Raw genomic sequence first — 57,671 nt, forward strand, 5'->3', positions numbered from 1 at the left:
CGACTCCAGCTCCTGCACCACCCGCCGCTTAAACTCCGGGCTGAACGACCGTCTCTGACGTGGCATCCTTGGCTCCTTTGTTGCCCCGCCCCTAATCTACGAAATCAACCCCTGACTGTCCAGTCCGATGGGTGCAGTCCACCGCTCACGGAAGCTTCGTCTACTGCGAGAACTAGACGACTCTGATCCCGGCGCACAAGCCATCATTGTCACCGTCACTAATGATCAGGATGACGTGACACGTACTCGCCCGATGGGAGGCCGAAAGAAAATTGCCTCTGTAAGTGATGACTATCTCGAATTTGCCATGATGAGCAATCCCGATATTGAGTTGTACATGGAAACCGGAGAGTTGCGAAGCGGATATTTACATGCGCGGAACCGAGACTATGAACTCCTCGAGCAATTTAACGCTTCATCCATATCAAAAAACAGAAACAAGATCTGGCTTGATACCAAGAATCCTACTCCGGCTCAGGTGATTGCGAGTGCCGAACCATATGTCTTGGGTTTGCTTGAACTTGGAAAGAAATTCCATCCAAGAAACGCTGGCGAGCTACAGGTTGGATACGACATAGATCGAATCACCTCCGCCTAGGGCAAGCTGAAACTGTGGGACAAGGTAATTCATTGGGGGGAGTTGTTCTTCAACTTGCCTGCCAGCTACAGAAATAGATCCCCTGAGAGCGAGATCGAAAAGACTAGAAAACGACTAGAAAGGGCTCGTCAACTGGTCGCAAAATCCAATCCGCGATGAATAAGTACAGAGATTCCTTTCGCAGCCGCATGTATTGGCATGTGCGCCGCTCGGGAAGAGAATCCCGAGCCCCCTCTTGCCCTCCCGTGAACAGGGCGAGATCCGACGAAGATTCACCCCGCTGCCCCCCATGAATGGGGGGGGGATATGTGAGCGAGAGCAGATCGCGGCTGTGCGTGGCATTGCGCAGCAGGGTGGGCAACCGCGCGGAGTTGTCCCTACCGCGAGCGCCGAGAGGTCGGGAGCATACGATTGTACGGAGCCACGGAGGGCGGGTCACGGACCCGCCCCTACGATTAGAATCGTCCCACGTCTCGCCTCCCTGCCAGTTGGCCGCGTTCTCCCGAGCGCATATCCATGCGGCGCTACGAAGATACCCGATTTCGCGCACGGCTGTGCGGCGCAACCGGAGAGCGGGTCGCGGGCCCGCCCCTATCGGGTACGCTCACTTTGAGGCGGCGTAGTTGACCATGCCGTGCCAATCCACAACGATCACCGGCTCGTCTCCGACAACCCAAGCGTCATGGCCTGAGGGCAGCAGCGACACATCGCCGGGTTTGCACTCATACACGGTGCCGTCGTCCATTTGAACCTTCAACACGCCGGACACATGATACTGAAAGTGCGGCGCTTCGCAGCTCTTGGTCTTGGCCACCGGCTGCAGTGAAGTTGACCACCGCCAACCCGGCTCAAAGACCGCGCGACCGATGGTCACACCGCCGATGGTCATGAGTTCCAAATGTCCTTTGGGGAATTCGCGAATCTCATCCGGTTTTGCAAAACTCTTCAGCGCGGCTGTGTTCAGATTCTGATCAGTTGCTTTAGTTTGCGCGGCAGCCGAAAGGACAAGCGCGCACAGGGCCAGTACCAGTGACAAGGATTTCATGATTGCTCCGATTCTTCTTTCGTTGATCTGATGCGCGGGAATTCGTTTCAGGCGTTCACCGACAATATAACGAGTGACTTGCGCTTTCGCAAGAGCGCACAAGAATGTGACATAGTGGCGAAAAGTATACCGGGGTAGGAAGCCATGTTCCAAGTGCAGGATCAGAAATTCGATTGCTACATCGAGTTCACCCTGAGTATTATCGGGGGTAAATGGAAGACGCTAATCCTCTGGAATCTCAGAGATGGGATCAAGCGCTTCGGTGAGCTGCGAAGGCTCATCCCTGAATGTACACAGAGAATGCTGATTCGTCAGCTGCGGGAACTTGAACGCGATGGGGTTGTCGCACGCAAGATTTACAGTCAGATTCCACAGAAAGTTGAGTACTCCTTGACCGAACGCGGCGAAACCCTGAAACCCATGTTGGAGCTTGCCTGCAGCTGGGGAATGAGCAGAGCCGACGAACTGAATGCAGGATGACCTGTACGCGGCGGCGGTGCGGCGTGTGCCCGGCTGCGGAGAGGTTGGTACGAAGTGCGCATGTCCGTGCGGCGCCAAACAGATTTTCGATTTCGCGCACGGCTGTGCGGAGCCACGGCGGGCGGGTCGCGGACCCGCCCCTACGATGATCCCTTACAAAAGGTGAGGGAAGGGCGGAGGTAGATTCCGACAGGGTCTGGAGACCCTGCTCCGGCGACTCTTCGATTCCGGGCGGCCGGGGACGACCGCCACGGCGGAGAATGTCCGAAGCGCGAAGACGCGCACCCCCCTCGCTCCCCAAGGAGCGAGGGGAGACCCGGTTCTGCGCGGGTCACGCACAAGATTGGACGGTGATGCGGTGGCGCAGGCGATGCCTCTGCACCTGCCAAACTCCGTGTGCAAGCCGCGGAGTAGGTCGCTGGCCCGAGCGGCTTTCCGCCGAATCAACAGGATGCCGGCATTCGAGACGGTATTATTCCGGACGCGATGATCCCTTGCACTTCAATTTCTCCTACATGCTCTGAAATCCAACACCTTGCGGAGGCAACGATGGCACGGTTCTCCTATTTGGGCCGCCTGTGGGTGGCACTGCTCGCAGTTCTCGGCTGCGGAATGACGGACGCTTACGCACAGGACAGTTTGAATGTGCAACGGCTCAGTCAGCTCTATGACAACTGGGCGATTGCCGAAGCTGTCAGAGTGGACGGCGACATTTTGTACGCAGCCACGCTCTGGAACGGTCTGCGCGTCATCGACATCGCGGACCGCACGCGGCCGGCGGAGATCGCGGCGCTCGATCTCGGCGGCAGCGTGACGGCCATCACGACGCACGGCGCCACGGCGTATGTCGGTGTCTCCGCGCGGCTGGTTTGCGTGAACGTCACGAACCCGGCGGCGCCGCAGCGGCTGGGCGAAGTGACGCAGTTCGGCGGCGCCCAAGATCTCATCGAACGCGGCGGTTACCTCTATGCGGCGAGCGGTTCGGGCGGGTTGCGGATCGCCGACGTCACGAATCCAAACTCGCCGGTCGTCGTCGGCACGGCAGCGACTCGCAATCAGGCGTATGGCGTGGATCTCCTGGGTTCGCTTGCTTTCATTGCGGATTATGAGAGCGGGCTTTCCATTTTTGACACCTCGAACCCGGCGCTTCCGCAACTGGTCGGCGAGACCACGAACCAGCCCGGTTTCATGGACGTGGTGGTCCACGATTCGGTCGTTTACGCGGCGGCCGGTGACGGCCTGCACATCATCGATGCGACGATTCCCGCGGATCCGCACGAGATCGGCGTCTTCGCTCAGGCCATGGGTGCTCAGGCGCTGGCGCTGCGCTGGCCGCTCTTGTTCGTTGACTGTCACTACCTCGGACTCTATGTATTCGATTGCACGGAGCCGCTATCGCCGACCGTGTACGGATTCATGGATACGCCGGAGTTTGAAGCATGGGGCGTGGCCTGCGATTCCACCTACGCGTATCTCGCTGCCGGCTATCACGGGGCGCGCATCATCGATATCAGCGATCCGGAAGCCATCGCCGAGGTGGCCTTCGTTGACACCGATTACCTGCAGACGACGACGATCGTCGATCATTTTGCCTACATCGCCGCGGGCGAATACGGGCTGAACGTCGTGGACATTGCCGATCCGCGTCATCCGGTGCCGGTGGGCGCGCTGGATCTGTCGGGGATGATGATTAACTCCGTGGCGGTGGGAAACCGGTTGTACACGGCCTCCCTTTACAGCTTTTCCGTGGTCGATATCAGCGACCCCGTCGCACCGGTGTGGATCAACGATGTTGCGACGTCCGATGCGATCTGGTGGATTGCGCACGCCGGGCAATACCTGTATGTGGCCGGCGGCTTCGGCGGGCTGCTCACGTATGATCTCGCCGACCCCGACAATCCGCAAGAGGTCTACGGGGTTCCCGTCGAGTATCAACTCTGGAGCATCACGCTCGCCGCCGGCTACGCGTACGGCACGGCCGGCGAGATGGGGTTGATTGTTTTCGATCTCAGCGATCCGGCGCATCCAGTGGAGCTTACGCAGTTTCACACGGTCTATCGGGCGCTGTTCGCCGCCGTGGACGGCGACCGCGCGTACGTGACCGTCGAAGACCACGGCTTTGCGGTGATCGACATCAGCGATCCGGCGCATCCGGCGTTGATTCGTCGCGTCACGACGCGCGGTTTTGCGGGGGAGATCCATGTGGCAAACGGACTGCTCTATGTGGCCGATCAAGCGGCGGGCTTCAGCGTTTATTCGCTCTGGAACCGCGATCTACCCGAATTGGTTGCGTTCTATGACACGCCGACGAACTGCGTGGGATTGACGATCGTGGATACGCTCGTGTACGTCGCCGATTGGCTGCATTGGGGCGTGTACGCGCATGCGGACGGACTTGCGGCGGACGATCGCGCCGCACCGGCGCTGCCGCGAGCTCCGGCGTTGCGCGCCTGCTATCCGAACCCGTTCAATTTGCAATTGCAGATTGAGTTTGAGCTGCCGCAAACTGAAGCCGTAACGCTGACGATTCACGATGTTCTGGGCCGCGAGACGGCGGTGCTCGCCGACGGGTTGCAACCGGCGGGTGCCCGGATCGTGACGTGGGACGCGGGCGAAGCGGCGTCGGGAGTGTATTTCGTGAAGTTGCGCGCGGGGGAATATCGGGCGGTGCGGAAGGTGTGCCTCTTGAGGTAGCGCCTGGAGTCGATCGGAATTCGCGGTGCTCCGGATTTGCGCATCCCTTGCGCTTTCCGGCGCACGCACCTCCCACTCGGGTCCTTGAGGCCCGGTAACTTGTAGGAAATCAGACGTCGGGAGTCGGCCGGCAATTTGCTTGCGACCATCGGGTTGCGCCGGGCCGACCAGCCCCCAGCGAACGGCGTGACGTATCCCGTCCGGGCACAACTGGGCGGTGATGACGATTCCGGGATGGACCGTGTTGGTCGATCCCCCGAGCCTCGGTAGCAAATAGAGAGCACTTTCGTGATGCGCTAAGTCGCAAAGCACATGGACAGCATGGAGGACAGATGATTAGGCTAAGCCGGAAGACGCTTGGGCGAATACTGGTCGTGACGTTGGGTCTGCTGCCATGCCTGGCGCGGGCGGATGGTCTGCTGCGGATCGGGCTGCAATTGCACAACGAGCCGCAGACGAACCGGCCATGTACGGCCAACGGCGAGCAGGACTACCTCAGCACGTGTGTGGTGATGGACAGTCTGATGACGGCGTTTGCGCGGCATGGCGCCAAGATCACGTTTGAGATGGGTCTGGGGAACGCGCTGAGCACTCCGGTGTGGGGTGGGGCGGGAGTTCGCGGGTCAGTGCCGTACATGGTTCTGCATCCCGAGGTGATTTGCGTCGCCTCACACATTCACTATCCGGCGGACATGCCCGGTTTTCGGGACAAGTTCTGCCCGCCCTTCACCGAGGACAACATCGCCGAGGCGAGTTTGACGTACGCGCAGTATGCGCTATCGGCTGACCGTCGCCGTGATGTGAAGGTGGCGGCGGCAGGGCAGCCGATTCGCGGGGTGTGCGGACTGTGGAGCCGTTTTCCGACATTGCGGTGGGTGCCTGCTCTTTCCGCGACCGGGTATGAGTGGGTCACCGGCTGGAACAACGTGAATCCGCCCGGCGGTTCGACCGGCGGCCATGCCTGGGCGACGGCCGTCAATCCGTGGCGCGTTGGCCATGACCTGACGAACGACTATCGGGGCGGGGTGCTGGACTCGTATTACAACGGCGCCATGGTGCTGCTTCCGGACGGCGCAGTTTCGGGTCGGATGAATCCGAACGAGCAGGTCAGCTTTGCGGTGGTGGACTCGCTGATGCAGGAAAACTGGCTGGCGGGCGATCCGGAGCGGATCAACGTGTGCTATCTGACGGTTCACGACTATGAATTCAAGTCCGGCGGCGGAATTGACTATGCCGAGTTCCACGCGTGGGATTCGCTGCTGACGATGCTGGACGGTTACGTTTCCTCGGGTCAAGCCGTGTATCAGACGATGGATGAAATGTATCAGGATTTTGTCGCGTGGGAAGGAGAGGGCAATATATCGTATCCGCACAACGGCACGTTCGAAGCGCGGGACACGGTCACATATTGGACGTCGCCGGACGGTCACAACGAGGTTCTGGAATACAATCTTTGCTGGTCGCCGCTCGGGGGCACGGTGCCGGAGGGCGACGGACAGGATCCGACTCACTATCGGCATGGTCGCTACGGTTATCGATTCGGCGACGCGGCCACGATGCGCGGGATTGGCGCGTCCACGGAAGGCAAGCACATCTACTGTGTGGTGCCGGCGGACACGTCGGTGGAGTTTCGGGTCTGGTGCTACGCGGAAGGAGCGGCGCAACCGCTGCTCGGCATCCGGTGGTATGCGAGCGCGGACACGACTCCGGACACACCACATCTGTCTGAAGTGACCGGGGCAGAGGTGGATTCCGTATCGGGCAATTGGAGTTTACTGGTTCTCCGCGCGGACGTCCCCGCGGGTGCCACCGCGCTGCGGACCTGTCTCTACAAGTCGGGCGACGGATCGCTCTGGTACGATGACGCGAATCTGCGCTATGGCAGAGGCGCGTTAGCGACCCCGGTGCTTACGGTGGGTCCGGTCAATTCGTCGCAGATTCAACTTCACTGGACCGCGGTGCCCGGCGCGACCGGCTACCGCCTCCATTACGATACCAATTGCGACGGCTCGTTCACGAACTACATCGTCGTCGCGGCTCCGGGCACGAGCGCAACTCTGGAGATCTCGGCGGCACCGGTCACGTTTTACAAGGTGTATGCGGTGGCGCCCTGAAGGGGCGCTCCGCGTTTCCATTTTGCGGTACAGCGGGACGCTGATTCGAAAACGGGACTACACCTCCTGCTCATGCAGAGATTGTCTGCTGTTTGGAGCAACGAAAGAGGGCCAACCCTTGCGGGTCGGCCCTCTTTTTCACGTTGCGGATTAACGCTTAGTAGCGGTCGCGGCGGGCGGGACGGTCTTCCTTCGGCCGGGCCTCGTTGACCATCATCTTGCGGCCGCCCTGCTCCATTTCGTTCAGGGCGCTCATCGCGGCGCGCGCTTCCTTTTCGTTCGGCATTTCGACGAAGCCGAAGCCCTTGCTCTGGCCGCTCATGCGGTCCATGACGAGGCTGGCGCGATCGACCTGTCCGTGCGCTGAGAACATGTTTCTCAGATCGTCTTCCGTTGTGCTGTAGGCGAGATTGCCCACGTAGATGTTTACCATTGTTGAATCCTTTCCAACTTGCGAGGATGGTATCCCCATGATTGCCACCTTACCGATCGTCAAGCCGAAGAAAGATTCTCGAACTGCGAACGAACGAAGAGCATTCTCGTGACACGGGCCTGCGACGAGCTCCGACTGGAGCGATTTCAAAAGCGTGTGTGAGGGAGGATAAATCCCTTAGCACACGATGCGGACAATATACGCATAAATAGGGCCGATTCCTATTCCTAAGTTAACATACATGAAAACAATAGGTTGGAAATAGAACATCCCGCCCGGGGTCATCGTTTGAGCGATAATTGCTCTTTCTCCGGCTTGGCCTGGAGGGCTATTCCCGCCTCCCCGATCCCGGTTCGGTTGAAGCCGCCCTCGGCCAGCTTTTCCAGTTTGGTCAGCGGCACATAGTAGCTCTTCAGGCCCTCCGTACAGTTCTGGCACATTTCTTTGACGCGGCCCTCCCGGATCAATGTCGTGCGCAGGTCATTATACAGCTGGCTGTGCCAGATTTCGCGGAAGTCCTGATGCAGCGCGTTGCCCATCGGATAGTCTTCATCCTTATCGAAACAGCAGGGCACAACCGTTCCGTTCCAATCGATCATCGTCGAGAACCAGAGCCGCTTGCAAGATTGATAGCGGCGTTTGGTTTCCCAGCGCTCGCCGATTCGCTGATAGCGGCGCAAGCTCTCCAGGCCGGGGAGATAATCCGCGGCTTGCTGATCGGTATAGACCTGCGTCGTCTTGATTTCGACCGAATCGGCGCCCCATCCGGCCGCCGTCTTGCGCAGGTACGGAATCTCATGCTCGTTGTGCTTCATCGGCAGCCACTGCATGATAATGCGCGGCGTCTTGCGTTTCAGCTCGTCGCGTCGCGCACGCACGGCTTTCATGCCCTGCACGACGGTCTCCAGTTCGCCGCCGATGCGATAAATCTTGTACGACTCCGGAGTGAGACCGTCGATGGAGAAGATCAGCTCGTCGAGACCGGAGTCGATCAGGCGGTTCACGAGATTTCGCCGCAACATCAGGTTGCCGTTGGTGGAGGTCATCGTGTAGATGCCGCGCTCGTGAGCGAACCGGATCATCTCCGGCAGCTCGTCGTTGATCGTCGGCTCGCCCTGATTCCAGAGCGCAAGCACGCGCACCTGCGGTCCGACGTTTTCCAGAATGCTCCGGAAATTCGCGAGGGTCATGCTGCCGAGATCGCGTTTGAGTTCGCGGGCGCCAATCGGGCAGAGTGGACACTGCAAATTGCAGCGGCTGATCGGCTCCATCATGATATTCAGCGGCGCGCCCCACACCACGGGCCGTCTTAGCACATGCGACAGCCCGAAACTCGCGGCAACTTTGAAAACGTTCCAGGCCAGTCCCGGCTTCAGCGTAAACCCTCTCGGCAGCAGCATCCGACTCCTTTTCTATGCGATTGCACCAATGTAAGCATGACATGGCAGACTATCAAGCGCAGCCGGCGGCAGGTTGGCGCCGCCCGACCTTTGTTATTGCGCGAGAAAATGCGTAAATTATGCAAACAGTGTAGGATGGTAGTGCATTGTTTTAGTTGAACATGGCGCGAATTCTAACAATCCTCACGGCAATCGCCTTGTACGCGGTCGTGCTGCTCCTCGGTGAATCGGAGTCCAAGTCCGGTCGATTTGGGCCGAAGCGCGAGGCCGAAAAGGGGCCGTACCCCGCCGAGTGGTTCATGCAGCAGCGCCTCTGGCCCGACGTCACGATCCCGACGGCCGACTTTCTGGCGGCGGCCGAACAGGCCGAACGGCTTTCGCAGCGTACGCTCGACGATCCGCCGGTCTGGATTGAAGCGGGACCGGGCAATATCGGCGGTCGGGTGACGGATATTGTCGGGCATCCGGCGAATCCACAACTCTTCTACATTGGTTCGGCTTCCGGCGGAATCTTCAAGACCGTGAATAACGGCGCGAGTTGGACTCCGATCTTTGACGATCAGCCGACGCAGTCAATCGGGGCACTGGCGATTGATGTGGCGCGACCGGACACAATCTACGTTGGCACGGGTGAGCCGAATTCAGCGGGCTTCAGCTATTTCGGGACCGGTCTGTATCGCACTCCCGATGCCGGCGCGACGTGGGAACATCTTGGCCTCGCGGAGACCCGCTATATTTCGCGGGTGGTGATCGATCCGCAGGACCCCGCGAGCTTGTGGGTTGCCGCGCTTGGCGAACTCTATGCTGAGAGTGAGGTGCGCGGGGTATATCACAGCACCGACATGGGGGTAAGCTGGAGTCGAGTGCTCTATGTGAACGACTCAACCGGCGCCAGCGATCTCGTGATACATCCGGAGAATTCGCAGATCCTCTACGCGGCCACCTGGCAGCGCCTGCGCTCACCGGAGCGTCGCGTGGTTGGCGGCGTCGGCAGCGGGATCTACCGCACCTCCGATGGCGGGCAATCCTGGCAGCGCTTGCAGGACGGGCTGCCGCAGCCGGCGGCGAATATCGGCCGCATCGGACTGGCGATCAGTCCGTCCGATCCAGACATCCTCTACGCGATCTACGCCGACGATCCGGGCTATTTTTTCGGGATCTTCAAGACGACGGATGGTGGAGAGACGTGGGGCCGCGTGAATGACGGCGGCCTCGGCAGCATGTACGCGAACTTCGGCTGGTACTTCGGAAATATTCGCGTGCGGCCCGACAATCCGAACATGGTCTTCGCGCTGGGGCAGATCCTGATGCGGTCCACGGACGGCGGGCAAAACTGGTTCGAGATTGGTACCGATGTGCACGTCGATCACCACGCACTCTGGTTCTACCCGGCTCAACCGACGCGAATGCTGGTGGGCTGCGATGGCGGCGCGTATGTTTCGACCAACAATGGCAACGGCTGGAGTTTTCTGACCGGGCTGCACAACAACCAGTTCTACGCGGCGACGGTCGATCCCCAGCACCCCGCGCGGCGCTACGGCGGCACGCAGGATCAGGGCACGCTGCGCACGCTGACCGGCGCGGTCGGCGATTGGGAGAATATACACGGCGGGGACGGATTCCATGTGATTGTCGATCCGACGAATTCCGATCGCATTTACGCGGAGTATCAGTGGGGCTGGCTGGATCGGAGCGAGGATGGCGGCGCGAGCTGGGTCGATGCGACGAACGGGATCGACGGCAGCGCGCGCACGAACTGGTCAACTCCCATCGCGCTCTCGCCGCACAATTCTCAGACGTTATACTACGGTAATGAGCGGTTGTATCGCACGACAAATCGCGCGGATAGTTGGAGCGCGATCAGCCCGGACCTGACCGATGGCGGCGGCCCCGGCAATCTGCCGTTCGGGACGATCACCACGATCGATCCGTCGGCGCTCGATCCCAACCTGATCTACGCCGGCACGGACGATGCGAATTTCTGGGTGACGACGAACGGGGGAACGAATTGGTTGAATCGATCGAGCGGGTTGCCGAATCGCTGGATCACCAAGGTCGCCGCCGATCCGCATGACCGGAACGGCTGCTATGTCACGATCACGGGCTATCGGAATGCCGAAACCGACGCGCATATTTTTCGCAGCGAAGACCAGGGACAGCACTGGACGAACATCAGCGGCGAGCTTCCGGCGGGACCATTGAACGACGTGATCGTCGATCCGGAGATCATCGGCCGGCTTTATGTGGGGTCGGACTTTGGCGCCTATGTGACGCCGGACTATGGCGAACACTGGTATCCGCTCGGTGAAGGCCTGCCGCGCGTTCCGGTGATCGATCTGGTTCTGCACGCACCGACGCATGCCTTGACCGCCGCGACGTATGGCCGCTCGATGTACCGGGCCGATCTGACGACGCTATCCTTGAACCGCGTGCCCGTGATTTCCTCGGCACTTCCGCCGCCGGATTTGGACTCGGTCGATGCCGGCACGGCCCTGCACTTTGCCATCGAAGCGATCGACCCTGACGGACAGCAGCTCGAATACGCGTGGTATAGGAACGGTGATCCGGTGAGCGGCACGGACACGACGACGATCCTGTTTGCGACTCCGGGCGCCACCGATCAGATTGCGGTCGAGGTCAGCGACGGTGAACTCAGCGCGCGGCATTTCTGGACGCTGCACACGTTGGGCACGGCGCTTCGCGAACCCAGGATCGTCCCACAATCGCCGTTGCTCCTGCAAGCCTATCCGAATCCGTTCAACAGTTCCGCGACGATCCGCTTCGCGCTGCCGATTGGCGGGCACGCGGTACTCTCACTCTACGATCTGACGGGGCGGCGTGTGCGCCCGTTGCTCGACGCGGCCCAGCCCGCGGGTGAGCAGCGCATTATGCTTACCGCCGGAGACCTGCCCAGCGGGACCTATTTTGTCTCGCTTCACACCCCCGCGGGCGATCGCCACGCGAAGCTTCTGCTCCTCAAATGACCTTGTCTCGCACCCTCTGGATTTTGCTGATCGTGTGCAGCGCCACAGCGGCCCGCGCCGACTCGTTGCGCGTCATGACCTACAATGTGCTCAATTTTCGCGGCGATCAGGACATGGACCGCGTGGACGATGTTCGCCGGGTGGTCGAATGGGTGCGACCGGACGTCGTCTGTCATCAGGAAATCATCACGGAGGAGGCGGTCGATGTCTTGCTCTCGTTCGCCTATCTTCAGGTTGAGGACGATTGGGCGGCGGCGGAGTTTCACGACGGCCCCGATACGGACAACGCATTCTTCTATCGCACGTCCCAGGTCCGGTTCATCTCGCAGCGCATCATTCCGACATCGCTGCGCGATATTGCGGAATACACGGTCCAGCCGCTCGCGCTCGACACCGCCGCGCGGATACGATTATATTCCGGCCATCTGAAGGCCAGTTCAGGGACCGACAACGAGCAACGTCGTCGCGATGAGGCCGCCGCATTGCGTCAGCAACTGAACATGCTGCCCGCCGGGTCGATGTTCATGGTGATGGGCGACTTCAATCTCTACACGTCCGACGAACCCGCCTATCAGCTCTTGCTCGATCCGGATCCGAATCCACTCGGACAGTTGTTCGACCCGATCGACCGGCCCGGCGACTGGAACAACAGCGCGACATTCGCGGATATTCACACGCAGTCGCCGCGCGTGGAGTCGTTCGGCGGCGGATCAACGGGCGGCATGGATGATCGCTTCGATTTCATTCTTGTGTCGTCCGCACTGCTGGACACGGTCGCTTCGTATGTGCTGCCCGCGACTTACCGCGCGGTCGGCAACGACGGTCAGCATTTCAACGAGTCGATCAACGCCGGGGTGAACTTCGCGGTGCCGGACAGCGTGGCCGATGCGCTGTATTACGCGGCGGATCACCTGCCCGTGCAAGTGGACTTGCTGCTCCGCGATTCGGGAACTTCCGTCACTCCGCCGCGCGAAGTGGCCTCATCCGTGCGACTGGTGACGTGCTATCCGAATCCGTTTAATCCATCGTTGACCGTTGCGCTAACTCCCTTGACTACTCCGGCACAATTGCAGGTGTTCGATCTGCTGGGACGGCTGGTATCATCGCGCGAGCTCGGGCGCGGCACGGCGCGTGACATCACCCTTGACTTCTCCGGACGCGCGGCCGGAAGCTACATCGTTCAATTGAAATCTCAGCAGTTTAATCAAGCGGTAAGGGTGCAACTCGTCAAGTGAAATATCCTGTCATAGCCATCGTGGGGCGGCCGAACGTCGGGAAGTCAACGCTGTTTAATCGGATTAGCGGAACGCGCAAGGCAATCACGGCTCCCGAGCCGGGCGTCACGCGCGATCGTCATGTCGAGTACGCGGAGTGGAACGGTCGCCGGGCGCTCGTCATGGATACGGGAGGCTGGGTGCCGAAGTCCGCCGACCTTTTCGAGACGGCGATTCGCGAGCAGGTCGAGTTCGCGCTCGACGAGTGTGATATTGCGCTGCTGGTTACCGACGCCCAGACCGGGACCGCCGACATCGACCTCGAGATCGCGCGCATGTTGCAGCGCGGCAAGGTTCCGGTTCTGCTGGCCGTGAACAAAGTTGACGGACCCAAGCAGGATCCGGAAGTCGGCGAATTCTATTCGGCCGGATTGGGCGATCCGATTCCGGTGAGCGCCATTTCCGGGCGCGGCGTGGCGGAGTTGATGGACCTGTTATGGTCGCGACTGCCGACGCTGGATACGGAAACGCCCTCGCGCCCGCGCCCGCTGGTGGCCGTCGTGGGGCGTCCGAATGTCGGCAAGTCCTCATTTGTGAACGCGATTCTCGGCGAGAATCGGCATATCGTGACGGACGTGGCCGGCACGACGCGCGACGCGATTGACAGCGAAGTCGCGTATTACGGCCAGCGTTTCACGTTGATCGACACGGCCGGACTGCGCCGCCGCACGCGCGTCGAGGAGGCGCTCGAGTTCTATACGACGGTCCGCACGCGCAAGGCGGTGGACGAGTGCGACGTAGCGGTTGTCTTGATCGATGCGCGCGACGGGCTGGTTGCGCAGGATGTGCGGATCGTGCAGGAGGCGGAGGATGGAGGCAAGGGCATTGTGATCGCGATCAACAAGTGGGACCTGGTCGAGAAGGACAGTCACACGGCGATTCGCCTCGAAGCGGAGATTGACTCGAAGTTGCCCAGTCTCAGCTATGTACCGAAGATTTTCATATCTTCACTCGAGCGGCAGCGGGTGCACAAGACCGTGGAGCAGCTGCTGAAGATTCACGAGGAGCGGCAGAAGCGCATTTCGACGCCGGAGCTGAATCGCTTGCTTGAGCTGGTCATGGAAGAAAACCCGCCGCCGTCGCACAAGGGGCGCGATCTGCGCATTCACTACGTGACGCAGCCGGCGAGTGAGCCGCCGCTGTTCGTATTCTGGATGCGGCATGCCGAGTTTCTGGCTCCGCACTACAAGCGCTACCTCGAGCGCCGGCTGCGGGAGCAATACGGGTTTACCGGAGTTCCGATACGCCTGGCGTTTCGTCAAAAGACGTAGCCGTGCCGTCGGTGTTATGCGCGCGCGTCGTGGTCCCCGCGATCGACGGCGCGTTTTCATATCGGGTCAAGCCCGCCGACCGGCACCGTGTGCAGCCGGGGATGCGGGTGCTCGTGCCGTTCGCGAATCGCCGCCTGACCGGTTTCGTGATCGAGGTGGAGTTGGCGGATGATCCACTGGCGACCAAGCCCATCGAGAGCGTCCTCGATAGCCTGCCGGTTTTCTCCGCCGAGCTGCTCGAGTTCACGCGTTGGATCTCGGATTACTATCTCTGCCCGTGGGGTGACGTGCTCAAGGCCGCGCTGCCCGCGGGCATTTCGTTGGACGAAAAGCGCTATTACACGTATGTGGGGGCGCCGGAGGCTCTGGAATCGCTTTCCGCGCTGCAATTCAGCGATGCGGACCGCGCGCTGCTCGCCGCGCTCAACACCGAACCGCTGACCGCGGAGCAACTCCGTCGCCGGTTCGGTCTCACGTCGGCGTCGCCCGAGCTCAAGCGGCTGCGCGCGGCGGGAGTGATCGACTTGCGACCGCTGTTGCGTCCGCCGCTGGTGCGCACGAAGTACGATCAGGTGCTCACCCTCTCTGACCCGGCGCGCGCGGCCTATGCCACCTCGCTGTTTGCGTCCTTGCGCAGCGTGCATCAACAACAGTTGCTGCGCGAGATCCACGATTATGAGCCGGACGGAATTACGCGCGCGGAGCTGCTGCGGGGCGAGAGCGCCACGCGTCGCGCGGCGCTAAAGCGACTGCTCGAACTTGGGCACTTGCATGTTCGACAGGAAGAACATGTCCGGTGGGACCCGCGCAACGAGCACGTCCCGCACACCGCGGACCCGACGCAACTCACACCGGCGCAGTTAGGGGCCGTGAGCGCGATTTCGGAAGCGGTCGAAGCCGGTTCGCCCCGCCAATTTCTGCTGTTCGGCGTCACCGGATCCGGCAAGACGCAGGTCTATATTGAGGCGATTCGCCGCGCGCTCGCGCTGGGCCGGACGGCGCTCGTGCTCCTGCCGGAGATTGCACTCACGCCATTTCTCTGGAGTCGATTTTATCGCGCGTTCGGCGACCGCGTGGCGATTCAGCACAGCGCGCAATCGCCCGCGGTCCGCTATGACCTATGGCGACAGATCGCGGCCGGCAGATACCCCGTCGTTGTGGGCGCGCGCAGCGCGGTCTTCGCGCCGCTGGCGGGCATCGGGCTGATCGTCATCGACGAGGAGCACGAGGCGAGTTTCAAGCAAATGGAGCCGCCGCCGCTCTATCACGCGCGCGATTGCGCGTTGATGCGCGCGCGGCTTGCGCAAGCCGCGGTCGTGCTGGGCAGTGCGACGCCCAGTATGGAGTCGTGGTACCACGCGCAAGCCGGTCGCTACCGGCTGCTGGAATTGCCCGAGCGCGTCGGCGGCGCCGTTCATCCCTTGACCCGGGCGATTCCGTACCAACCGGCGGTCGCGGCTGACGATTCGTACGAGCAATACAAGGAGCGCAGATTCAAACGGCAACAGCCGGCGCCTGAAGCTCCGATTCTAAGTGAAGAATTGCGCACCCGTATTGCGCTGACAGTGGCGGCGCACAAGCAGGTGATGCTCCTGCAAAACCGTCGCGGTCATTCGCCATTCCTCATTTGCAAGTCCTGCGGCGATATCCCGATGTGTCCGCACTGCTCGGTGAGTCTGACCTTTCATCGCAAGGGACAGGTGCTGCGCTGTCACTATTGCGATCAGCGGGAGGCCGTTCCCGCGCGCTGCGCCAAGTGCGGATCGGATCAGCTTTCGCGTTACGGAATCGGCACGCAACGGTTGGAAGACGAGCTCGCCACATTGTTTCCCGCCGCGCGGATTCTGCGCATGGATTCAGACACCGCGAGCGGAGCGGGCAAGCACGCGAAAATGGTCTCGGCCTTCGCCGCGCATGAATATGATATTCTGGTCGGGACCCAGATGATTGCGAAGGGATTGGATTTCGCGGGTGTTGATCTGGCGGCGGTGGTGCGCGCGGACGCGGAGTTGTTCTTTCCGGATTTTCGGTCAACCGAGCGCGCCGCGAGCCTGATCTTGCAGCTGGCGGGCCGGGCCGGACGACGGGACGTGCGCGGCGAGGTGCTGGTTCAGACGGCCGTGCCGGACCATCCCGTGATTCAGACGGCGCTGCGGCAGAACTGGCGGGAGTTCGCCGAGGCGGAACTTGCCACACGTGATCGCTCCAACTTCCCGCCGTACTCGCGCCTGATCTTGATTCGCGCCGTCGCCCGCGAGGAATCGCCGTGTGCGCGGGCCCTCTTGAAACTCCGCACGTTATTAAAGAAAGCGGATCCCTTCGTGGATATTCTCGGTCCGGCGCCCGCGATTGTGCTGAAAATTGAGGATCGTTATCGCTACACGATGCTGGCGCGGGTGCGTCGGGAGGCGGACTCCGCCGGTCAGCGCTTGCGCCAAGCCGTCCGTCGTGCCGTCGATAGTTTTCGCAAAGAGAAGGCGGAGCCGGGAGTGAAACTCGAAATCGATGTTGATCCGCAGTCGATCAATTAGCGCGCGCCGCCTGCGGCTCGGCTTACTGCTGCTGCTGCTGTCGATAGCGCACGCCGCTCTGGCTCAGGGTCGGGCGCAGGAGTACCTGCGTCAGGAGTCGGGACGCTATCGGATCGTTTATTGTCCCGAAGACGCGGAAGTCGTCGCGTCGCTGTTGTCGTCGCTCTCGCAATCCGTTCCGGTTGTCCACCAGCAGCTCGGGTTGACGCTCGCGGATACGGTGACGTTCGTGATCACGCCCTCGAAGGCTGAATGGGCGCGCGTGACCGCCGGCGCTCCGCTGTGGGCGAACGGGATTGCCTATCCCGACCGCGAAGTCGCGGTACTGAAATCGCCGCGGTTCGGCTTGCCTTACGGTCCGCTGCCGCAGACTGCGGTCCATGAGTATGTGCATCTGTTGTTGGAAGTCGGTGCTCCGCATGCGGACTTTCCACGCTGGTTCGATGAAGGGGTTGCGCAGCTCGTCGCGGGGCAGGTCAGCTATATGGATGTGGCGACCCTTTCGCGGGCCGTCTCCGCGCGGCGCGTGCATCGCCTGTCGCAGCTCGAGGGTTTGATGGCGATGAACGACTACGAAGCGCGGCAGGGTTACGCCGAATCGCTCGTGGCCGTGCAGCTGTTACAGCAGCGATTTGGCTGGTCGGGGATCGGCAATCTGATTCATGCGGTGCGGCAGGGCGCGGCGTTTGAGGAGGCGATGCCGCGAGTGTTGTTGACGCGGCTCTCGACCTTTGAGCAGGATTATGCGAAGACGTTGGCCACAACTTACGGCGGCGGCTGGTTCACGGACACGGAGCTCTGGGTGTCCGGGGCGTTCGTGCTGTTGATTCTGGTGGGCGGTTATGCGGCGTGGCGTCGGCGCAAGCGCACCTTGGAGCGCTGGCGGGAAGAAGATCGCCGCGAACCGCGCGACGGTGAGCCGGGCGATCCACCGTACGTTATCAATTACGAGCTCATTCGCGAACGGAAGCACGACGCTAACAACCCCGATCCATCCGACAAGCAGCCGTAGTGCCGCACGGCAACGCGCTCGGATCGTCGCTCGCCCTGCGGGAACTGCATCCCCGCCGGACTGCATCGCAATTCAACTCAGCACATCGTCATGAACTGGTATCTGGACTGGGTTACACGGGATCCGATTTTTTCGGCCGCGATTCAATTCGCGGTGCTCGGCACGCTTGGCGAGACGATATCGCGTTCGTTGCAGCGGCGCAGCTGGACACTGCCCGGCACACCGCTGCAGGTCGCGCACAAGGTCGTGGCCTGGGCGCTGCTGGGCATCATCATCAAGTATGGTTTCGTCGGGATGCGCGGCTTCGTCAGCTCACTGATCGATCACGAGTTGCTGCCGCGGGCGTTCAGCGGCGGCTTGCTGGGTGCGCACGCGCTCTCGGTGTGCACGAATCTGATGTTCGGTCCGCAGATGATGTTTTTTCACCGCATCGAGGACAACCTGATCGTGCAGCAGTGGAATTGGACGGGTCTGCGTACGGCGTGGCTCACCCTGCTCTGGTTCTGGATTCCCGCGCACACGCTGACGTTCATGCTGCCGCGCGACTATCAGATGGGGCTTGCCGCGCTATGGTCCGTCGCGCTGGGTGTGATTATGGGACTGACGACGCCGCGGCGTGTTTCAACGCGACCCGTCGTGAACTGAGCGGAACGTTGGCGAGCAACTGAACCTGCCGGCGATCACGCTTAGCTCAACGCCGCCTTGGTCAAGCAGCGCTGCACGGCGTTGCTCAGCTCGCGCATCAGGATCGGTTTCATGAGCAATTCCTCGAATCCGAATTGGCGGCAGTTGCTCTGGGAGACGGATTCGCTGAAGCCGGTTGTGAGAATGATCGGGGTGTTAGGTCGAATCAGCAGGATTTCCTGAGCCAGTTGCGAGCCGGTCATGTGCGGCATCGTCTGATCGGTGATGACGACATCATAGCGCAGGGGATCGGCCCGAAACGCCTCCAGCGCTTCGATCGGACTGGTACGCGTACTCACTTCGTAGCCGAGGAAATCCAGCGTTTCGCGAGCCATCTCGATGATTTCGGGTTCGTCATCCACATACAGGACGTGGCCGCAGCCGCGCGCGATTGGTTCGTCCCGCACGGCATCCGGCACGACCAGTTCATCGGAGCACGGCAGGTAAACTCGAAAGGTCGAGCCCCGGCCCGGTTCGCTCTGCACGGCGATATGTCCGCCGTGGGCCGTCACAATCCCGCTAACGACGGCCAGCCCGAGCCCCGACCCTTCGCCGACCTTTTTCGTCGTGAAGAACGGATCGAAAATGCGTTCCCGCGTTGCGGGATCCATGCCACACCCGGTATCGCTGACGCTCAGGCAGACATAGCGACCGGTATGCAGGTTAACGTGGCGCCGGGCGAACTCCGCGTCCACGACCAGCGAGTCGAACTCGACGGTCAGGACTCCGCCGTCGTCGCGCATGGCGTGGAACGCATTGGTACACAGATTCATCAGGATTTGGTGGATCTGGGTCGCATCGCAGTTGACGGGCAGCGCGGATGTCGAGATGTTCTCCGAGATTTCGATGGTCGAGGGAATGGACGCCCTCAACAACTTCAGCGCCTCTTTGATGATAAACTGCACGAGCATGGGCCGCCGCTCTTGCTCGGTCTGGCGGCTGAAGGTCAGGATCTGGTTGACGAGGTCCTTCGCCCGGATGGCCGCCTTGACAATATGATCGATGTCGGCGCGGGTCGAGCCGCTCACGTCGCCATGCATGACCGCCATGTTCGCGTAGCCGAGGATCGGCGTTAGAATATTGTTGAAGTCGTGCGCGACGCCCCCGGCGAGGGTGCCGATGGTTTCGAGTTTTTGCGCCTGCCGCAATTGGGCTTCGAGGCCCTTGCGTTCTTCTTCGGCCTGCTTGCGCTCGGTAATATCCTGAATCGTTCCGACCATGCGGATCAGCTGCCCGGTCGCGCTCATACTCAGCCGGCCGAGACCATGGACCCAGCGCTCGGCGCCGTCGGACGCGCGGACGATCTTGTACTCGCGATCGAACGGCTGTCGCCGTCCAATCACTTCCTGCTCGAAGTAGCGTGCCATCTCCGCCTGGCAGTCGGGATGAATGAGCTCGACCCAGCCCGTTACCGTATGCGGATGGTCAGGCTCGATGCCGAAGATGTCGTTCATGGTCGGTGACGCGGTCCAGACTCCGGTCTCGATATCGAGGTTGTAGCTGCCGATTTGGGCGATGGACTGCGACTCGCGCAGCAGTTTTTCGCTCTGGCGAAGAGTCTCTTCCGCCCGCTTGCTCTCGGTGATATCCAATACGTAGCCGTGGAAGTGCGTAATCTGGCCGGCCGGGTCGCGGTCGATCACCGTAAAGTCATAGACCCAGCGATACTCGCCGTCTGCGCGGCGCAGTCGATACTCCTGCTCAAAGCACGGGACACCGGATTCGCAGTGTCGCGCGACCTCCGCGGCGACGCGGTCCAGATCCTGATCATGCACGATCGTCGCATACGGGATCTTGCCGCTCATCAAGTCGCCGGGGCCGTGACCGAACTGCGATGCAACGTTCGCGGAAACATACTCGACGGGCCAGCCCTCAGCGGCGCGCCACTTGAACGCGACGACCGGCCCGCTCATGAACAGCCGTCGCTCAATGACCAGTGCTCCTTCGGCGCGCATGCGATCGGTAATATCCCGGTTGCTGCCGCGAGTCCCAATATACCGGCCGTTGTCATCGAAGACCGGCTGGCAGACGTGGCTGATCCAGCAGATCGTGCCGTCCCGGCGGATGACACGGAACGTCAGGTCATCTTCCGAGATCAAGGCCTGCTTCACGCGCCTTCGATGGCTGGCTACGTTTTCGTAGTCATCGGGATGCACAATTCGATCCGCCAGCAGCCTGTCAGCGAGGAACTCCTCGGCTTTGTATCCGGTGATTCGCTCGCAGGACGGTGAAACATAAGCGTAGTGACCGTCGGCATCGACCCAGAATTCCCAGTCATAGGTATTGTCGGCGACGATCCGGTATTTGGTCGCCACTTCTCGGAGCGCCGCTTCGGCCTGCTTGCGCTCGGTGATATCCTCGGCGGTCCCCTCATAGCACTCGATGAACCCGGCTTCATTCCGGACCGCGCGGGCGTATTCGCGCATCACGATCTCGGTGCCGCCCGGCCGCTGCCATGCAGCTTCATAGCCGCGGATTTCGCCGTCGCGGTCAAGTCGATCCCTGAACAGCGAGCGGGGCGGCGATGAGACAAACCCATCCAGTTCGAGATTGCGGCGCACAAGGTCGTCCACCGACGCATAACCGAGCATCGTCGCCAGCGCGGGATTGGCGGCCAGAATCCGGCCGTCGGGGGTCGTCCGATAGACACCGATCGTGAGGTTGTTTAGCAGCAGTTGCAGCCGCTCCTCACTTTGGCGCAGGGATCTTTCCAACGAAGATCGCCGATCCACTTCGGCCTCCAGCGCCTGGGCATTTCGGCGGATCTGCGACAGCGGACGCCGCGCGATCCAGTAGCAGAAATAGCCGCATCCCGCTACGGTCAGGAGGGTCAAGGCGACCATCAGCTTTTCTTCGACAAGGCGCGGTCCCTCGGCATAGAGATGAATCACCCCGACTCCGCACATGATGATGCAGAATCCCAGCACGAGTGCCGTGTGGAGCAGATTCGAAATTTCTGGTGTCTTCATGGTGTTTCGAACGGTGGTCCAACCGTCGGCTGCAACCCGTTGAGGTTTGGCAACCGCAGAGCGGCCACTGCGAAGGATTGCAAGACCCGTTCCGGGTGCTGCTTGCGAACCGGTGAAGGCGCATCAAGAACGAGGCTCGAAAGCGGGGTTCCGCGGAAACATCTGGCTGGTTAGGGACATTTAACCAATAGTCATTCTTGGAGTAAGGCCTATTGCTTTTGGCGGCGATTTCCGTTTACTTCACGGCTGCGTACATTCATTCTTGAGGGTCCACTCCATGCTTTCCCGCCTCTCTCTGGCTGCTGCACTTCTGTTCTCAGCGTCCGCGGCGTTGGCCGCCTCCGCCGGAACGACCGGATTTGAACTGTTCCGCACCGATGGCTCGGCTCGCAATTCCGCCTTGGCCGGCAGTCAGATTGCTGTCGGAGGCGATTTGCACAACTTGTTCTCCAACCCCGCTGGGCTGACAGGGATCGAGCGGCCGCTGGGAGGAGTCGGGTTCTTCAAGCATGTACTTGACATCAACTCGGGCAACCTCGCCTATGCGCGTCCCCTCGCCGGCCGGGGCGTGTTTGCGGCGGGCCTCACCTATTTCGACTATGGCAAGTTTGACAAGGCCAGCGAAAATGGACAGAAGCTGGGCGATTTTGGCGCCTCTGACATTCTGCTGACCGTGAGCGGCGCCCGCCTGATGAGGCCTGAACTTGCCGCCGGTGTTTCACTGAAATACCTCAATTCTACCATTGACAGCTATTCGGCCTCGGCTCTGGCCGCGGACTTCGGGCTGCTTTACCACACGGGATATGAGAACTGGGACGTCGGCGCGGGCATCTACAACGTCGGCTTTGCGACTTCGGCATACCTCTCGGAGAAGGACAAGCTGCCCACAGCGTACCGGCTGGGGTTTGCCGTGCCTCTGGAGCACCTGCCGGTGCGGGTTACTCTGGCGGGCGAGTACTCCTCCGAAGAGTCAATCCGTGGCTCGGGGGGGCTGGAGCTGACATTTCACCCGGCGGTTCAGGGACGGCTGGGCTACTCGACCTTGGGTGTTGACCAGCGAGTCGGAACCGACCGGGATGCGCTGGCGGGTTTCTCCGCCGGACTGGGCCTCCGTCTGAAGCGAATTACGGTTGACTACGCCTTAACCTCGCAGGGCGAAGTCGGTTACTTGAACAGATTCACGATTTCGGCACCGATTGGCAAAGCGCACGCGAATTAAACCTCGCCGACAGCCGGGTGTCCAATGGATGAGCAACTCATGCGAGGGGAGGAAACCGACTCGGAGCTAATCCGCCGGTTTCAAGCGGGGGAGCAGCAGGCCTTCAATCTGCTGGCCCTGCGGCATCGGCGGGCCGTATTCGTGACCATTGTTGGGCTGACCGGAGACGCCGACGAGGCCGAGGACCTGACCCAAGAGACGTTCATCAAGGCCTTTGAAGCTTTGGGCGCATTCCGTGGAGAATCGGGGTTTTACACTTGGTTGTATCGAATCGCCGTGAACCTCAGCCTGAATCGGCTGCGGAAGCGGAAGGTGCGGTCCTTCTTCGGCTTAGAGGGTGCGGCGGCCGCGCTGCCGGCTGACCAGACTGCCGACGCGCCGCTCGAGTTGGGTGAGTTGTCCGCCAGGCTGCGAGCCGCGATACAGAAGCTCCCGGTCAAGCAGCGGACTGTGTTCATCTTACGGCACTTCCAGGAGTTGCCGCATGCTGAGATCGCCGAAATCATGGACCGCGACGTGGGGACGATCAAGGCCAACTACTTTCAGGCCGTGCGCAAGTTGCGTTTATGGCTTGCGCCGTACGTAAAAGGCGATGAGTAACAGAAGGCAGGATTGAGGCGACCGTGACCGCTGGCCACACATGTGACGAAGCCGAGCTTAATGGCGAAGCGGGAGTGGAGTTCTCCGCGCTTTCGTCGGTCCTCGCGCAGGTTGACTTGGCAACGGTTTTTCCCGGGACGGTCGTCAGTGATACCGACTTCCTGGTCAAGTTGAGGGCTGGAATCGAGGCAAGTCAGGGTCAGTATTCGGCTCGAAATGTGTTCACATCATCGCGTGTATTCGCCCAATTGGCGGGTGTTTGTATTGTGGTATTCGTGCTGGTTATGAGGTTCGGGATCGGGCCCGCTGTTATTGACGCGGATCCCACGCTGAGCGGGTATGTGGAGCCGGAACTATTCACGGATATCGTCGGATATGGTCTGACCGATACTGAACTCGAGGAGCTGGCCGACGCGAATATCACGGCAGATTCGATTGCAATCGCCCTTGGAATGGCGAACATCCATCTTGTAGTAGATCTGACGGAGTCCGACGAAGCGACGGATTACGAAATCCTTGAATTGGATGATGTTGCGATTGCGGCGGTCATGTCCGAGTTGGAATCTACGGAGTTTTTCTAAGTCATGGAAAAGAAAGTTCTGATTTTTGTCACCGTGCTACTGACCCTGCAGCTTGGAATCGCAATTCCGCAGCCACCCGGCGGCGGCGGTCCTCCGCGCTGGGATCGCGAGCGTGTTGAAACGGTGATAATCGGGAAGTTTGCGGAAGAACTGGACCTTTCGCCGCAGCAGGCGGAGAAGTTCTTCCCGCGCTTCAAGCAGTTTCGCCGCGATGCAGAGGGAAACCGGGATGCTCAGCACGCCAGCAGGGAGATGCTGGATCGTATTTCGCACGGTGCCGGAGGTGACCAGGCTGAAGTGCCGAGACTGCTTGATGAGCAGCAGCAGCTTGTGGCGAAACTGGCCGAGCTACGGCGAGTTTTCCTTGCTGATGTCTCAAACTACTTGACCCCGCAGCAGGTCTCGAGATGCGCACTGCTCATGGAGGATATTCCCCGGCGGATGCGGGAGCTGGTGGATCAACAGCGGGGCAGCGGGCCTCCGGAGCGCGGTCGGCCCGGTCGCCGCATGCAACGCGACTGAAGATTCGGGGCCGCCTGTTCGGGCGGCTCTTTTTTTGACCAAACTACTCGCGATTGACCACTTAGAGCTTGACCTTTCGCGTCAAATCCTCGATATTTAAGTACATCCCCCCTGCATTCCAGACCCCTCCGTGCCCGCCCTCTCTATCGTGATCGTGTCCTACAATACAGCCGATCTGCTGATCGGCTGTCTGCGTTCTTTAGCCCGGGTGGAAAGCGAGGCCGAGTTTGAGATTATTGTGGTTGACAATTCGTCTCAGGACGGATCAGCTGCACGCGCCCGATCTGAGTTCCCGGGGGTCAAAGTTGTTCAACTTGAATCAAATCTTGGGTTTGCGGCCGGTGTAAACCGGGGTTTGGCGGTAGCTTGTGCACCGCTGGTATTCGCGGTGAACCCAGACTGCATAGTTCCACGCGAAACGTTGCGGCGGCTGCTTTCATTTATGGCCGATCATCCGCGAGCGGCAATTGCGGGAGCGGGGCTCACCACAGTCAGGGGTCAAGAGCTGGCTTCGACGTTTCGCTTTCCGTCCCTCTTTCGTGAGTTCTGGAACCTCTTGCCGGAGCTAAAGTCGCTGCTGAAGGCGATCCGAATTGGCCCCGCGGGCATGTTGCAGCGCCGGGCCGGTGTGATTCCGCCCCCACAGCGCGCGGAATCCGTGAGCGGGGCGGCGTTGATCATGCGCGCAGTCGCGTTGCGCGAAGCGGCGGGTTTCGATGAGGGGTTCTTCTTGTATCACGAGGAGATCGACCTGTGCACCCGGCTCCTTCGGGCTGGATGGGAAGTCTGGTGTGTGCCGGCGGCGCAGGTCATTCACTTTGACGCGCAGGCATCCGGTTATCGATCCAACCGTCTCGCCGGAGACCCGGTGCTGACGTGGCGGCTGATGGGGATGGATCGGCTCTGGTCCAAGCATCGGCCGGGCCTGCCACATCGGCTGTGGAAATGGCAGACGCGGTGGCTGCTTCTGGCGCGGGTATGGTTTGTTCGGCTATTGGGTCCGCTGGGACGTTCCGACCGGAACGCCCGGGACCACCGGATTTCCGAACTTTTCACGGTTCGGCAGCTCCTTGGCCGCCGAGGACGGGGAAAAACGCCTTGACTCTTCCACCGGAAACATTATCTTAAACAGATTCGGTACATGGCGGGCCTGTCTTGGGCCGGGCAGCAAACACATGCAGGGTAAGGAGGAAGATTTGTGGCGGTAACGACGACCGACAAACTGCGCAACGTAGGGTTATTTGGGCACGGGCATTCGGGTAAAACGATGCTTTCCGAAGCGATGATGTTCGCGATGGGCGTGACCACCCGACTGGGGAAGATTGACGACGGGTCCACGCTTTCGGATTACTCGAAGCAGGAACAGGAGCGGCAGATTTCGATCGCATCGACGTTGCTGCGCGGGGGGTACAAGGACCACATCATTAATGTATTGGACACGCCGGGCTTTTCTGATTTTATCGGAGAAGTAGTGTCGGCGTTGCGCGCGGTGGATATTGCCTTACTTGCCGTGGATGGCTCGACGGGCCACGACATAGGGCATTCGCGGGTCTTCGAGTTGGCGCAGGAGCTGGGGCTTCCGCGCCTCTTTTTCGTAACGAAGCTTGATCGCGAGCATGTGAAGTGGGAGGGGACGATCGACGGCTTGCGCGAGGAGTTCGGGACACACGTACAAGTGATTGACTTCCCGGTGAATGCCGGGTTGGGATTCACGACGATCGGCAGCGCGCTGACGATGAAGCAATGCACGTATGCGACGGACGGTTCGGGCAAGGTCTCGGTCACCGATTTGAGCGGTCCGGCCAAGGAGAAAGCCGAGGAGCTGCGAGCGCAGTTGATTGAGCAGGCGGCGGAATCCGACGACGAGTTGCTGAACAAGTTTTTCGAGCATGGCACGCTTTCGGACGACGACCTGGACAAGGGGATCCGGCTGGGGTTCGCGCGCGGTACGCTGTTCCCGGTGCTGTGCGGCGCGGGGTCGGCGAACATCGGGACTTCGCGATTGCTGGATTTCCTGGTGTCTCACGGGCCCTCGCCGTTGAACCGGGGCGGTGTTAAGGCGCAGGCGGGCGACAAGGAGATCGAGATTCGTTCGAGTACTGAGGATCCGATGTCCGGGCTGGTGTTCAAGACCACGGCGGAGGCGCATGTCGGCGAATTGTCGTTCATCCGCATGTTCTCCGGTCAGACGCAGCCGGGAGCGGAGCTGCAGAATCCGAATACGGGCAAGGGCGAGAAGATCGGCCAGATCTTTTACATATGCGGCAAGAACCGGATTCCGGCGGAGAAGTTCATCGCGGGCGATTTGGGTGCGATGGTGAAGTTGAAGGCGACGCGGACGGGCGACACGCTGTGCGACAAGAATCGCAACGTGCAATACCCGGCGATCGCCTTTCCGTCGCCGGTGCTCGAAAACGCGATTGTTCCGAAGACCAAGGGGGACGAGGACAAGATTGCCAGCGGTCTGAATCTGCTGCACGCCGAAGACCCGAGTTTCACTTTGGTTCAGGATGCGGAGTTGGGTCAGATGGTGTTGCGGGGGCAGGGCGACTTGCATTTGCTGAATATCCTGGCCCGGCTGCACGAGCGGTATCATGTGGACGCCGAGCTGATTGAGCCCCGCGTGCCGTATCGTGAGACGATTCGCGGCAGCGCGGACGCGGAAGGGAAGCACAAGAAGCAGTCGGGCGGTCGCGGCCAGTTCGGAGTGGTTTTCTTGAAGCTGGAGCCCAAGCCGCGCGGGCAGGGTTACGAGTTCGTGGACGCGATTGTGGGCGGCGCGATTCCCGGCAAATTTGTTCCGGCGGTTGACAAGGGGATTCAGGATACGATCGGGCGCGGCGTCATCGCGGGTTACCCGGTGGTTGACGTGCGGGTGACGGCCTTCGACGGCAAGTACCACGACGTGGACTCGTCGGAGATGGCGTTCAAGATCGCGGGCAGGCTCGGGTTCCGTGAAGCCTTCAAGAAGTGCAAGCCGATTTTGCTGGAGCCGATCTTTGAACTGACGGTGAAGGTTCCGGAAGAGTTCATGGGCGATGTGATGGGCGACTTGTCGAGTCGTCGTGGCAAGATTCAAGGCATGGAGGGCGAGGGCCGCTATCAGGTGATCCGGGCCCGCGTGCCGCAGAAGGAGCTGTACCGGTATTCGACGGCGCTGCGCTCGATGACACAGGGGCGGGGGATGGCGACGCAGCAATTCGATCACTATGAAGAGGTGCCGCCGGAGATTCAGCAGAAGCTGGTGGCGGAGTACGTCGAGGAAAAGGAAGAGGAGTAACTGCGTGTGGATCGTCTTTGGGCGCCGTGGCGGATGGAGTATATTCTGTCCACGGTGAAGCAGCCCGACGCCAGCGAGTGTATCTTTTGCCGGATGATCGGGGAGCGGCGGGATGCGGAGAATCTCATCTTACATCGCGGTCAGCACGCGCTCGTTGTGATGAACCTGTTTCCGTACAACAGCGGGCATTTGATGGTGGTTCCGTTGCGGCATACGGCGGAGTTCAGTTCACTGGGTCCGGCCGAGCATCTGGAATTGATGGAACTGATGACGCTGGGACAGAGGGCGCTGGGCCGGGTTTACGGTCCGCATGGGTACAACATCGGCATGAACATCGGCCGGGCGGCGGGCGCGGGCATCGTGGATCACTTGCACTATCATATTGTCCCGCGCTGGAACGGCGACACGAATTTCATGTCGGCGGTGGCGACGACCAAAGTCATGTCCGAGAGTTTGCCGGAAACGTGGCAGCGGCTCAAGTCGAGCCTGGCGGAGTTGCTGGGAACTCGGTAGTTCAACAACCCCGCAGAGAATGGCTGTTGAATCCGGCAACGTGGGTTCAGCCCGTTGTTCCTGTCGATCTGTCAAGGGGCTAAAGCCGCCTTGCCTCGCCGAATCGGGCCGCTAACGCTGGTTCCAGATAGGTCCTGCTTGATCATTGGGTTCGGGAATGCTAACGCGACATCCATGAACGTGGGCTACGGCGAATTGACGATTCACATTGGCCCGGCGACCGATTTGGCGACCGAGGCGATCGTGAGTCCGGTGAACGCGGAGATGGTTCCGTCGGCCGGGGTCGGTCAGCTGATCGTGGCGGCGGCGGGTCTGGACGTTCGGCGCGAGCTGAGCGCGCTGACCCCGACGGTCGTCGGGCGGGTCGTGAAGACCTCGGCGGGCGCGCTGCCGAGTAAGCTCATCTTGCACGCGGTGACGATGAGCCTGGCGGAGTCCGTGACCCAAGATAACTTTGAGACGGCGTTACGGACCGTGATGTCCACGTGTCGCTCGAATTCGATCCAGTCGGTGGGAATCCCGGTATGCGAAATGGCGCCGAAAACGACTCCGGCGCAGGTGGTGATGAATTATGCTCTTGGGCTTGCATTCAAGAGTTTGAAGGGGGCGCGCGTGCCCAAGCGGATCGTGTTTGCCGTCCCCTCACAACAACTCTGCGACCAGTTTACGAAGGCGGCAAAGTCGATGTTGCTGCTGGCGTAGTCGGACGAATTCCTTCCTCTATTCATTTCCGTGAAGACAGCACATGGGTTACTCTCAATTAGCGGGTGTTGACCGCTTTGGAGCCACTCGCCGACTCGACACCTGGTGGTTGAGTCCGGCGCTGATGGCGGCGGCATTTGTGGCGTTCGTAATTTACGCGACGTGGGCGGCATTTCAACCGGTTGAGTATTCTCGATTCGGGCCGTACCTGTCGCCGTTTTACTCTCCGGACCTGACGCAGTGGATTCCGTGGTTTACCTGGTCCCCGGCCTTGTTAATTGTGTGGTTGCCGGCAGGGTTCCGGTTGACCTGTTATTATGGTCGGAAAGCCTACTATCGGTCGATCACGCTGAACCCGACGGCGTGCGCGGTGGGCGAGGGGAAGCTGGCCTATAAGGGGGAGACCGCACTGCCGTGGATTCTGAACAATCTGCATCGCTATTTTCTTTATCTGGTGCTGATTCTCGTGGTGTTTCATTGGCTGCACCTGTTTCATGCGTTCGTGTTTGACGAGCATTTCGGGATGGCGCTGGGGTCGCTCGTGATCACGGCGGACACGGTGTTCTTGACGCTGTACGTGTTCAGTTGCCATTCGCTGCGGCACATGGTGGGGGGGAAGCTGGACTGTTTTTCGTGCGCGGCGAGCGGCTTGACGCGTCACGCGACGTGGAAGCAGGTGAGCGCGCTCAACATTTATCACAATGTATTCTTCTGGTGCAGTCTGTTTACCGTCGGGTTTGCCGATCTCTACGTACGGATGTGCGCGATGGGCTGCTGGACAGATGTGAGGTTCTTCTGATGGCAGACTACACACCACATCAGTTTGACGTGCTCGTGATCGGCGCGGGCGGTGCCGGGTTGCGGGCGGCGATTGAAGCGGCGGCGCTGGGCGCGAAGACGGCGATCGTGATGAAGTCGCTGCTGGGCAAGGCACATACGGTAATGGCCGAGGGCGGTGCGGCGGCGGCGATGCGCAATGCCGACCCGCGTGACTCGTGGCAGACGCACTTTCGCGACACGATGAAGGGTGGGAAGCTGTTGAATCAGTGGCGGATGGCGCAGCTGCATGCGCAGGAAGCCCCGGATCGCATTTGGGAATTGGAAGAGTGGGGCGCGGTGTTTGATCGCACGACAGACGGTCTGATCATGCAGCGGAATTTCGGGGGTCACACCTATCCGCGACTGGCGCACGTGGGCGACCGGACGGGGCTGGAGATCATCCGCACGCTGCAGGACAAGCTGATTCATATGCCGGTGGACGTCTTCATGGAGACGACGGTCACGCACTTGTTCAAGACGGGCGATACGATTGGCGGCGCGCTGACCTATCGACGCGAAGACGGTTCGTTTCAGCTGTTTAATGCGAAGGCCGTGATTCTGGCGACCGGGGGCATCGGCAAGTCGTTCAAGATCACGTCGAATTCGTGGGAATATTCAGGTGACGGCCAGGCGTTGGCGTGGAGCGTCGGCGCGGACTTGATGGACATGGAGTTCTTGCAGTTTCATCCGACGGGCATGGTCTGGCCGCTCTCGGTGCGGGGGACGCTGATTACCGAGGGCGTGCGGGGCGAGGGCGGAGTGTTGCGGAACAGTACCGGCGAGCGTTTCATGTTCAGCTACATTCCTGAGGCCTTCAAGAATGACGTGGCTTCTACGGAGCAGGAAGCGAATCAGTGGGTGCAGGAAGTGATCGCCGGGAAGCAGGCGACGGTGCGGCGTCCGCCGGAGCTATTGACGCGGGACGTGGTGGCGCGGGCGATCAATTCCGAAGTTCGCGCGGGTCGCGGCAGCCCGCACGGCGGCGTGTTTTTGGATATTGCGACGCGCCGGACGGCGGACGAGATCAAGCGCAAACTGCCGTCGATGTATCATCAGTTCAAGAAGTTGGCGAATGTGGATATTACGAAGGAGCCGATGGAAGTCGGACCGACGTGTCACTATGCGATGGGCGGTGTGCGCGTGGACGGTGAGACCGAGATGAGTTCGGTGAAGGGTTTGTTTGCCGCCGGTGAGGTCGCGGCCGGTCTGCACGGTGCGAATCGGCTGGGGGGGAATTCGCTTTCCGATTTGCTGGTGTTTGGCCGCCGGGCGGGCGCGGGCGCGGCGGACTATGTTAAGCAGGCCTCGGCGGTCAAGGCCGACGCTTCCGCGGTCGATCGCGCGCTGGCGGAGAACCTTGCTTGTTTTGAACGGAAAGGCGGCGAGAATCCGTATGCGGTGCACCGCGAGCTTCAGGAAATGATGCAGACGTATGTCGGGATCATTCGTACGGACGCGGATCTGCGGCATGCGTTGGCGGAGCTTGACAAGTTTGAGCCGCGCGTGAAGCAGCTCTCGGTGACCGGTTCGCGGGCGTACAATCCGGGCTGGCATTTGGCCATGGACCTGCGCAGTATGCTGACGTGTTCGCGGGCGTTGACGTTGGCGGCGTTGGAGCGTTGCGAGAGTCGCGGCGGGCACACGCGATCCGACTTTCCTGATTACGATAAGGAATGGGCCAAGGTGAATCAGGTGGTCAAGAATGAAAACGGAGTCATGAAGCTGGAGCGGGTGGTTCGACCGCCGATTCCCGATGAGCTGAAGCAACTGGTGGAGGAGGCCTGAGCATGGGTAACATCGTGCAGATGAAGGTTTATCGCGGCGACAAGAGTGGCGGGTCACTGCGAGACTATTCGCTCGAGATTGACGAAGGCATGGTGGTCCTCGATGTGGTGCATAAGATTCAGGCGGAGCATTCACCGGACCTGGCCTGTCGCTGGAATTGCAAGGCGGGGAAGTGTGGTTCGTGTTCGGCGGAGATCAACGGCAAGCCGTCGCTGATGTGCATGACGCGGATGGATTCACTGCCGCAGGACCGGCCGATTACGGTGGAACCGATCCGCACATTCCCGATGATCCGCGATCTGGTGACGGACGTGTCGTGGAATTACGAAGTCAACAAGCGGATCCCCGCGTTCACGCCGAAGCCGAAGAATCCGGATGGCACGTGGCGCATGTACCAGTATGAAGCGGATCGCGTGCAGGAGTTTCGCAAGTGCATCGAGTGCTACCTGTGTCAGAATACGTGCCACGTATTGCGGAATCACGATAAGCACGACGAGTTTTTCGGGCCGCGGTTCATGGTGCGGCTGGCGATGCTCGAGATGCACCCGCTGGACGCGGCGGACCGCTTGAAGTTGGTGAAGGAGGCGGCCGGCGTGGGCTTCTGCAACATTACGAAGTGCTGCACGGAAGTGTGTCCCGAGGAGATTCACATCACGGACAACGCGATCATTCCGTTGAAGGAACGCGTGGCGGATGAGTTCTACGATCCGATTCGGCGGCTGTTCCGGGTGTTTGCGGGGAAGTAGCGAGTTCGCCGAGCAGGGGTTCCTTCTGGATTCCTCGCCGAGCAGGGATTCAATTTGTTCCTCTTCGCCGAGCAGGGATTCCTTCCCTGCCGGAATTGCAACTTGCCTTCGTCGCCGAGCAGGGATTCCTTCCCTGCCGGAATTGGTGAACCCTGAGCAAATTGAATGCGAAGACGCCACAGTCAACTCGGCTTCGCCGGAAGCATTCACTTCATTACGACGGTTACCGAAGTTCGCGGTTCTGTATTCGTAGAATCGAGCGAATGCAAGAAGATACTTGAATCATTTGAGGTCTTTCGAAATAAGTTCGAGCTTGTGTGCTGCGGCTATGTGTTGATGCCTGACCACTTACACGCCGTCTTGGTACAACCTAACGACGGCTCGCATGTTTCCGATGCAATCGGCGGTTTCAAGCGAGCCACATCTCTGAAATGCAAGCCAGCCCGTTATCCGGACACGCCGTTGTGGCGGGACAATTTCGATGATGTGCCGGTCCCGGGAGTAGAGGCGGCGAAAACGAAATTGCGGTATATGCTGGCCAACCCGGTGCGCGCGGGGCTTGTGGAGCGGCCGGAGGAATACGAATGGTCAAGTGCGCCGGAGTATTACGGGGGGAAGTCAGGCATTGTGACCGTTACTATACTGTCGCAGTGAATCACACATTCCGGCAGGGAAGGAATCCCTGCTCGGCGACGCTCAAGAACACAGTCCCTGCACGGCGGAAGCGCGAGGACGCCAGCGCATAGTGTCGTAGCGAATCACACATTCCGGCAGGGAAGGAATCCCTGCTCGGCGACGGTCAAAATAGTCCCTGCTCGGCGGAAAGTAGATGAAATTCCATACCGAATACCTTACGTTCAAGACGAAGCAGCGCGAGGAGTTCGTGAATATTTCTCGCGACGTGGAGTCGGCGGTCACGAAGTCAGGGATTAAGGACGGAATGGTGCTGGTGTCGGCGATGCACATCACGGCGGCGGTGTATGTGAACGATGCGGAGGACGGGCTGATCGAGGATATTAAGGAGTGGTTGCGCGGATTGGCTCCGGATCAGAACTACCGGCATCACCGCACGGGCGAGGATAACGGTCAGGCGCATCTGAAGAATTTGATCCTGCATCATCAGGTCATCGTGCCCGTTACGAATGGGCGACTGGATTTTGGTCCGTGGCAGCAGATCTATTATGCGGAGTTTGACGGTCAGCGCAATAAGCGGGTGATTATCAAGGTGATGGGGGAGTGAAGAGAAGTATGAAACATGAAGTATGAATGATGAAGCAGATCGGAGTTCACTCTCCGATTCCGGGCATGCGAAGACGCCTGCCTCGGCGGGGACTCCCGAGCTACTGGATTTGATCATAGTGGGGGCGGGGCCGGCGGGGATTGCGGTGGGGCTGGAGGCACAGCGGCGCGGGCTGAAAGCGCTGCTGGTGGAGCAGGGGGCGATCTGCAATACGATCTACCGCTTTCCACAACACATGCGGTTCTTTTCCACGGCGGACTTACTGGAGTTTCCGGGGATTCCGCTGGTGATTCAGGGGGACAAGCCGCGCAGCTTCGAGGTCCTGAACTACTTCACGCGGATTGCGGTCGCGGCGAACTTGCCGATCGCCACGCATGAGCGCGTCTTGAAATTGACGCACGCCGGCGAGCAGTTCTTCGTTCAGACAGAGCGGCGGGAGTTGCGAAGTCGTGCGGTCGTCATAGCGACCGGGACCTACGATCACGCGAACTTGCTGGATGTTCCCGGCGAGGAACTGGACAAGGTCTCGCATTACTATTCCGGTCCGCAGCCGTATATTGGAACCGATGTGCTGGTCGTGGGCGGCAAGAATTCGGCTGCCGAGGCGGCGCTCGAACTGTGGCGGGCGGGCGCGCGGGTCACGCTGGTGCACCGGGGTGAATCGCTGCGCGAGAGTTCCATCAAGTACTGGATTCTCCCCGACCTGAAGAACCGGCTGGCCGAGCGCGCGATTGCGCATTCGTGGGATACGACGATCACGCGAATTGAACCGGACCGGGTGTTGCTGCACATGCCGGACGGTGAGCGCTGGATCGCGAATGATTTTGTGCTGGCGCTGACGGGCTATCATCCGGATTACCGGCTGCTCGAACAGTGTGGAATTCGGACGGAAGGTGAGCAGCGGGCGCCGGTGCTCGACAGTGCGTCGCTGGAAAGCGGCGTGCCGGGATTATATGTGGCGGGTGTACTCAGCGCGGGCGCTGATCCGTCGAGAGTTTTTGTTGAGAACTCGCGGCACCATGGCCGGGTGATTGTGGATCATCTGGCGGAGTCGGGCCGCTTAAGCCGGGAGTGCTGATTGGCTGACGATTTCATGTATTCGTTTAGCGAGCAGGTGGATCGCTATTTGACGGGAGTCCTGCCGGCACGCGATGCGGTGCTGGCGGCGATGGAGACCCACGCCGTGGAAGCGGGCTTTCCGTACATCGGTCCATTGGTGGGGCCGTTACTCGGGATGCTGGCGCGGGCGATCGGCGCGAAGACCGTCTTTGAGATGGGGTCCGGATTTGGGTTTTCGGCGGTACATTTTGCGCGCGCGGTGCCGCCTGATGGCAGAGTGATCTGCACCGACGGTGAAGCGGGTAACGAGCGCGTCGCGCGCGACTACTTCGTCAAGGCCGGCGTGGAATCGAAGATCGAATTTCGGGTGGGCGATGCGGTCACGATTTTGGGGGAATACCCCGGGCCGTTCGACATCATCCTGATGGACATCGATAAGGAGGGCTACCCCGCCGGCTTCCGCGCCGCGTGGCCCAAGGTCCGGCCCGGCGGACTGTTCATCGCCGACAATATGCTCTGGCACGGCGAGGTGATGACGGACAGTCAGAAGCCGACGACGCTGGCCATCCGCGAATTGACGAGGCTGCTGTATTCCACGCCGGATGCACAGACGACGATCTTGCCGCTACGCGATGGCGTGGCCGTTGCCATGAAGGTTGGAAGATGACCCCCCCCGGCCCCCCCGTGAACGGGGGGGAGCGTGGCCTGCGGTGGTTCAAGGTGTGCAAGGTCGAGGATTTGAAGCCGGGGCAAGCGCGGTCGATTCGATTGCTGGCGCGACTCTACGCGGTGTTCAACGTGAGTGGCGAGTACCACGCGATCGACGGGTCCTGTCGGCACATGAAGGCGAATCTGGCCGCAGGCCGGGTAACGGGGAAGACGGTGGAGTGCTTCATGCACGGGTGGCGATACGACGTGACGACGGGGGCGTGCTCGACGGTGGAATCCGGCAGCGTCGCCACTTATCCGGTGAAGATTGAGGACGGGGCGGTGTTCATTGGGATGGAATGGCCGCCGCGAAACAGTATTGACGATTGATCGAGGTTTCACTTCCTGAGAGGGGATTGCCATGAAACAGCTACGAAGTCTTTTTGAAATGGCTTGCTGGGCGCTGCTTGCGAGCTTCGTTTCTGTGGGCGTCGCGTGGGCGGAGCCGTACGCGATACAGTTCAAGAGCGGCGTGGTTACGCCTGACGCCGGGGCGTACGAGATTCCACAATCCGCTTACATGCAGACCACGGGGACGCGCGTTCACGTGTTGCTGCAACTGGAGGACTATCTGCAGGCCGGGGATCGCGAGCGTTTGAAAGCCGACGGTATCGAGCTGCTCTCTTACTTCCCGGACCGGGCGTATGCGGCGAGCATTCCGCCGACACTCGACGTGTCGCTGCTGCCCGGACTGGGCGTGCGGAGCGTGACGCCGCTGTGGGCGGACTACAAACTGCATCCGCGCGTGACGCGCGGCGAGTTTGGTCCGTGGAGCGAGTTTTCGAGCAGTGAGCGCATTTTCGCGGTCGAAGTGCATTCGGACGTCACACTTGATGAAGCCGTGTCCGCATTGAAGCTGACGGGCTGGGAGCCTGGCCATCGTTTTGTCGCGGCTCATTCGCTGTTGGTCGCCGGCGACCCGCGGAACGTGAACGAACTGGCGAGCATGGATTTCGTCGCGTTCATCGACGAATGTCCGCCGCCACCGGAGATGGTCAACGATGTGGCGCGGACGCGCTTGCATGTGAACGAAGTGCAGAGCGACCCGTATAATCTGAGTGGCGCGAGCGTGACGATTCTGGTCTATGACGGCGGGATGGTGGACAGCACGCATCCGGATTTCGGCGAGCGCGTGACGTGGAATGAAATCGCGGCGATCGCGGATCACCCGACGCACGTGGCCGGGACGGTGGGCGGCGACGGGACGCAGAGCGACGGGACGTATCGCGGCATGGCGCCGGGGGCGCGGATCATCAGCGGGCAGTACGACGTGTGCATCCCCTATTGCCTGTACGAGAGTCCCAACGATTTCGAGCCGGATTACACGCAGGCGCGGCGGCAGTTCGGGGTCGAATTGACGACCAATTCGATTGGGGCGAACATCAGTCCCAACGGGTACAACTGCGATTGGATGGGCGACTACGAGACGACGTCGCGGCTGCTGGATCAAATGACGCGCGACGTGCTTGGCGAACCGCTGATCATGTTCTTCGCGGCGGGCAATGAGCGGAACGATGCCGGCTGCGGTTTGGCGAGCTATCGCTGTATGTCGGTCCCGGCGGGTGCGAAGAACATCATCACGTGCGGCGCGACGACCTCGACTGACGCGACGGCTTCGTTTTCGTCCTGGGGTCCGACCGACGACGGGCGGATCAAGCCGGAAGTCAGCGCGACGGGCGTCAATCTGACCTCGTGCGCGCCCGGACCGGGCTACGGCTATCAGGATATGAGCGGAACGTCGATGGCGACACCCGCGACATCGGGCACGGCCTGCTTGATACTTGAGCGCTGGCACCTGTTATTTCCCGGCGCACCCGATCCGTTGCCCGAAACGATGAAGGCGATTCTGATCAATTCGACCACGGACATCGGTGCCGCCGGACCGGATTACCAGACCGGTTTTGGTTTGGTGAACGCGCTGAAGTCCGTCCAGAATCTTAATCTTGGCGGCGTTTATGAAGGCTCGCTGGACGTTGGGGAAGAATTGAATCGGCCGTTTGCGGTTGCCGCGGGTACGGCGGTGCTGGATGTCTCGATCGCGTGGAGCGATGTCCCGGCAGCGGGGAATGTGACGCCGACACTCGTGAACGATCTCGATTTGCGCTTGGTCGCTCCGGATGGGACGATTCATCTGCCCTACACGCTGTTGCCGCAGAATCCCGGCAGTCCGGCGGGTCGCGGCGACGACAGCATCAACGTTTGCGAGCGCGCGAGTGTGGCGAATCCGCCGGCCGGAACGTGGACCCTGCGCGTGACGGGCACGATCAACAGCGGGAGTTCCCAGACGTTTGGCGTCTGCGCGAACGTCACGTTGGTCGATACGTGGGCGGCAATTTCGGGACAGATTCGCGATAACGGCAACACGGGAATTCCGGGCGAGGTATCGATCTCCGGTGGTGCGCAGCGGCAGCTGACGGACGCGAACGGGAACTACACGCTGAGCGTCCCCGGCAACACGACTTACACGGTGGCCGCACGTGCGTACGGCTACCTCCCTGCCCAGACGCAGGTGGTGGTGACCAACGGCACGGTCACGCAGAACTTTACATTGTCCACCGCGCAGACCGGCACGGTTCACGGCACCGTCACCAACCAGTTCGGAACTCCGCTTTTGGGCGCCACGCTTACCGCGTTCTTTCCGAATGCCACAATCCCTCCGGCGACGACCGGCGCGGATGGCACCTACGAGTTGATATTGCCGGGCGGGAACTCTTACGAGCTGCGCTGTGCGGCCGGCAGCGACCAGGCCTCGACCACCGTTACAGTGCCGGAGAACGGGAATGTGACCGCGAACTTTGAGATCGAAGACGCGCGGTACAATCCCACCGGACCCGACGATTACGGATATTATGCGTACGAGGCCAATGATCCCGGCCTGCCCGCGGTTTATGACTGGACGGAGATCAGTCCAAACGCAGGGGGAGCCGGCACCCTGGTGCCGAGCGGCACGGCGAGCAACGATTGGGTCGTGAACCTAACGTGTCCGTTCCCGGTGCGCTACTATGGCGTCGAATCGACGAATCTGCGCATTGGCGCGGACGGCTGGGTCGGCATCGGCACGGGCGCCAACGGCACGGCCTATTCCAACCAGCCGATTCCCACGGCAGCCGATCCCAATACCATGATTGCTGTGATGTGGGACGACAATAACCCGGGTCCGGCGCAGAGCAACCGTGCGGATGGTGCGGGCGATATCTCGACCTATCACGACGCGGCGAATGACCGATTTATCGTGGAGTATCACGACGTTGCTCACTTCTCGCCGACGACCAACCGCACCACAGCACAGCTCATTATCTACAGTCAGGCGGAGCGGCCGACGTTGACAGGCGACAACGAGTTTGAGCTGATGTTCCAGCACGTGGACTACGAGGACAACTCCTCCACGGATGCGGATGGGACGATCGGCTGCGAGAACGGCGACGGTACGACCGGCTTGCAGATTGTCTATGCCGGCACGTACGATGCCACCGTCTTTGGCTTGAGCGACTCGTACGCGCTGCGCTTCACGACCGGCGCCGTGACGGGCCACGGGGCGATCCGGGGCCGGTTGACGATGCACCCGGCTCCCGATTACACACAAGTGCCGGTTGTGCTGGGACCTTACACGATCACCCCGGCGGCGGACGGCACGTATTTCTTCACCGGCGTCGTGGCGCGCTCGTACACGATGACGGTTTCCTATCCGGACTACGAACTGGGGAGTAACTCGAACGTCGTGGTCAATGCGGATGACACGACCACGGTGGACTTTGAGCTGTGGCGGATGGATCCGGCGCGCAACCTGGTGGGCGAGTATGACTGGGCGGTTCCCGAGATTCGGCTGAATTGGGATCCGGCCTTGTCACTGGCAGATGGTGCCGCGAATGGTCGCGGACGCGGTGCGCTGGACGGCTTCCTCGGCTACGAGATCTGGCTGGGCGGCCGCGGCTTGCAGGGAACAACTCAGGATACGTTCTTCGTATATCCGGTGACCCAGAGCCGTGCGTACAACTTCTGGATTCTCGCGCGGTATGACGGCGGCGACGCGGATACCTCGAACCACTATCGCGTGACCGTCGATTTGGCGGCGGCGGACGTGGCGAGCTTGATTCCGGACCGTTTCTACCTTGCGCAAAACTATCCGAATCCGTTCAATCCATCGACGACGATCGAATACGGATTGCCGCGGAGTGTGGACGTTCGGATCGAGGTCTTCAACGTGCTGGGCATGCAGGTAGCGACGTTGCTTGACGGCCTGCAGCCGGCGGGCGTCCACCAGGTTGAGTTCAATGGGGCGGCGACGGGCACGGGTATCTACTATTGTCGGATTCAGGCGGGCGAATTCTCCGGCATCCAGAAGATGCTGTTGATGAAATAATTGCTGGACGATTCCGATTTCGGTCGGCAGAAAGGGTCTCATTTGAGGCCCTTTCGCATGCCGAAGTACGGTGCAGGTGCTTGGTGCGGCCCGGGGCATGGGAGTTGCAGCAACGGGCTTCGACAGGTGGGTAAATCAGCAGAAGAGAGTCGAGATGAAGGTTAAGCCGCTGGCGACATTTGACGTGATTCCGACGCTGCCGGACGCGATTTCCGGATTGCGGACGCTGGCCTACAATTTCGTTTGGACGTGGAATCCGGAGTACGGCGCGCTGTTTCGCGCCCTCGACTCCGGTCTGTGGGAGCATGTCGGTCACAATCCGGCGCGCATGCTGCAGGAGATCTCTCAGGTGGGGTTGAACGAAGCGGCGCGCGATCCGGGTTTCCTCGGCGAGTATCATCGCTGTCTGGGGACGCTGGAGCGCTACATGAACGATCCGACCTGGTTCGAGAAGATCTGTCCGATCTGTCGTCAGCGGGAGATCGTCTATTTCTCGATGGAATACGGCATCTCTGAATGTTTGCCGGTGTACAGCGGGGGTCTGGGCGTGTTGTCCGGCGACCACTTGAAATCGTCTTCGGATCTCGGTTTGCCGTTGGTCGGCGTGGGTTTGGCATACCGGCAGGGCTATTTCCAGCAGCAGCTGACGGGTGACGGTTATCAGACGGAACTTTATCCCGAAAACGACTTTGACCGATTGCCGCTTTTGCCGTTAACGGATGAGCAGGGCAATCGCGTTCGCGTGTCGGTGCAGTTTCCCGGGCGTACGGTGTGGATACAGGGGTGGAAGGTGCAGGTGGGTCGGGTGCCGTTGTACTTGCTGGACACCGATGTTGCGGAAAATGACGCGGCGGATCGTCGCATCACGCACACGCTGTATGGTGGCGACAAGGAGACGCGGATTCAACAGGAGCTGGTGCTGGGGTTTGGTGGCGTGGCGCTGGTCTCCGCGCTCGGCATTCCGACGACGGTCTGCCACATGAACGAGGGACACTCCGCGTTCATTCAGCTTGCCCGGATCATCCGCGCCCGCAAAGAGCAGGGATTGGCGACCGTGGAAGCCACGCAGCTCATCAGCGCCGGGACGGTGTTCACGACGCACACCCCGGTCCCGGCGGGGATCGATCAGTTTCCCCCCGACTTGATGGACAAGTACTTCAGCAGCTCGCTGCCGGCGTTGGGCATGAAGCGCGAGGAATTGCAGGCCCTGGGCAGCAAGCTCCCGGGCCAGACCGGACAGCTCTTCAATATGGCGATTCTCGCATTGCGGACGGCCGACTATACGAACGCGGTCAGTCGGCTGCACGCGGACGTGTCTCGCCGGTTATGGGAAGAGAGTTGGCCGAATCTGCCGTATGATGAGATTCCGATTGACTACGTGACCAATGGCATTCACGTTCGGACGTGGGTGTCGGCGGAGATGAGTCAATTGTTCGACAAGGTGCTGGGACCCGAATGGAAGCAGTCTCCGGACCACAAGCAGGCGTGGGAGAAGGTGCCGGAGATTCCGGATGCGGATCTGTGGCGGGTGCGGGAGCAGAATCGCGCGCGACTGGTGGACTATTGCCGGCGGCGGGTCGCGGAATACCGCGCTCGCACGAGTCCGGTTGAGCCGCGCGAATCGGAGCTGAACGACTTGTTGGATCCGCATGCGCTGACCATCGGCTTCGCCCGGCGATTCGCCACGTACAAGCGGGCCACGCTGCTGTTGCGCTATCCCGATCGCTTGCTGGCGTTGCTGCGTGACGCCGCGCGCCCGGTGCAGTTCGTGTTCGCGGGCAAGGCCCATCCGCAGGATGAAGCGGGCAAAGCGCTGATCCGCGACTTGATCTATTTCGCTCGCGCGGAGAAGGTCGAACACCGTCTGATATTCCTCGAGAACTACGACATGGGCGTGGCGCGGATGCTGGTGCAGGGCGTGGACATCTGGCTGAATACGCCGCGCCGCCCGCTGGAGGCGAGCGGGACGAGCGGGATGAAAGTGCTGGCGAACGGCGGACTCAATCTGAGCATCCTCGACGGCTGGTGGGATGAGGGCTATGATCCGAAAGTCGGCTGGGCCATCGGACGCGGCAAGACGGTCAGCGACGAGAAACTGCAGGATGATCGCGACGCGCAGAGCCTGTTCGAGACCATTGAGCAGTCCGTCGTGCCGTTGTTCTACACGCGGGACGATCGCGCGCTGCCCGCGCAGTGGATCAGCAAGGTCAAGCATAGCATCATCGATCTGGTACCGCGTTTCAACACGAGCCGGATGATCAAAGAGTATGCGGAGGACTTCTATATCCCGGCGCTGGACCGCGCGCACAAGTTGGCTCAGGATGGTCGGGAAAGCCTGACTGCCTTTGCCAAATGGCGGGCGGAGCTGCAGCGGCACTGGTCCGCCGTCCGCGTGAGTCGGGTGGCGTTTCAGCCGACCGCGAATGGCAAGGTCGGATTCACGGTCGATGTGCAGGCCGACATCGAGCTGGGGGGATTGTCGCCGGAGGACGTGGAAGTCCAGGCGTACTACGGTCCGATTCGCCCTGATGGCAGCTTGCAGTTGCTCGGCTGTGTGGCGCTCGAACCGAAGAGCGGGGGCAAGTATGCGGGACGGGTTTCCGTGGGCGAGAGCGGTCGCTTCGGCTACACGGTGCGGGTCCTTCCCAGCCATCCGTTGTTATCGAATCCGCTCAAACTGGGATTGGTGCACTGGGCCGAACCGGTGAAGCCATAGCCATCCGCGGGCGGAGAGCGCTGTCGGAAATTTGCGCCGGGGCTGTCGCAGCCGGAACGAAGCATACGAGGAAGGCGAGTCATCGACTCGCCTTCCTCGTAGAGTGGCAGTGGAGCGGGGCGAACGGCTGGGGAAACTGCGGTTCAATTCACCCAACCGGCGGGCACCTTGCCCGATTACCGCAGAATGCCTATGCAGGACTATTCGCGGAGGATAGCATCCGGCGTTGCACGAAGGATCGAGGAGCCATTATCGTTGGCCTGCACCCGGATGATATAGTCGCTATTGGCATCGAGGGCGTAGGACAGAAACGTGAACGTGTTGCTGTACGGCAACTCCCCGAGCGAATTTCCATCGGCGTCGATGAGTTGGGATTGCAGGTCAGCGTAGCTGGCCACGGCGACCGGATAGGTGGACCAGTCGGCGGCATAATAGGCGAGGAGCTTGCGCACGAGATCGAGGTCGTAAGCGGCTGCGGCAACTTGAGATTTGTCGCGCATGTGCATGAAGCGAGCGACCGCCATCGTCGCGAGCAACGAGATTATCATCATCACGATCATCATCTCGATCAGCGAGAACCCTCGCTGTCTTCCGCGGGTCGGTTGCATAGGCATTCACTCCATCTTTTGCTCCGGTTAAGGCAATGGGAGTGCCAGTTTTGTCGCGGGCGGGTCAGCACAATTGGAACGGTACTCAGGCGGTGGACAGCAAAACGGGTTGACCCGCTGGGCCAACCCGTTCACAATCCGAGCCGCAGCCGCGGCTACTTCATAAACAGCATTTTCCGCGTGAGGGTGGTGGTCGGGGTCGCCAGCGCGTAATAGTAGATGCCGGTGGACAGGCCGCTCGCATCGAAGTTCAGGCGGTGCGTCCCGGCGCTGAGCTCACCGTCGATCAACGAGCGCACGCTTTCGCCGAGGACGTTGTACACGGCGAGTTTCACCGGCGTGGATTGCTGCAGCGAGAACACGATTTCGGTGTTGGCGTTAAAGGGATTCGGGAAGTTTTGCGACAGTTCAGTCGCCGCGGGCAATTCCGCGCGCACGTCGCCGGCGGCGGCCGCCTCGACAACGACCGTTCCGGCCATCCCCGGAGCGTGCGGCTGACAAACGTACGGATAGGAGCCGACGGGCAGCGGGGTGGACTGCGACGCATTCGGATACTGGTAGGTCCACGGTGCGGGCGCGGCATTACCGCTGCGAAACAGCTGCGGGTTTCCGGTGTGGTTGACGTTGTGCGTTCCGCCCGTGTTGTTCCAGACGACCGTGTCGCCTAATTGAATCGTCACGGTGGCAGGCGAGAACTGGAAGTTGCTGACGGTCACCGTGTGCACGGTTGCGGTTGCGGATAGCGAAAGCGCGAGCAGCGCGATGACCAAAGTTGCTCTCAGACGGTCCATATTACCTCCTGCGGTGTGGACTTTGCTTATGCGTCGGGATATTCGCGAAACGAGTAGTAGTAGTGATGGTCGTCGAGTAAGAATCCGGCAGCCTCGAAGAGCTTCCGACTCGGATGATTCGAGTGTTCGATCAGTGCGCCGATCACCAAATTTCCGTCGTCGAGCAGCGTCTGCTTGGCGGCGGTGACCAGGGCCATCGCGAGGCCGCTGCGGCGCTCCTCGGGCAGGGTCGCCAGGCGCTCGATCCAGCCCTTGCGACCATCGGAGCTGATCAAAGTTGCCGCGACCATCTTGTCTGCGCGGAAGGCGCCCCAGCCGCCGATGTGCGGCCCGCTCAGATGAGCCTGAAGCCGCTCGGGAGTGTCCCGTCCAGTCAGTTTGTAACCGAGGCCGCCGCTGGTCCAAAGCCCGTAGAGCGCTTCGACATCACCGCCGTGGAGCGGGCGCATTTCGACAGTACCGATACGAATTCGTCGAACGTCATCATGTTGCTGCTTTTCAACGGACATAGCCATGAAGTGCCCCCGATCACTCAGGCCGACCGAGTGATAAAGGCCAATGGCGCTGTGGTTCTTACTGGAAACCAGCAGCCATAGTTCCGCTGCCGACCGCGCCCGGGCCTGCTCAACGGCGAACTCAAACATCGCCCTGCCCAAACCTCGACCGCGGTGGGCGGGGTGGACGGTAAGATCCCACACCCAGAGCTCCGACAGTCCGTTGAATCTGTTTGTTGTGAGATGAAGCCAGACCTGTGCGATCAGCGCGTTATAACCATCAACGAGCACATAAATCGCGCTCTGGCGGGCGAACGCATACTCGCGAACAAATGCGGCAAAGTCTTTGCGCATCTTCTCGGGCTGGTCCGGTGGTCGGCCGTGCATAAAGGCACAGGTCGGCAGTCCGAGATCGATGAAAGCGTCCACATCATTGGCTGACAATTGGCGGAGGGTGAGGTCCGGAAACCCGGCAAGGTTGTAAGGCATAGGAGGCTGCATGCCTCTTCGGTAGGGGGTGAATAAGGCACGAAATGGCTATAAGTCCATAATAGATTATACTTAAAATTTTCGAAGGGCGCAAGTGAGTTGTGCAGCAAGTACCGAATGACGGGAACGAATAAATTGGATGTTTTGTATATTATTTACGCGATGCGATTGGGTCAACTATCCCTACAGGATTCAGGAGAACAAGGATGACGAAGAAGCTGGGTCTGATTCTGGCCTCGGTGGCCGCAGTGGCGATTGTGGCAGTGGGTTCGATGACCTATGCCTGTGGCGGTGCCTGCAAGAGCGGGACGAAGACGGCTGCGGTGCAGACCGCGGGCGGCAGTTGTGCAAGCACAGGGGTGAAGACGGCGGGTAGCGGCAGTGGCTGCTCAAGTCCCGGAGCCAGCGGCAGCAGCTGTGCGAGCACAGGGGTAAAGACAGCCGGCAGCGGCAGTGGCTGTTCGAGCACCGGAGCCAGCGGCGGCAGCTGTTCGAGCAAGGGCGCGAAGAACGCGAGTGCGGGCGGTGCGTGCGGTTCGGGTGAGAAGACGAAGCAGACGAAGATGGCGGGCGCGGCGTGCTGCCCGGGTGGGGCGGGTTCGGCGGGATGCTCGTCGAAGATGGCTTCGCTGTGTGGCGACAAGGGCTATTTCGCCGCCAACGTATATGACTGCAAGGACGGCCACGTGATGGCCGTTTACAAGGGCAAAAAGTTTGAAGTGACGGACAAGACTCCGTACACGCAGATCGAGAATGCCCGCTACTATTTCGCGGACAACGAGTGCGCGGTGAAGTGTCAGGAGACCTTGAAGACGATGGCTGCCGAGATCAACCGCGAGGCGGTTTCGCTGGCGACGGCGGAAGGCAACATCGTGGAAAACAAGGACGGGCACAAGATCGCGGCTTGCAAGATGTCCGGCGAGAAGTTTGAAGTCACGGGGACGACCCCGGCGCGTGTGATGGACGGGCAGAAGGTTTACTTCTGCAGCGAGAATTGCGCGAGCATGGCTTCGATTTCGACCGCGGACAAGCAGGTTGACGCGAATTGACGAGTAGCTCGTGAGCCGGTGAGATTCCGGCGGATCGATGTAGAAAGGCCGCGCCCGTGGGGTGCGGCCTTTTTGTTGAGGGGGCGCGGTGAGATTTCCTATTTCAGTAACATCACTTTGTGGGTCTCCACGCGGCCGGCGAACTCGATGCGATAGAGATACACACCGGCGGCGGCCGCGGACGCGTTCCAGTTCAGGCGGGTCAAGCCGGCGTCTAACCGCTTGTCAAGCAGCGTCGTGACCTTCTGCCCGAGCAGATTGTAGATCTCGACCTTCGCGAGTCCGGCATTCGGCAGCGTGAGCTCGATAGCGACGGAGTTGTTGAAGGGGTTGGGATGCGCGGTGGCGAGAACCTGGCCCGTTATCCCACCTTCGTCCCGCGAGATATCTTCGGCCTCAAAACCGAGTATCTCTTGAATCCGCCTGTCCAACTGCGCGAGGCGTTGACGGCGTTGGCCGATCCGCTCTGTCTGACGAGCTCCGCCGGCTCCTTCGTCCAAGTAATCCACCATAGCCGAAGTGAACGCCACCCATTCGCTGTCTCGAGCCGTCGAGGAGTCCTCACGAAGCAGCTGCAATTCTTCCCGAGCCTGGACATAGCGCTCGGCCGCGATCGAGGCATGGATCGCTTCGCGTCGTGCGGCTTCACGAGTCCGGCTGTCACTTGTGGTGTCAAGCCCGATCTCTTCCAGCAGGCCATGACGCGACATGGCACCCACCTCTGCCTTCAATCCGGAGCGTAGATAGCCGCGCGCGGACCAAATTGCCTCCGGGCTCTCGGGATAGTCGTTCATGATGAGTTCGTAAAGGTCGCTTGCTGCGCGGTAGTTGCTGTCGGCTTCGAGCCGAGTCGCCTGCTGGAACGCAGCTTCGGGACCCGATTCGAGGAGGCCGAAGGGCAGCGTAGTGCATTCCCATGATACTCCCAGAGGCGCATAGTCCGCCATCCAAGGCATCGGACAAAAATGCGCGTCGCCCGCACCGGTAGGATCGCCCTCTGGGAACCAGTAGTTTCCGGTAAAGTCCCACCACGTGGGATAAGGGAACGGACCTGTGCAGGGCTTCGCCGGATCCGTAATGTAGATGTACGTTCCATCGACATCGAATTGAAACGTATTGGAGCCGTACTTGAGTTGTGGATAGGAGGCGTTGATCCGCATGAGCGGTTTCCACTGCGCCGGGGCATTCGAACATCCATAACAGACCAAACTTGTCTGGGATTGGATCAGGAAGTTGCATGCCCAGCCGTCCGTGTTGTTGTTCATGACCAAGTTCGCACCGGCGTACGCCAGAACTTGGTAACGCTGGTTATACCGGAACCGGTTGCATGACAGTTCGGCATTCGTACTGACGAAGTACCCTCCGGCGTATGGGATCGACACTGTCCCGTTGTACTCGATGGTGTTAGACACGAACAATGGCGCCTCGCCCGTGTCGTAATTGTCGCCGCTCCAGAAGATTCCGTCACGGCCGCAAGTGCGAATGATGTTGTCGGTGAATACGCCGGCACTCGCGTTGCCCCGAATCCCGTAGTACGTGCAATTCTCGATCAAATTGCCCGTGCATCGGAGTTGTGAGCGCGCGCAGAATAGCGCCTGGATTCCGGTCTCCATGCCATAGATCCGGCTGTGCTTGATTTCGGTGAGCTGGCCGCCTGACGCCGAGATCATCTCCCCGCCATGGATCACACAGTGATCGAGCGTGACGTCTTCCGCGTTGTAGAAATCCAGCGCCGAATACGGCGAGCTGCCGTCTGCTTTGAAGTAGATCGAATCGCCGTCGGTGCCCACCGCGCTCAGGGTTCCCTCAATGAACAAATTGGCGTCCGGCCTTAACTCGACCACCGTTCCCGGTTTGATCACGAGGGAGTAGTCCGCGGGCACTGTGTAGTTCCCATGCACGATGATGCGCCCTTCCCACGTCATGCTCGGCCGCGGCTGCGTCCCCGTCACCGGCTGCGCGTATAAGCCCGTGTGCTTGGGACCGTTCTTCAGACCGTTCCACTCGTTGGTCTCAGGGTTGTAGGGGATGCCAAGATCGTAAGCCTGAATGCTGGCTCCGACGCCGTTGGTCCTTGTTACCAACACAAGGTCTGCTGTGCCATTGGCGTCAACATCGGAAATCGTCGGGGCGGCCTTGAAATCCACCGTCTCAATGAGGTAGCCAGCGGACACTGGCCACGAGAAGTCCTGACCGTACGTCAACTCCAATCGCATGTTCCGGATACTTGCGGACTCATTCAATCCAACCTCTGTGACAAGCTGCAGGTCGGGATCGCCACTCGTGTTCACGATCGCTGGCGAATAGCCGGCGTATCGGTTAGCTTGGTTGTGCGTGAACAATCTTGGCCACCCTTGCTCAGCCTGAGGGTTAACTGCGAATACATCGGTCTCCCGGAGCCACTCGAATCGTGTATCGCCGTTGTTGGATTGCAGGGAAGGAACGTAGAGGTCCAACTTAGTTCCCGAATACCCATCGGCCACCGCGAGTTGATTGTGCCGTTGGATCAGTTGGTCTTCTGGCAGTCGGAAATCTGACCAGGCTAGCGTCGCGAGGTCAACCCCGATAATTGCTGTCAGTGACGGGCTGTCGTCAGGTTCGTTCTTGGCGAGGAAGTAGGCTTCAAGCGAGCCGTTGAAATCGCGGTCGCACACGACCGGTCCGGGCTCAACAACGTAACCGATGCCGTCACTCCTGCCAAGCAAATACCATCCGCTTACATCTACCGTTTCGGTGGCATCATCGCCTTCCTCCGGGTGCATGATGATGACGCGTGCCATTCCTGACGCATCTTCGGCCCGGGGAAATACGGCGACTACCTCTGGGCCGCCATCTTGATCAATGTCCACCACCGCCGGCATTGAGGGGCCCAGCGGTATGAATGGATCGCAAATGGGCGGACATGGATGATTGAAGTAGAAATCGGCGTAGGGTGGCGTGACAGCATTCAGGCCTTGCCCGTCCCAGCACAAGACCACCAAACTGTTACCCCACACCTTGCCGGTATGAATGGGTGGATGCGCGTCTTCATCTTGAAAACCGCCGTCATTAGCTGATCCGGCAAAGATCAGGTCGTCGCTTCCGTCTGGCCCCTCGCCGGGACCCGGACCTCGAACGTCAGCCACGGCGGGCGTGGCCATCAGGCAGTTCGCATAGCTGAACTGCGCAAGGAGCTGCGCCTCCCCGTTCGTGATTTCCCAGACGAGCACAACACTGCACCAGTGAAGGCAGTCGGCAGTGCCGTGATCTCCAGTCGGGCAGCTGGCGTTCACGAATCCGAGATAGGCGCTCGCGCCTATTGCAATCTCACGATATCCGTCGCCGTCCACATCCGCAATGGCGGGCTCGTCACGGAAGTGGTATGCGAAGTTCACATCCCGTCCGGGAAAAGGATTGTAGTCGGAAGGAAATCTGAAATCAAATAGCGGGTTACTTTCCGAGGTATGTTCATAATCGAACACCAGAATCCGTCGCTGCAGGTGGATTGGTCCATTGTCGTACGAATCATCGGGATCGTCCGCAAGCACGATCACCTCCGGGTAACCGTCGCCGGTGACATCCACAACCAGTGCGCCGCGGTCCTGAATGCCCACCAGCCCGCGATCATTGAACCAAATCGGAAAACCCGGAACAAGATTGGGCTGCGCGAGGGCGACGGCAGCAGCCAGGAGCAGAAGAGAGGTTGTCGGCAAAAGAAACGGTCGCATGAGATACTCCCTTACGGTTTGAGATAGATGATTCGCTTCACCCACGCATGGTAGGGCGTGGAGATGTGCACGAAGTAGGTTCCAAAGGCGAGCGAGGACGGAAGCACGACGCGGATGTCGCTTCCGTGCACTGCCGGCGGTTGGTCGAGTTCGATCCGCTGACCGAGCAGGTTGTAGAGCAAGATCTCGGTCTGACCGGTGAGCCGCGTCGGGGACACGATCACAAACGAGGACTGAACGGGCTGTGGATACACGGTGAGGGTTCCTGTGCCCGGGCTGGCGGTCGGACGACGATCTGCGACGGAGTTCGGCGGCTCGTCCGGACCGGGGATATGCGTGAGATCGATTTGGTCGCGCGTGGGATTGTGCCGAACCGAGAACTGGGCCAGCCAATAGCCGCCTCGTTTCCAGATAAACGGATCAATGCACACTCCCGCAGGTGTCACGAGGGTTGGTCCGATGACACGGCGTCCCGCGAAGTTGAAGCCGTTGAACTGCATGAGGTGCGACGCGGCAATTCCGCGAATGAACAAAAGTGTATCCGGAGGGACGAGGATCCAGTCCGTAGAGGTGTATAGTGCTTCCGTACCGACATTTACCGTGTCGCCCCCCGACCCGTCGCGGGGATCGCGGGCATAGAATTCGCCTGAAAATTCACTCCATAGAGAATGATGAAATGCTCCCGTCGTGTCAATGTAGAACCGTCCGTTTCCGATCTGATGCGGTATCGGATCGCCGCTGGACAGCACGAGCTCGGGGACGCGCGGTGATGTATCCATCCGCATCACAGAGACCTGCTGCAGCTCGTCACCAGGCGCGTGGCGGAACGCCGTCCATACTGATTGGTCGGGTGCGAGAGCCAAGAGTGAGTATCCGGTCACGTCCGGCAGAGGCACGATCGGCTGCAGCGAGTCGATGACTTGTGCGCTCTCGTCGAAGCTCATGAATCGCGTCAGGTCGGAGTACCAGATGACGTCGTTGTTGGTTTCAACCAAGTGAATGCCGTTCTGGCTGAATCCAGGGAATACGTGGGACCATGGCAGTTCTCTCGGTTCGATGAGAAAGTTGCCAGCGGTGTCAAGTTTCGCGTACATGAAGCGGTTCATCCACCATGGAAAGTCGTAGCTGCGCCACCAGACGACGTGGATGGCGCCGTGGTGATCCCTGAGCACTCCCGGCCAGTGATCCATCCGCTGGCTGTCTGGCGCGATCAGAACGGAAGTCGTCAGGGGGTTGCCCCAGTTGTCAAATCGCTGGTAGGCGAGGCAGGATGGCTGCTGAATCGCCTCTTGCACGCTCCGCACCGTGAAGAGGTGGATTTGCAGGGCCTCATCCACGATCATTTGCGGGCCGTGGTGGTAGTAGTTGTCCCGTGTCAATGGAATGAGCTGGTCCCATGACTGCGCATTTGCAGCATTAACAATGAGTACCATCGCACACAACACCGCAAAGCGAACCCAGCGCCACGGTTGCGGCATGAGTTCGCCTGAATTGTGTTTGCGGTTGGGCCACCGTGAAGAAAGTCGCTGCATCGCTCCGGCCTCCGGGTTTGATCGATGGGAATAATCTACTCTACACAATCAACATTGTCAACCGCTCATCCCCCCCCCCCCCCCCCCCCCCCCCCCCCTCATCAATTCCGCCCACTTCGCTCCGATTTATGAGAACTTCAATAGAGGCACGATCACGTCAGGCCATGCGCGCTTCATTGTTCGTGAACCGCGCGCGCTCGCCGTTGGTGCGGTCGCCCTGCCAGTAGATGCCGACCTTGTCGCACGAGTCGAGCGTGTTGTACTCGAACGTCCCCGCGCTGGCGAGACCGAGGATCCCGTAACGACAATGCGTGAACAGATTGTACTCGATCAGCGAATTCGCGGTCGTCACGTCGTAGGCTTCGAGACCGTAGAAGCAGCTATCGAACGTGCAGTTGTTGATCCACGTGTAATCCCCGCCCTGCACGAACACAATCGGCGCGCGCTTGAAGATGCAATGTACGAGTTCCACGGAGTCCGCATTCACAAAGTAAATCCCACCGCCGCCGGTATTCGAGGGGAACTCGAAGATGATCGGCTCCGCCTCCGTGCCCTTTGCCTGCAACTTGCCGGAGATGTCGAGGGATGCTCCGGCATCAAACTTGATCCGTGTCCCGGGATTGATCGTGAGAGTCATGTCTTGCGGGACGGTCAACTGATCCACCAGGAAGTACGGGCTTAGATCATCCCCATCTTCGTCATGGTCATAGATGTGCTTGCGGACCGTCAAATCGGAGATCAGAGTCTTCTCGCCCGGTGAGCGCAGCAAAGCTTTGAAGGCATTGACGCGGCCGTAGCCAAGCTCCTCGTCATATCCCCGTCGATCAGCCTCGTTGGCGTTCACATCGTCACACGAAAGCTGGAGAATGCTCTTGACATCTGCTGGACTAAGGCTTGGGCGGTAGGACCGGAGCAATCCGGCGATCCCCGCGACCATGGGCGTGGAGAAAGAGGTTCCACTCTTGTAGCCGATCTGGCCGTCTACGATCTCGTTGTCGCAAAGGAGGGATGAATTGCTTCCATTCCATTGTCGCAGGGTCAACAAGGTCATGCAACTCGGGCCGTGCTCCTCGTCGCATCCATAGGCGCCTGCCGGCGCGACCAATGAAATCCTTGTTCCGTAGTTGGCGCCGAAGCAGGTGGGCGCGTCATCCTCTCGCCATCGCTGGTCGTTTTGGTCAGTCCCACCTACGGCGATGATCTGGTCGGGTAACTCGTCCACCATGTTTGCCGGAAATTGAATCGTGTCGTTTCCGCTATTTCCAGTTGGGAAGACAAAGAGCACATTCTCATCCGCATAGCTCAAAATTGCTGATCGAGCAGTTTCGCTTGCGCCGTTGGAAGAGTAACTCCATGATATGATCGACGCTCCGTGATCCATTATGGCATCTGCGAGGGCATCGGAGAAGTGAGCAATCGAAACAACTCCATTGTGAGCCATCTTCTCAACTACCAATCCGCACTCGGGACAGACTCCCGCTACAAGCGTGTCGTTGTTCGACTGCGCGCCGGCAATCGCCGCGCACGCGGTTCCGTGTCCTCTTGATTGAATGGGATCATTGGTTTCATTCCATCCTCGAAACCCTTCATCATGACAGATGCAACCCAGAGTGATTCTGTCCGGATCGTCCAAATCTGGGTTCCGGAATATATTGTCTTCATCATCATACGGAATACCTCGATCAAGAATGGCGACCTTAGTATTCACGTCACCCCGGGAGATGGTCGCAGCTTCGACCCACATGATGTCCGCGCCGCTGGTACCGAAACTCTGCCCTGTATTGTGTAGATACCATTGAAGCCCCCAGTAGGAATCAACCGACTGCTCATACATAACCATGTTCGGCTCGCAATACTGCGCAAACGGCTTATTCGCAACAGAATCGCACAGCATCACAACATCCATCGTGTCATCAAAATACAAGGTGAAGGAATTTATCCGGCGCATCGCAACCACCGAATCAAGATCAACTTCGGTCAGATAGGGCGCAATATCCGTCCACGTTGCGCCGTTCTCTAATCCGAGCAGCGCTTCGCCGTCAACGAATTCAGTGAGACCACCGTTCCATATGCCAAATGATGTTGTCCCCCCGGCCAAGCTAAGGGATGTGACTGACAGGAAGCACATTAGCATGACCAGAGTGACGTTGATGCGGGCTTGCATGATTCCCTCTAATGGTTGATTACGACGGATTGGATGTGAGCAGGTCCGTCGATACCGGCGGCGCTTAGATAGTAGATACCAGCAGGCAACGAGGCGACGGCAAGTCGCGTCACATAGGTGGAGCGTGCCGTAGAAGTGCTTGCGACCAATTGCCCCAAAACGTTGTAGAGCCTGAATTCGGTGGCCACCTCGGCACGAATCTTGAGTTCGGTACTCGCCGGATTTGGATAGGTTAGAATCTGAATACGGTGCGCCGGCCGCTCGTCCGTTCTGACTTCTGTCGTCGGCGTGCGGCAGTAGATGCCTTCCAGCCGGTCAACGATCCAAGTGGAATCGTCCGTATATAGCGGCCTGCCGCTGGAAAGGGTGTCGGCAACATCGGTCCAATTCTGCAGCGTCTCGTCGACTAAGCTGATCCCGTTCCATCCTCCGATCAGTAGATTTCCACGGGTGTCGATGCACATGTCGAATGCAACGCCGACACTTGCTGGCAACGGATAGACGACCAAGGAGTCCAGCGATTCGTCGTAGATTGTCAGCGAATCCGTTGTGAGTATGTAAATCCAGTCATTGACTGGATGGTGGTGAATACGATGAATGTCTTGTTGCCAGTAGTCATGTAAGTAACGAATACTCGAGTCGGTAAGTGAGATTTCGGCAAACAACGTGGCTTCTGCAAAGTAAATAGTTTCCGAGGCTGTCGACGAATATACCAATCCCGCCCAACCGGGCACCCCCGAGCTAACAAAACCCCAGTCAATGCCTCGATCATTGCTCGCGTAGAGATATCCAGATTCATTATCGTCATGCCATGATCCCAGCATTTGATCTGCACGATGTGGCGAGATAGAGAACGCGTGCATCTCACCTCCCCATGGCGGATTCCGCTGGAACAAGTCCCATTGTTGCCCAGAATTGACGGAGCGATAGAGCCCTAGCGACGTGGCGGCAAACATCGTATCTGATGGAGGTAACGTACCAGCGAACTGCCAGATCGGCATGCCAAACAACATTGATTGCCATCCCCCACCGGAGTCGTCGTACCGGTAGATCCCACCAAGCGTGCCTGCGATAGTCGCTCCGTCCGGTCCGCTACTCTTAGTCACACAGAGTACTTCAGCAGGTGGTCCACCCAGAAACGTCCAGTTTGGCCCGCAAGCGCGAGCTGGATTAATGGCAAGCAACACCCACCAATACACGACAAAGCGAACCCAGCGCCACAGATGCGGCATGAGTTCGCCTGAATTGGGTTTGCGGTTGGGCCACCGTGAAGAAGTTCTCTGCATCGCTCCGGCCTCCGGGTTTGATCGATAGCAATAATCTACTCTACGCAATCAACATTGTCAACCCGCCCTCATCCCCCCCCCGCGATATGCTCTGTATTATCATCAATTCCGCCCACTTCGCTCCGATTCACCGCACCTTCGAAAGGGGCGCCACATTAGTTCCTGAGCCGGGTGGCGCGCCGCGATGAGAAGAGTCCCGCGGCATCGCGCAACTCATGTTCCCGCTTTGGACAGGTGTCGCGGCGACGCAGCTACCGCATGACCGGTCCGCAATCGTGTACCACTACGAAATTCGCGTAGCTCTCGGTCCCCGCCGACACTGAAAAGAGGTTTTCGCCCGCCGCAACATTCTGAGTTCCGACCAGCATCCAGTCGGGATCAGTTCCGGCGTCGGGGTCTCCATCGTTGCCGGGATTCGATGTCTTCCAAACTTGGTAAGTGCCGTCGGTGGGAGCAAGGTATCGGATCTCGATCTGTCCGGCGCCGGATGCCAGATAACCGGTGACCTGCGTGGCGGGTTCACATTGAATCGCTTCCTGCGCCGTGATGTAGATTTCATCCGCCAGCGTCGTGATTTGCGAATCGTTGGGTCCGTTTCTTCCGTTGATCATCACCAGCACTCCGATCCGACTGATCGCGTCCCATTGGAACTGGGTCGAAACGCCCGAGTAGCTGCCGGGATGAAACCACAGTGAGTCATAGGGCACCGCCTCCGATTCCCTGAGGATCAGTCCCTGGGGTCCCCACGGCCCTTGCGCATGGGCCGCGCACATCGTATCGACCGTGGCCGCATCGAGTATCCGCACTCCTCCCACTTCGCCGCGGTTCATCAGGCTGAGCAGAAAGCGCGACATCTCGGGAATATTGGTTCGCAGCATCGCCGCCGGAACGAGCGGGCTGCTGTAGAGGACGTAGGGCGTGCTGCCGTTTGGCATATAGGGCGTGGCGAGTGTGGTCGTGTCCAGACCCTGGAGATACCAGACCGAGCGGTCCATTCCCAGCGGCGAGAAGATGTTGGCTTCGCAGTAGAGGTGAAAGGGTAGATCGCTGATCCGCTCGACCAGATATCCGATCAGAGTCGCGCCGACATTGGTATAGGTCATGGCCGCCCCCGGCGGTTGCGGCAGGAAGCACTGAGACGCGTTGTAGTATTGGCCGCCAGGAACCAGATAATTCTGGAGGAATTCAGCGATGGTGACCGTCGGGTCTCCCGGTCTTCGGAGGCTGTCCAGAACCGTCCACCAGTCCCGAATGCTTGAACCGTGCGTGAGCAGCATCCGAAACGTGATCACGGCAGTCGGGTACGAAGGATTGGACACGGCGAACGGGAGAAAGTCGTTGACGGGATCGTCGAGTTCAAACCACCCGTCTTCCCACAACTGCATCAGTGCGACGGCGGTGACCACTTTGGAGACGGAGGCCTGCATGAATAGAGTCGAATCACCGACCGGCCATTGCTGCTGGACATTGGCCCAGCCGTAAGCGTGTGACCAGATGATGTCGCTGTCATGGATCGCGCAAACGGCCACTCCCGGCGTGTTGTTGGCTTGCATGACGCTGTCGATAAACGCATTTAACCGGGTCGTGTCGAGCGCGGTGACCGCATGCGGACGCGGGAGGCTGCTCGGCTCCGCCTGCTCTCGAGCCACGCCTTGTGCGGCTATCGAGCGTGGCCCGCTGGGCTGTGCTCCAACATCGACCGACCAACCGAACCATAAAACGAAAGCGACCAGAGCGCAGAGTTTCATATTAAGTCTCCCGGGGCTGTTGGTTTCGAGTATCGTACACGCACTATTCGACCGGACACCCCCCGGGAAGGTTTAACTCGGGACCTGCCGGGAGGCGGAGAAACGCGTGGGACCGGCTCGGCCCCTGCTTCGGGCCCGTTCGAGTCATTCGGCGGGAATCAGGGGTTTCCCACCGCCTCACGGCGACGATCGACGACACTGACTTAAACGCATAATAATAAAAGATTTGTGCTTTATCATCGACTGACGGGGCGCACTTGGAACGGGGCCATCCTGCTTGACAAGTGGGGTCGAATTGCTTATATTGCGGGTTCTTACGGCATACCCATGGGCCTGTGGCGCAGCTGGGAGCGCGCTTGAATGGCATTCAAGAGGTCAGGGGTTCGATCCCCCTCAGGTCCACGAAGCCGAAAATGCAGAAATTCAGAAACGCGGAAATGCGGAAACGCCAGTCCGGTTTGCGCAGTGAATTCGGTGGCGTGAGTTTCTGCATTTCTGATTTTCCGCGTTTTTGAATTGGTCTTCTGCGGGAGTAACTCAGTGGTAGAGTTCCACGTTGCCAACGTGGCTGTCGCGGGTTCGAATCCCGTCTCCCGCTCCGCAGAAGGTATGACATATGAAGTATGAAGTATGAAGAAGTCGTGGTGCGGGCTCGGTCTGAACTCGGCTTCATAGTTCATATTTCATAGTTCAAACTTCATACTTGGCACAGGGCGCCGTAGCCAAGTGGTTAAGGCGGAGGTCTGCAAAACCTCTATTCAGCGGTTCGAATCCGCTCGGCGCCTCACCGCCGACCTTGAGGCTCGGAATTTGGAGCCGGGGTGGTGAAATGGTAGACACAGGGGACTTAAAATCCCCAGGGACTTATCCTCCCGTGCCGGTTCGAGTCCGGCCCTCGGCACTAACCAGTTTCCATGCTGGTCAGCAGGCGCGCAGCGCGGGTAGTCCGTGCGGGTTCGAGCGGCGAGCGCAAGCAAAGTCTCGGATCGGATGACCGACGAAAGGAAACGTCAAGAACCCAGAACCGACACCTCATTCTGACGGTATATCGCGAACCGCGACGGTGGTTGACGAGGCCGCAGATGTCGCGGTCTTTTTGTTGGTGCCGTCGGGATCGGCAGTTTCGATTTTCATATTTTTCTTGTTGGGGCGATTAGCTCAGTTGGTTAGAGCGCTTGCGTGACATGCAAGAGGTCACAAGTTCGAATCTTGTATCGCCCACCACCACAGCTTGTGGACCCCTGCCGCCAAGCGCGGCTTAGGCCGGCAACTCGCCGCGGCGGGTTACCGCTTGCGAGATAGTAGGTTCACAACATCCGTGACGCGCGTTACCCGCCCGGACTCGGGCCACACGATAGCATGAGCGACGTAGAACTCACACTGCAGGATGGCCGGCAAGTTACGGTGCCTGCCGGCACCAAGCCCCGCGATGTGTTGGGCGAAGACGTGCAGGTGGGGGCCACC

General features: G+C 60.1%; 42 protein-coding genes and 5 tRNA genes (1 of these 47 running past the window's edge). 35 read left to right on the forward strand and 12 right to left on the reverse strand.

Annotated features, from left to right (window positions below; genetic code table 11):
• Positions 1-127 precede the first annotated feature (127 nt).
• Complete coding sequence (locus HZB60_04235; protein ID MBI5058979.1) at positions 128-598, forward strand: hypothetical protein; 471 nt, start codon at positions 128-130, stop codon at positions 596-598.
• A 604-nt stretch (positions 599-1,202) separates the two neighbouring features.
• Here the strand turns inward: HZB60_04235 and HZB60_04240 are convergent.
• Positions 1,203-1,562 carry a cupin domain-containing protein gene (locus HZB60_04240; GenBank protein ID MBI5058980.1) on the reverse strand — a complete coding sequence of 120 codons (360 nt, stop codon included), beginning with the start codon at positions 1,560-1,562 and terminating at the stop codon, positions 1,203-1,205.
• Between the two features lie 225 nt (positions 1,563-1,787).
• Here HZB60_04240 and HZB60_04245 point away from each other — a divergent pair, with 225 nt between their 5' ends.
• From HZB60_04245 to HZB60_04255, 3 genes are all read left to right on the forward strand, one after another.
• The gene (locus tag HZB60_04245; GenBank protein MBI5058981.1) at positions 1,788-2,123 is read left to right on the forward strand and encodes a helix-turn-helix transcriptional regulator; all 336 of its coding nucleotides are present in this window, start codon (positions 1,788-1,790) and stop codon (positions 2,121-2,123) included.
• A 549-nt stretch (positions 2,124-2,672) separates the two neighbouring features.
• Positions 2,673-4,817 carry a T9SS type A sorting domain-containing protein gene (locus tag HZB60_04250; protein MBI5058982.1) on the forward strand — a complete coding sequence of 715 codons (2,145 nt, stop codon included), beginning with the start codon at positions 2,673-2,675 and terminating at the stop codon, positions 4,815-4,817.
• Between the two features lie 332 nt (positions 4,818-5,149).
• Positions 5,150-6,931 (forward strand): hypothetical protein, encoded by a 1,782-nt coding sequence (locus HZB60_04255; GenBank protein MBI5058983.1) that lies wholly within the window; start codon positions 5,150-5,152, stop codon positions 6,929-6,931.
• 157 nt (positions 6,932-7,088) lie between these two features.
• Here the strand turns inward: HZB60_04255 and HZB60_04260 are convergent, their stop codons facing one another.
• Both HZB60_04260 and HZB60_04265 read right to left on the reverse strand, forming a co-directional pair.
• Complete coding sequence (locus HZB60_04260) at positions 7,089-7,364, reverse strand: RNA-binding protein (protein MBI5058984.1); 276 nt, start codon at positions 7,362-7,364, stop codon at positions 7,089-7,091.
• Positions 7,365-7,645: 281 nt separating this feature from the next.
• The gene (locus tag HZB60_04265; GenBank protein MBI5058985.1) at positions 7,646-8,764 is read right to left on the reverse strand and encodes an SPASM domain-containing protein; all 1,119 of its coding nucleotides are present in this window, start codon (positions 8,762-8,764) and stop codon (positions 7,646-7,648) included.
• Between the two features lie 161 nt (positions 8,765-8,925).
• On the opposite strand from HZB60_04265, the gene HZB60_04270 reads away from it, so the two are divergent.
• The 6 genes from HZB60_04270 (at position 8,926) to HZB60_04295 (ending at position 18,481) form a co-directional block, all read left to right on the forward strand.
• Complete coding sequence (locus HZB60_04270) at positions 8,926-11,748, forward strand: T9SS type A sorting domain-containing protein (protein ID MBI5058986.1); 2,823 nt, start codon at positions 8,926-8,928, stop codon at positions 11,746-11,748.
• Between the two features lie 2 nt (positions 11,749-11,750).
• On the forward strand, positions 11,751-12,983 hold the full coding sequence (locus tag HZB60_04275; protein ID MBI5058987.1) for a T9SS type A sorting domain-containing protein: 1,233 nt from the start codon (positions 11,751-11,753) through the stop codon (positions 12,981-12,983).
• Positions 12,980-14,293 (forward strand): ribosome biogenesis GTPase Der, encoded by a 1,314-nt coding sequence (gene der, locus HZB60_04280; protein ID MBI5058988.1) that lies wholly within the window; start codon positions 12,980-12,982, stop codon positions 14,291-14,293. The genes HZB60_04275 and der overlap by 4 nt, the downstream gene beginning before the upstream one ends.
• 2 nt (positions 14,294-14,295) lie before the next feature.
• Positions 14,296-16,824 (forward strand): primosomal protein N', encoded by a 2,529-nt coding sequence (gene priA, locus HZB60_04285; GenBank protein MBI5058989.1) that lies wholly within the window; start codon positions 14,296-14,298, stop codon positions 16,822-16,824.
• Positions 16,799-17,836: a hypothetical protein gene (locus HZB60_04290; protein MBI5058990.1), complete on the forward strand. Its 1,038-nt coding sequence runs from the start codon at positions 16,799-16,801 to the stop codon at positions 17,834-17,836. The genes priA and HZB60_04290 overlap by 26 nt, the downstream gene beginning before the upstream one ends.
• A gap of 90 nt (positions 17,837-17,926) precedes the next feature.
• A complete protein-coding gene (locus HZB60_04295) occupies positions 17,927-18,481 on the forward strand; it encodes a hypothetical protein (GenBank protein MBI5058991.1) in 555 nt (184 codons plus the stop codon).
• Positions 18,482-18,522: 41 nt separating this feature from the next.
• Here the strand turns inward: HZB60_04295 and HZB60_04300 are convergent, their stop codons facing one another.
• Positions 18,523-21,489: a PAS domain S-box protein gene (locus HZB60_04300; protein ID MBI5058992.1), complete on the reverse strand. Its 2,967-nt coding sequence runs from the start codon at positions 21,487-21,489 to the stop codon at positions 18,523-18,525.
• Between the two features lie 277 nt (positions 21,490-21,766).
• On the opposite strand from HZB60_04300, the gene HZB60_04305 reads away from it, so the two are divergent.
• From HZB60_04305 to glgP, 18 genes are all read left to right on the forward strand, one after another.
• Positions 21,767-22,708, forward strand: coding sequence for a PorV/PorQ family protein (locus HZB60_04305; GenBank protein ID MBI5058993.1), 942 nt, complete (start codon positions 21,767-21,769; stop codon positions 22,706-22,708).
• Between the two features lie 24 nt (positions 22,709-22,732).
• Positions 22,733-23,308, forward strand: coding sequence for a sigma-70 family RNA polymerase sigma factor (locus HZB60_04310; protein MBI5058994.1), 576 nt, complete (start codon positions 22,733-22,735; stop codon positions 23,306-23,308).
• 23 nt (positions 23,309-23,331) lie between these two features.
• A complete protein-coding gene (locus HZB60_04315; GenBank protein ID MBI5058995.1) occupies positions 23,332-23,889 on the forward strand; it encodes a hypothetical protein in 558 nt (185 codons plus the stop codon).
• Between the two features lie 3 nt (positions 23,890-23,892).
• A complete protein-coding gene (locus HZB60_04320; GenBank protein MBI5058996.1) occupies positions 23,893-24,411 on the forward strand; it encodes a periplasmic heavy metal sensor in 519 nt (172 codons plus the stop codon).
• Positions 24,412-24,565: 154 nt separating this feature from the next.
• Entirely contained in the window at positions 24,566-25,513 is a 948-nt protein-coding gene (locus HZB60_04325) for a glycosyltransferase family 2 protein (protein ID MBI5058997.1), read from the forward strand.
• A gap of 96 nt (positions 25,514-25,609) precedes the next feature.
• The gene (locus HZB60_04330; protein MBI5058998.1) at positions 25,610-27,691 is read left to right on the forward strand and encodes an elongation factor G; all 2,082 of its coding nucleotides are present in this window, start codon (positions 25,610-25,612) and stop codon (positions 27,689-27,691) included.
• A 6-nt stretch (positions 27,692-27,697) separates the two neighbouring features.
• The gene (locus tag HZB60_04335) at positions 27,698-28,204 is read left to right on the forward strand and encodes an HIT domain-containing protein (protein ID MBI5058999.1); all 507 of its coding nucleotides are present in this window, start codon (positions 27,698-27,700) and stop codon (positions 28,202-28,204) included.
• A 174-nt stretch (positions 28,205-28,378) separates the two neighbouring features.
• Positions 28,379-28,906, forward strand: coding sequence for a macro domain-containing protein (locus tag HZB60_04340; protein ID MBI5059000.1), 528 nt, complete (start codon positions 28,379-28,381; stop codon positions 28,904-28,906).
• Between the two features lie 43 nt (positions 28,907-28,949).
• Complete coding sequence (locus HZB60_04345) at positions 28,950-29,705, forward strand: succinate dehydrogenase (protein ID MBI5059001.1); 756 nt, start codon at positions 28,950-28,952, stop codon at positions 29,703-29,705.
• Positions 29,705-31,510 (forward strand): fumarate reductase/succinate dehydrogenase flavoprotein subunit, encoded by a 1,806-nt coding sequence (locus HZB60_04350; protein MBI5059002.1) that lies wholly within the window; start codon positions 29,705-29,707, stop codon positions 31,508-31,510. The genes HZB60_04345 and HZB60_04350 overlap by 1 nt, the downstream gene beginning before the upstream one ends.
• A 2-nt stretch (positions 31,511-31,512) precedes the next feature.
• Entirely contained in the window at positions 31,513-32,256 is a 744-nt protein-coding gene (locus tag HZB60_04355) for a succinate dehydrogenase/fumarate reductase iron-sulfur subunit (GenBank protein MBI5059003.1), read from the forward strand.
• A 165-nt stretch (positions 32,257-32,421) separates the two neighbouring features.
• Positions 32,422-32,910, forward strand: a complete 489-nt coding sequence (locus HZB60_04360; GenBank protein ID MBI5059004.1) for a transposase — start codon at positions 32,422-32,424, stop codon at positions 32,908-32,910.
• A 175-nt stretch (positions 32,911-33,085) separates the two neighbouring features.
• A complete protein-coding gene (locus HZB60_04365; GenBank protein ID MBI5059005.1) occupies positions 33,086-33,496 on the forward strand; it encodes a YjbQ family protein in 411 nt (136 codons plus the stop codon).
• A 22-nt stretch (positions 33,497-33,518) separates the two neighbouring features.
• Complete coding sequence (ypdA, locus tag HZB60_04370) at positions 33,519-34,574, forward strand: YpdA family putative bacillithiol disulfide reductase (GenBank protein MBI5059006.1); 1,056 nt, start codon at positions 33,519-33,521, stop codon at positions 34,572-34,574.
• Entirely contained in the window at positions 34,575-35,222 is a 648-nt protein-coding gene (locus tag HZB60_04375) for an O-methyltransferase (GenBank protein MBI5059007.1), read from the forward strand. It begins immediately after the preceding gene.
• Positions 35,219-35,593: a Rieske 2Fe-2S domain-containing protein gene (locus HZB60_04380; protein MBI5059008.1), complete on the forward strand. Its 375-nt coding sequence runs from the start codon at positions 35,219-35,221 to the stop codon at positions 35,591-35,593. The genes HZB60_04375 and HZB60_04380 overlap by 4 nt, the downstream gene beginning before the upstream one ends.
• Positions 35,594-35,624: 31 nt before the next feature.
• The gene (locus HZB60_04385; protein ID MBI5059009.1) at positions 35,625-39,623 is read left to right on the forward strand and encodes a S8 family serine peptidase; all 3,999 of its coding nucleotides are present in this window, start codon (positions 35,625-35,627) and stop codon (positions 39,621-39,623) included.
• Between the two features lie 154 nt (positions 39,624-39,777).
• Entirely contained in the window at positions 39,778-42,339 is a 2,562-nt protein-coding gene (gene glgP, locus HZB60_04390) for an alpha-glucan family phosphorylase (protein ID MBI5059010.1), read from the forward strand.
• A gap of 200 nt (positions 42,340-42,539) precedes the next feature.
• Here glgP and HZB60_04395 read toward each other — a convergent pair whose 3' ends face one another.
• The 3 genes from HZB60_04395 to HZB60_04405 form a co-directional block, all read right to left on the reverse strand.
• On the reverse strand, positions 42,540-42,947 hold the full coding sequence (locus HZB60_04395) for a prepilin-type N-terminal cleavage/methylation domain-containing protein (protein MBI5059011.1): 408 nt from the start codon (positions 42,945-42,947) through the stop codon (positions 42,540-42,542).
• A 155-nt stretch (positions 42,948-43,102) separates the two neighbouring features.
• A complete protein-coding gene (locus HZB60_04400) occupies positions 43,103-43,738 on the reverse strand; it encodes a T9SS type A sorting domain-containing protein (protein ID MBI5059012.1) in 636 nt (211 codons plus the stop codon).
• A 26-nt stretch (positions 43,739-43,764) separates the two neighbouring features.
• Positions 43,765-44,721: a GNAT family N-acetyltransferase gene (locus tag HZB60_04405; GenBank protein MBI5059013.1), complete on the reverse strand. Its 957-nt coding sequence runs from the start codon at positions 44,719-44,721 to the stop codon at positions 43,765-43,767.
• A gap of 206 nt (positions 44,722-44,927) precedes the next feature.
• On the opposite strand from HZB60_04405, the gene HZB60_04410 reads away from it, so the two are divergent.
• Positions 44,928-45,770, forward strand: coding sequence for a hypothetical protein (locus tag HZB60_04410; protein MBI5059014.1), 843 nt, complete (start codon positions 44,928-44,930; stop codon positions 45,768-45,770).
• Between the two features lie 98 nt (positions 45,771-45,868).
• Here the strand turns inward: HZB60_04410 and HZB60_04415 are convergent, their stop codons facing one another.
• From HZB60_04415 to HZB60_04435, 5 genes are all read right to left on the reverse strand, one after another.
• Positions 45,869-49,477, reverse strand: a complete 3,609-nt coding sequence (locus HZB60_04415) for a T9SS type A sorting domain-containing protein (GenBank protein ID MBI5059015.1) — start codon at positions 49,475-49,477, stop codon at positions 45,869-45,871.
• 11 nt (positions 49,478-49,488) lie between these two features.
• On the reverse strand, positions 49,489-51,009 hold the full coding sequence (locus HZB60_04420) for a T9SS type A sorting domain-containing protein (GenBank protein MBI5059016.1): 1,521 nt from the start codon (positions 51,007-51,009) through the stop codon (positions 49,489-49,491).
• A gap of 157 nt (positions 51,010-51,166) precedes the next feature.
• Positions 51,167-53,173: a S8 family serine peptidase gene (locus tag HZB60_04425; protein ID MBI5059017.1), complete on the reverse strand. Its 2,007-nt coding sequence runs from the start codon at positions 53,171-53,173 to the stop codon at positions 51,167-51,169.
• A gap of 8 nt (positions 53,174-53,181) precedes the next feature.
• Positions 53,182-54,405, reverse strand: a complete 1,224-nt coding sequence (locus HZB60_04430) for a T9SS type A sorting domain-containing protein (protein ID MBI5059018.1) — start codon at positions 54,403-54,405, stop codon at positions 53,182-53,184.
• Between the two features lie 305 nt (positions 54,406-54,710).
• Entirely contained in the window at positions 54,711-56,207 is a 1,497-nt protein-coding gene (locus HZB60_04435; protein MBI5059019.1) for a serine hydrolase, read from the reverse strand.
• A gap of 329 nt (positions 56,208-56,536) precedes the next feature.
• Here HZB60_04435 and HZB60_04440 point away from each other — a divergent pair.
• The 6 genes from HZB60_04440 to thrS all read left to right on the forward strand — a co-directional run.
• Positions 56,537-56,609 (forward strand) — tRNA-Ala (locus HZB60_04440).
• A gap of 124 nt (positions 56,610-56,733) precedes the next feature.
• Positions 56,734-56,805: transfer RNA gene (locus HZB60_04445), tRNA-Gly, on the forward strand.
• 114 nt (positions 56,806-56,919) lie between these two features.
• Positions 56,920-56,992, forward strand: a tRNA-Cys gene (locus tag HZB60_04450).
• A gap of 30 nt (positions 56,993-57,022) precedes the next feature.
• Positions 57,023-57,108: transfer RNA gene (locus HZB60_04455), tRNA-Leu, on the forward strand.
• A 246-nt stretch (positions 57,109-57,354) separates the two neighbouring features.
• Positions 57,355-57,431 (forward strand) — tRNA-Val (locus HZB60_04460).
• Positions 57,432-57,566: 135 nt separating this feature from the next.
• Positions 57,567-57,671: the 5' end (the start) of a threonine--tRNA ligase gene (gene thrS / locus HZB60_04465; protein MBI5059020.1), read on the forward strand. Its footprint extends 1,809 nt past the window's final position; only the first 105 of its 1,914 coding nucleotides appear in the window; its start codon is at positions 57,567-57,569; its stop codon lies beyond the right edge, outside the window.

This window comes from candidate division KSB1 bacterium, assembly GCA_016214895.1.
GTDB lineage: Bacteria > Electryoneota > RPQS01 > RPQS01 > RPQS01 > JACRMR01.

Excerpts from the sequence above, each read along its gene's own strand:
- HZB60_04235 (MBI5058979.1), top strand. The coding sequence starts at position 128 with ATGGGTGCAGTCCACCGCTCACGGAAGCTTCGTCTACTGCGAGAACTA.
- HZB60_04245 (MBI5058981.1), top strand. The coding sequence starts at position 1,788 with ATGTTCCAAGTGCAGGATCAGAAATTCGATTGCTACATCGAGTTCACC.
- HZB60_04250 (MBI5058982.1), top strand. The coding sequence starts at position 2,673 with ATGGCACGGTTCTCCTATTTGGGCCGCCTGTGGGTGGCACTGCTCGCA.
- HZB60_04255 (MBI5058983.1), top strand. The coding sequence starts at position 5,150 with ATGATTAGGCTAAGCCGGAAGACGCTTGGGCGAATACTGGTCGTGACG.
- HZB60_04260 (MBI5058984.1), bottom strand. The coding sequence starts at position 7,364 with ATGGTAAACATCTACGTGGGCAATCTCGCCTACAGCACAACGGAAGAC.
- HZB60_04265 (MBI5058985.1), bottom strand. The coding sequence starts at position 8,764 with ATGCTGCTGCCGAGAGGGTTTACGCTGAAGCCGGGACTGGCCTGGAAC.
- HZB60_04270 (MBI5058986.1), top strand. The coding sequence starts at position 8,926 with ATGGCGCGAATTCTAACAATCCTCACGGCAATCGCCTTGTACGCGGTC.
- HZB60_04290 (MBI5058990.1), top strand. The coding sequence starts at position 16,799 with ATGTTGATCCGCAGTCGATCAATTAGCGCGCGCCGCCTGCGGCTCGGC.
- HZB60_04295 (MBI5058991.1), top strand. The coding sequence starts at position 17,927 with ATGAACTGGTATCTGGACTGGGTTACACGGGATCCGATTTTTTCGGCC.
- HZB60_04300 (MBI5058992.1), bottom strand. The coding sequence starts at position 21,489 with ATGAAGACACCAGAAATTTCGAATCTGCTCCACACGGCACTCGTGCTG.
- HZB60_04305 (MBI5058993.1), top strand. The coding sequence starts at position 21,767 with ATGCTTTCCCGCCTCTCTCTGGCTGCTGCACTTCTGTTCTCAGCGTCC.
- HZB60_04310 (MBI5058994.1), top strand. The coding sequence starts at position 22,733 with ATGGATGAGCAACTCATGCGAGGGGAGGAAACCGACTCGGAGCTAATC.
- HZB60_04320 (MBI5058996.1), top strand. The coding sequence starts at position 23,893 with ATGGAAAAGAAAGTTCTGATTTTTGTCACCGTGCTACTGACCCTGCAG.
- HZB60_04340 (MBI5059000.1), top strand. The coding sequence starts at position 28,379 with ATGAACGTGGGCTACGGCGAATTGACGATTCACATTGGCCCGGCGACC.
- HZB60_04345 (MBI5059001.1), top strand. The coding sequence starts at position 28,950 with ATGGGTTACTCTCAATTAGCGGGTGTTGACCGCTTTGGAGCCACTCGC.
- HZB60_04350 (MBI5059002.1), top strand. The coding sequence starts at position 29,705 with ATGGCAGACTACACACCACATCAGTTTGACGTGCTCGTGATCGGCGCG.
- HZB60_04355 (MBI5059003.1), top strand. The coding sequence starts at position 31,513 with ATGGGTAACATCGTGCAGATGAAGGTTTATCGCGGCGACAAGAGTGGC.
- HZB60_04360 (MBI5059004.1), top strand. The coding sequence starts at position 32,422 with ATGCGAAGACGCCACAGTCAACTCGGCTTCGCCGGAAGCATTCACTTC.
- HZB60_04365 (MBI5059005.1), top strand. The coding sequence starts at position 33,086 with ATGAAATTCCATACCGAATACCTTACGTTCAAGACGAAGCAGCGCGAG.
- ypdA (MBI5059006.1), top strand. The coding sequence starts at position 33,519 with ATGAATGATGAAGCAGATCGGAGTTCACTCTCCGATTCCGGGCATGCG.
- HZB60_04380 (MBI5059008.1), top strand. The coding sequence starts at position 35,219 with ATGACCCCCCCCGGCCCCCCCGTGAACGGGGGGGAGCGTGGCCTGCGG.
- HZB60_04385 (MBI5059009.1), top strand. The coding sequence starts at position 35,625 with ATGAAACAGCTACGAAGTCTTTTTGAAATGGCTTGCTGGGCGCTGCTT.
- glgP (MBI5059010.1), top strand. The coding sequence starts at position 39,778 with ATGAAGGTTAAGCCGCTGGCGACATTTGACGTGATTCCGACGCTGCCG.
- HZB60_04395 (MBI5059011.1), bottom strand. The coding sequence starts at position 42,947 with ATGCAACCGACCCGCGGAAGACAGCGAGGGTTCTCGCTGATCGAGATG.
- HZB60_04400 (MBI5059012.1), bottom strand. The coding sequence starts at position 43,738 with ATGGACCGTCTGAGAGCAACTTTGGTCATCGCGCTGCTCGCGCTTTCG.
- HZB60_04405 (MBI5059013.1), bottom strand. The coding sequence starts at position 44,721 with ATGCCTTACAACCTTGCCGGGTTTCCGGACCTCACCCTCCGCCAATTG.
- HZB60_04410 (MBI5059014.1), top strand. The coding sequence starts at position 44,928 with ATGACGAAGAAGCTGGGTCTGATTCTGGCCTCGGTGGCCGCAGTGGCG.
- HZB60_04415 (MBI5059015.1), bottom strand. The coding sequence starts at position 49,477 with ATGCGACCGTTTCTTTTGCCGACAACCTCTCTTCTGCTCCTGGCTGCT.
- HZB60_04420 (MBI5059016.1), bottom strand. The coding sequence starts at position 51,009 with ATGCAGCGACTTTCTTCACGGTGGCCCAACCGCAAACACAATTCAGGC.
- HZB60_04425 (MBI5059017.1), bottom strand. The coding sequence starts at position 53,173 with ATGCAAGCCCGCATCAACGTCACTCTGGTCATGCTAATGTGCTTCCTG.
- HZB60_04430 (MBI5059018.1), bottom strand. The coding sequence starts at position 54,405 with ATGCCGCATCTGTGGCGCTGGGTTCGCTTTGTCGTGTATTGGTGGGTG.
- HZB60_04435 (MBI5059019.1), bottom strand. The coding sequence starts at position 56,207 with ATGAAACTCTGCGCTCTGGTCGCTTTCGTTTTATGGTTCGGTTGGTCG.